Source organism: Flagellimonas myxillae (assembly GCF_023502235.1).
GTDB lineage: Bacteria > Bacteroidota > Bacteroidia > Flavobacteriales > Flavobacteriaceae > Flagellimonas > Flagellimonas myxillae.
Window position 1 is genome coordinate 519,042 of the sequence record NZ_JAMFLY010000003.1, and the last position, 55,962, is coordinate 575,003.

Sequence of the window (55,962 nt, forward strand, 5' to 3'; positions counted from 1 at the left end):
ATCACGACTTGGACGTACAGCTTTATGGGGATGTTGCCGTGGTTCGGGGCTGGGAAAAAATGGTGATTTTGGGCAGCGATAAACAGGACACCACCATTTTGAAATTGAGGTTTACTGATGTTTATCAGAAAAAAGAAGGCAAGGTAAGAGCCATTGCCACCCATAGCTCCCCAATGGAGTAATATTAGGCTTTTGGTGGATGTGCCGGTTTGCATTCACCTTGGTATCCCCAATTTAAGCTTGGCAAGGTGTAACCCTTAAAGATTCACGGTTGCAATACCGTCGGTCAGGGGAACCTCTACATTAATGTCATTTATTCTAATCTCCGAAAGTACGGGAATTGGTAAACAGCATTCCGTTGCTTGTGAAAACTCAAAAGTGGCATTTACGGTGAAGGAGTGTTCATCACTTAGCCTGATAAAATAATTGTATGTGCCGTCACCCCAATCTGGGTCTTGAAGCAAAAGGATTGGACTCGAAATTGACTCCAAGGAGAACAAGGTGTTCTCATCGTCTACGGTAACATCGTTAAAGCTATAGGTGCCATTATCAAACACGTTGCTGCCATTTAGGCGAATATCAAAAGCCAAAACGCTCGATCGTGGACATAATGTGGAGCAGTCTTCATCATCAGTATTCAAACACGACAGGATAAGAAGTGTGGGTACAAGGAGAAAAAGTTGTTTAAGTGTCATGAGGTATTTTTTAGTTAGATAAAAGCTATCAAAAAAAGTTGCGTTGTGCAAGGTCATCTACAAATAGGGTGGAATCGCTTTGGATTTTGTCTACCATCCCCCAGAAGCGCCCCCGCCACCAAATCCGCCTCCTCCGAAGCCCCCACCAAAGCCTCCGGAACCAAATCCGCCACCTCCAAAACCTCCGGAGGATCCCGAACTACGTCCCATATTGCTCAAAATGATCATGTCCCACAGGTCTGGACCGCGGTTTCTTCCACCGCCTCGGCCGCCTCTATTGTTTCTACCTTTTCGGAACAGAATGATCAAAACAATAAGAAAGATGATCAGGGGCAAGAATTTCTCCAAGGGAAAGCCCTCGTTGTTCCCAAAGGTTCTGTCTTCCTCAAATTCGCCATTGAGTACCTGAAAAATTGCATCGGAACCTTTGTCAAGCCCGCTGTAGTAATCCCCTTTTTTAAATTCTGGGATAATGACGTATTCAATGATACGTTTCGACATAAAATCGGTAAGGGAACCTTCTGTTCCATAGCCTGTGCTGATGGCTATTCGCCGGTCATCCCTAGCGAGTAAGATCAAGATTCCATTGTCTTCATCGGCCTGTCCTATCCCCCATTTGTGCCCCCATTGTGCGCCGAGGTAATTGATATCCTCCCCCTGCGTTGAACTAATAATGGCCACCACAATTTGTGTGGAAGTACTGTCGGAATATCGGATGAGCTTTTGCTCCAAAGCTTTGCTTTGGCTGCTGGGAAGCAAGTTTACATAATCGTAGACACTCGTCTGTACCTTCGGTTTTTCGGGTATGGTAAATTGCCCCCAACAAAGGGAGATACATAAAAATGCAAGAAGAAAACTACCCTTTGGAAATGGCATCGCTCAATTCGTTGGTATCCGTTTGGTCCCAAGGAAAGTGGGCACGTAATTCTTTTCCGGCCCGCAATACCCCTTCAACAATTCCTTGTTTATAGTTCCCGTTTTGAAAATGGGAGGAAATCACCTCTTTTGTAGATTCCCAAAAACCTTTGGGAACGGCACGGTCGATTCCCGTATCGCCGTAAATGACGAATTTTTTATCCTCTACGGCCACATAGATAAGTACTCCGTTTTCCTCCTTGGTATTATCCATTTTAAGGAAATGGAACAGCTGTTGTGCCCTGCTAAAATGATCCATTTTTGCAGTGGACTCAATATGTACCCGTATTTCTCCAGATGTATTTTTTTCCGCTTCAAGAATGGCGGCAACAATGTCCTGTTCTTCCTCAAACGTTAGAAAATCTTCTACTTTGGACATGCTTAATTAAATTCGAAGTTGACATCGGGGGCATTCTCGGTGCCTGGATTGGAACTGAATAGCGCTATAGCATCAAAATTGGCAAGATTTGCTATAATATTGGTTGGAATTTTTTCAATCTTGATGTTGTAATCTCCAGCCAATTCGTTGAATCGGTTCCGTTCTACATTGATTCTATTTTCGGTTCCCTCCAATTGCGATTGCAGTTCCAAAAAGTTTTGGCTTGCCTTTAAATCTGGATAGCGTTCCACGGTGACCAACAATCTGGAAAGTGCAGAGGATAATCCGGTCTGTGCTTCTTGGAAAGCAGCCAATTGTCCTGGTGTAATATTATTGGCATCTATAGTGGTCGAAGTCGCTTTTGCGCGTGCATCGATTACATCTTTTAACGTTCCACGTTCAAAATCTGCCGCCCCTTGCACGGTCTTGACCAAGTTGCCTATCAGGTCGCTTCTTCTTTGATACGAACTTTCCACGTTGGCCCATTGCTTTGTGGCCTGACCTTTCATGTCAACTAGGGTGTTATTGGTGTTTACGTACCAGCTTCCCAGTATCACAGCAAGGGCAATTAATACAATGATGGCAAGAATACCTTTTTTCATGTTCCCGGTTTTAGTGTTTATGTTTATAGTTGTTCTTTGATCTTAAGCAGTTCGGCCTTTACTTTTTGTAGTTTCTGAATGACCTCAAAGTTGGAAAGAGTTTTTTGTTTGTCCTCTTTCAGATGGATTTTGGCACCCTCTAAGGTAAACCCCCGTTCCTTTACCAAATGATAGATTAGCTGTAGATTTTTAATGTCCTGGGGGGTAAACTTGCGATTGCCTTTGGCATTTTTCTTGGGTTGCAGTACATCAAACTCCTTTTCCCAAAAACGAATCAAAGAGGTGTTCACGCCAAATGCCTTGGCCACTTCGCCAATGCCATAATAACGTTTTTCGGGAAGATCTATGTGCATTAATCCAAGGATTGGTTCTCCTGATTGGCAAACTTGAGCATATTCTCAAACTCTTCCGCCGTTAAACTTCCGTAGTAGAAGTTAATGGGGTTAATGCGTTCCTTGTCCTTAAAGACTTCGTAATGTAAGTGTGGTGCCTCGGAGCGTCCAGTATTTCCAACAAATCCAATCAAGTCACCTCGTTTTACCTTTTGCTTCTTGGTTACATTGTACTTGCTCAAATGGGCATAAAGTGACATATAACCGTACCCATGATCTATACGGATGTGCTTTCCGTAACCAGATGAACGATTGTCCGCTCTAAGAACAGTGCCATCGCCAGTGGCATAAATGGGTGTTCCTCTTGGAGCGGTAAAATCCATGCCCCGGTGCATTTTACGAGCCTTGGTAAAAGGGTCCGAACGCCAACCATAACCCGATGCCATTCGTGTAAGGTCCTCATTGCGCACAGGCTGGATGGCTGGGATGGCAGCCAAAAGTTTTTCCTTCTCTTCCGCCAATTTGGCAATTTCATCCAACGATTTGGACTGGATTACCATCTGTTTTTGAATGATATCCAATTGCTTGGTGGCATTGATGACAATTTCCGAATTGTTAAACCCTTCCAGGGATTTGTATCGGTTAACCCCTCCAAAGCCGGCACGGCGTTGTTCTTCCGGGATGGGGTTGGCCTCAAAATACAAACGGTATATATTATTGTCCCGATCCTCGATATTGGCCAATACCTGCTCCATCTGCTCCATCTTTTTGGTCAAAATCTCAAATTGGAGCTCATAGTTGCGAACCTCTCGGTCCAATGAAAGTTCCTTTGGGGTGTTCAACCAGTTGGTATTTAGGAGTACAATAAGGCCTAAAAGCCCGAACAAAGCAGAACCCAGAAGGAAAAAGAAAAGATTACGGTATTTTTTGGACTTTTTCGGCTCAATCTTCCGATATGAAAGCGTATCCGGATCGTAATAGTACTTAACTTTAGACATGAAGGGATTTTATCCTATTTTTGCGCATTCTTTTTAAGGAGAACAAACAAATATAAAAATTGTTTTGCTTAAAGTGTTAAATTTAATAAAACCCTAGGATTTTCAATGACATCCCAAGAAGTCAGAGCGCAGTTTTTAAGTTTTTTTGAAGGCAAAAAACACAAGATCGTTCCCTCAGCACCCATGGTGATGAAAGACGACCCAACCCTGATGTTCACCAATGCGGGAATGAACCAGTTCAAGGAGTTTTTCCTAGGCAATTCTGTACCCAAATCCAAACGGGTGGCGGATACCCAAAAATGTCTTCGTGTAAGCGGAAAGCACAATGATCTCGATGAGGTGGGAAAGGATACCTATCACCACACCATGTTCGAGATGTTGGGCAACTGGAGTTTTGGGGATTACTTTAAGAAAGAAGCCATTCAGTGGGCTTGGGAGCTACTTACCAAGGCCTATGGTATTGATAAAGACAGCCTTTACGTATCTGTTTTTGAAGGCAGTGATGATGCTGATAATTTGGAAATGGACAAAGAGGCTTTTGCTCTCTGGAAGGAAATCGTTCCTGAAGACCGAATCATCATGGGAAACAAAAAGGACAACTTTTGGGAAATGGGCGACCAAGGTCCCTGTGGTCCTTGTTCGGAAATCCATGTGGATATCCGAAGCAAAGAGGAAAAGGCAAAAGTTTCCGGCGCATCCTTGGTAAACAAAGACCATCCACAGGTAGTCGAAATTTGGAACTTGGTCTTTATGCAATATAACCGTAAGGCCAACGGACAGCTGGAAAGCCTTCCTGAAAAGCACGTGGATACGGGAATGGGTTTTGAACGACTTTGTATGGTCCTTCAAGGAGTGCAATCCAACTATGACACCGATGTGTTTACCCCCTTGATTCGGGAAATTGAGACCATAACAGGGAAGAAATATGGAAAGAACGAGGAATTGGACATTGCCATTCGCGTGGTGGCGGATCATATAAGGGCCGTGGCCTTTTCCATTGCAGATGGACAGTTGCCGAGCAATAATGGTGCAGGTTATGTCATCCGTAGGATTTTAAGACGTGCCATCCGCTATGGGTTTACCTTTTTGGGAACCAACAAGCCCTTTATCTACCGATTGGTAAAAGTGTTGGGCGAAACCATGGGAAAAGCCTTTCCGGAACTTAGGGAGCAATACCAGCTCATTGAAAATGTGGTAAAGGAGGAGGAAAGCTCCTTCCTGAGCACCTTGGAACAAGGATTAGTATTGTTGGATTCTGTTCTAAAATCCTCCAAGACAAAAACCATAGATGGACAAAAGGCCTTTGAACTGTACGATACTTTCGGATTTCCCATTGATTTGACCGCTTTGATCTTAGAGGAAAAAGGTTATATACTGGATTCCGAAGGGTTTGAAAAAGCGCTCAAGGAACAAAAAGACCGTTCCCGGGCGGCTTCCGAAGTGTCCAAAGAGGATTGGAAGGTGTTATTACATGATTCCGAACAGGAATTTATTGGATATGATAGTTTGGAGGCCGATGTTAAATTGGTCAAATACAGAAAGGTGACCAGTAAAAAGGGAGGAGATCAATATCAATTGGTCTTTAATTTGACCCCATTTTATGCTGAAGGAGGAGGACAAGTAGGAGATAAAGGATATTTAGAGGCTTCTAATGGGGATGTGATCTACATCATCGATACCAAAAGGGAAAACAACGAGATTGTCCATTTCGCCGAGAACCTTCCCAAGGATGTTTCGGGCACTTTTAAGGCTTCCGTGGACAAAAAGCAACGCTGGAGAACGGCAAGTAACCATACAGCAACGCATTTGTTGCACCAAGCACTGCGCGAGGTTCTGGGAACCCATGTGGAACAAAAAGGTTCAGCTGTACATTCCAAGTATTTACGTTTTGATTTCTCCCATTTTTCAAAGTTAAGTACCAAGGAACTCAGGGATGTGGAGAATTTCGTAAATGCGCGGATAGAAGGGCAATTGCCTTTGGAAGAAAGCAGAAACATTCCTTTGCAAGAAGCAATGAATCAAGGTGCCATGGCCTTGTTTGGGGAGAAGTACGGCGATACGGTACGAACCGTACGATTTGGACAATCCATTGAGCTGTGTGGGGGTACCCACGTGAAGAACACGGCGGATATCTGGCATTTTAAGATTGTTTCCGAAGGTGCAGTTGCAGCGGGAATCCGACGGATAGAAGCCATTACCTCCGATGCGGTCAAGGAATTCTATTTCAAGAACAACCGCATGCTTTTTGAGATTAAAGACCTACTCAATAATGTTCCCGACCCCGTAAAGGCCGTTGCAGGCCTCCAAGAAGAAAATGCAGGTCTAAAAAAGCAGATCGAGCAGCTTTTGAAGGATAAGGCGAAAGGACTTAAGAGTGAACTTATTTCCGAATTGAAGGATATCAATGGCATCCAATTTTTGGCCAAACAAGTGGAATTGGATGCGGCTGGAATCAAGGATTTGGCCTTTGAAATAGGCGGGCAAATCGATAATCTTTTCCTATTGTTGGGTGCAGAAAAAGATGGAAAAGCTTTGCTTTCCTGTTACATTTCGAAAGAATTGGCGTCCAACAAGGGATTAAATGCCGGAACCATCGTAAGGGAACTGGGGAAACACATACAAGGTGGAGGTGGGGGACAGCCCTTCTTCGCTACTGCGGGGGGCAAAAACCCTGCGGGCATCCCATCAGCTCTTGCCAACGCTCTGGACATAGTGAAAGCAACACCCTAAACATTGCGCTTCAAGCTAAAGCATATCAACTGGAAATACATTTTTGGAGAAATCCTTTTGCTGTTTGTTGGTATTAATTTGGCCATTTGGTTCAACGATTGGAATGCATCAAAATCTGTCCAAAGGGACAAAGAAATTGCCCTCACCAAAATCAAGGGTGAAATAGAGGCCAATTTGGTGCAGCTTGTTGAAAACCGCACTGAAAATCAAAAAATACCACGTTTTGTCCGTGAGTTGGACAGTTTAAAAAATGAGCAAGACCAATTGCTTCTTACACCGACTGATTGGCAAAGTTTTGTAGCAAAATACCCCAATTTTATTACGGCTATAGATTCAGTTGAAATGGGTGTTGGCATCTACAATTATATTGGCGATACCAGTTTGTACCTGGAGATTACGGATTTAAGCAGTATTGCATGGGAGATTTCCAAATCAACGGGAATTTTCCATGAATTTGGATATGATTGCCTCTACGACCTTCAGGGAATGTACTATACACAGGAACTGGTGCGGGAAGAAATGAAAAAGGCTACAGAGGCCATGGGGAACCGGTCTATTGAGGATTTGGTAAAGGTCCTCAAGATTATGGATCAATTGGAGGGGCAACTGGAAGGACAATATCGTGATATGATCCAGAGTATCGACAATTGCAAGTAAGGTTGGTATGAAACTACAGACTCAAATTCCACTTGATCCCGCTAGTAATCCCATCGATTATAACAGCAAAATCCTGTTGCTGGGTTCCTGTTTTGCGGAAAACATGGGAACAAAGCTTGAATATTACCAGTTCCAAACCAAACTAAATCCCTTTGGAATTCTGTTTCATCCATTGGCTATCGAGAATTTGGTCAGCCGGGCTGTTCTGGCTAAATCCTATCAATCAGAAGAAGTATTTGAACAGAATGGGAGATGGCTTTGTTTTGATGCCCATTCCGATTTAGGTGCCAATTCCCAGGATTCCCTGCTGGAAAATTTGAACTCGGCCTTGATGGAAACCCGGAAATGGCTAGAAACTGCGTCCCACATTATAATCACCTTGGGCACAGCTTGGGTATATCGTAACAAGGCCACAAATCAGCTTGTTGCCAACTGCCACAAAGTGCCCCAAAAAGCATTTGAAAAGGATTTGTTGACAGTTAGGGAAATTGAGTCCTGTTTGATACGGATGTTGGACCTCATTTCCACAGTAAACAAAAATGCAACTGTGGTTTTCACCATCTCCCCAGTGCGACACCTTAAAGATGGATTTGTGGAGAATCAGCAGAGCAAGGCACATCTTATCACCGCAGTCCAGGAAGTATTGTCCTCGCGAGAGGAGTTGAAAGGACAATACTTCCCAAGCTATGAAATTATGATGGATGAGCTACGGGATTATCGGTTTTATGGAAAGGACCTGGTGCACCCCAATGAGCTGGCCATTGTCTATATCTGGGAGCGATTCAAATCGGTTTGGATATCTGAAGAAATTTACGCGGTGATGGAGGAGGTAGAAGGAATTTGGAAAGGATTGGAACACCGGCCGTTTAACTCTGAATCTGAAGCGCATCAAAAGTTCAAAACGTCGTTAGCTGCGAAAATCACGTATCTTAAGGAGAGACACCCCTTCATGAATTTTGAACGATGAAAAAAATACTCTTGGGAGCCCTGATCGCCCTATCTGCCATTTTGATTTACAAATCGTGCACAGAATACAATCAGGATAAGGCGATATTAAAGGAAAGTTCCCTTTTGTTGCAACAAGAACTGAAAAATGTGTCAAAGCTTATCGTGACCGAAGGGCATTTTGTGGAAGTATATAATTATGCAGATTCCAAAGAGTTATTCGGCAGCCTGGTCACCGCGGATAAAAAAGCCTTGGTCGTGGTCAATGCCGAAGCCACGATTTCTTATGATCTTTCCCAATTGGAAATTGAAGTGGTCGAAGTGGAGAAAACTATTCGGATTCTGACCATTCCTGAGCCAGAGATTGCCATCAGCCCCGATTTTGAATATTATGATGTTACAGCAGATTATTTTAATCCTTTTAATGCTGAAGATTACAATGCTATCAAGGAAACTGTGAACGAATCCCTCCGAAAGAAAATAGAGATTTCTTCTTTAAAATCAAATGCTGAGAACAGGTTATTGAGTGAACTTTCCCGGATTTATGTATTGTCGAATTCTATGGGATGGACTTTGGAATTCAATGATAAAAGGGTCTCCGAGATATCCACTTTGTTGGATTGAACTTTTTGTAACATTGTCCGTTTTTTTCAGTCTTACAAAAAACAAAAAACGAATGATAAGGTCTCACATATTAATTTGTACTATTGTTTTGGGATTGATTTCTTGCTCTCAAGAACAGTCCAATCATATAACGTATCATGTCACATCAATTCAAAAGGATTCCATTCCAAAGCTTCAAGTGTTGATGTCATTTTTGCCTTCGGCGGAAGGGGTGACGGTTCTGGAATATCCAAATGATGCATGGGGGCAAGAAAACCTACACAACGCTATTGAAAGCATGGAAATTATTGATGTGAAGGGCGAGATTGAAACGAATAAGGATAGTGGATGGATTACCCTTAAGCACCCCAAAGACTTAAAAGAACTACAATTTAAATATGTGTTGCAGCAAGATTTTCCAAATCCCATCACATCAAGAAAAACCTATAGACCGATAATTCAACCTAAATACTTTCATCTTTTTTCCCATAACCTGTTTATGCTGCCCCAGACTGCGGGTGATACCTTGAACTTGCATTTGGATTGGAAAGGATTGTCCGCTAAAGATGTTGTTCATAATAGTTTTGGGAGTAATGAAAAGAATCAAACATTGGAAGCTGTTCCAAAGACAAAGTTCCTGGAATCAATTTTTGTTGGAGGGGATTTTACCATTGATGAAATTACCATCAAAGGAAACAAGGTGTATTTAGCCACTAGGGGAAATTGGGTTCCTTTTTCTGTAGATGAAGTAAGAGACCTTCTCCAGGAGACGCTCGAATGTCAACGTAATTTTTGGAATGATCATAGCCAGGAATATTTTACGGTTACTATGCAGCCGTTTCCATTAGAAAATGGGAGTAGTTTTCAAGGTACTGGGCTTACAAATTCGTTCGCTACCTCAGTTTCGAACAATGATTTGACCCAGCTGAATCAGATGGTTTACCTATTCAATCATGAGTTGATGCATAATTGGATAGGCCATGAGATACATAATGACAATGAAGAAGAACAATATTGGTTTAGTGAAGGGTTTACAGAGTATTATACATTCAAGAATATTGCCAAAAACGGGATAAATGATCTAAGACCAAGCTATTTCATTCAAGAAATTAACCGCACCATTCGAAATTTGCATGCTTCACCAGTTTTTATGGCTCCAAATTCGGAGATTAATTATGATAATTTCTGGACCAATCCAGACTATTCCAAGTTACCGTATTCCAGAGGTGCAATTTTCGCTTTTGTATTAGATCAACAGATTCAATTGGCAACAAACCGCACAAAGAACTTGGACGATATCATGCGTCGCATTTTCCATGATGCCGCCCATGATGGACAAAAAGTGACTCACGAATATTTTGTGAATATGGTTAAAGAATATCTGGGAGAGGAATTTGAAAGTTATTTTGATAAGCACATTGAACAAGGGGTTCCTGTGCCTCTTGCAGAATTTTTTACCAGCTTAAAATTGGAGTTCACTCGAGAGAGTAGAATATTTGAACTAGGATTTCAATTTTCAGAAGATAAGAAGGAGATAGTTTCAGTGGTGGAGGGTAGCAATGCATACAAAAGTGGGCTAAGAGCTGGAGATAAAATCATGTCACGGAGTATTTGGCATGGGGACATTGATAAAAAAGTGGAGCTTGGTGTTTTCAAAGCTGGTAAATTACACCAATTGACCTTTTATCCGGTTAAAATGGCTCCGGTTCCGCAAATAATTGAAAATCCAGGAAATTTATCGAAATTAGGCTTTTAACTTATCAAAGTACCTTCTACCAATGTGATACCATCATCAATCAAATGACCTACTTCTGGACGGGCTTTCTTGACTTCTTCCAAATGGTGTTTGATATCTTGGGCCAATTCATCCCGTTGTCCATTTCTTGCCAGTTCGTAAAGCTCTACGGGTAATAACCAATCCTCTGGAAATTCCCCCTTGATTTCTTCGAACAGCTTTCCACGGGAGATATAGGTGTTGATTCCCTCCCGATAGTCCCTTACACGTTGGTAATATGCTTCCAGTTTGATCCTACGTTCGTCCCTTGTCTTTTTGATGGTGGTCTCGGTGAGCTCGTGGGTAATGAGATCAAAACTTTGCAAGTCTGCCGGACCATTATAAGCGGAAACAATTTCTTGACCAACGGCCATGTGGTACAATCCCCATTCTGGTAGGAACAACAGTTCTCCGTTATGGGTCACCTTGCAGTCCTTAAAAGTGATCAATAGGATTTTTCCCTGAAGGTTACGGGTTCCGGTAACTATGGTTCCTTCCACCTTAAGTCCGCCCTCAAATTCAAGGGCAACTTCCTCCTCTTCAAAAATTTTGTAGGCTTTTAGGTCCCTTGGGCTCATATCCTCAATGGCCAGGTTAATACCTTTTAGCTTGCCAATTGGGGAGCCAAATCCATCTGCATGGTCCAGTGTACTGTGGCCAACTAGTTCCTTATCTCTATATCCCAAGGCCGTAGGTCCGGAAGTTTTAATATATATGGGCTTGTTTTTATGTGCAACCACTTCCGAAAATACGCCCGAAATTTGAAGGCCCGTACTCAGTTCCAAGGTGCCCAACGATTTGGAGTCGATAAGTTTTTGCGCTCCGCTCAATCCCCCTGTCCGCAAGGCCATGGTGTTGGCAAAATCCTCCAAAACTTGACTTAAATGTGCAAAGTGGGGGGTAACGAATAGTTGGGGCTGTGGCTTTGTAATATCAAAGGCTGTCCGTGCGGTTTCCAACGTATAGAGGAGCTTTTCAACATCGCTTTGCATGCACCATTTACTTTCTCCAATGGAGGAAAGCAATCCTGCTCCATAAATTTTGGGGTTTTCCAACGTGCCTATCAGTCCGTATTCCACAGTCCACCAATGCAAATTTCGAATCAGGGCCATTTCGCTGGGTTCGCCCATATTCTCCTGAAGGTGTTCAATATGTTTTTCCGCTTTGTTAATTTCCTCTTGGGGGGTTCCGGCTGCTTCTTTTATTATGGATAGATGTCTTACGGCCTCATAGAGCTCATAATCCTTGGCGCTGGAAATCGCCTTGCAGCCAATTTCTCCAAACCTTCTCAAATATTCTGCATATTCCGGATTTGCAATAATGGGTGCATGCCCCGCACCTTCATGGATAATATCGGGGGCAGGGGTGTATTCAATATTTTCCAATTGGCGTATATCGGAAGCGATCACCAAAACATTGTACGCTTGAAACTCCATGAATGCGGCCGGGGGTATAAACCCATCAACGGCTACCGCGGCCCATCCAATCTCCTTTAAAATCCGGTTCATCCCATACATATTGGGAATACTATCTATGGAAATTCCGGTTTTTTCCAATCCCTCTACATAGGATTTATGGGCTACTTTGCTCAGGTAATCCACATTTTTACGCATTACATAGCGCCAAACCGCTTGGTCAATAGCGGTGTATTCCTCGTAATTCTGAGGTTTTATGAACTGCTTTAAATGTTCTGGAAGCTTGTCCAGAATAGGATTGGATTCGTAACTCATGCTGCTGTAGTATCGGCCCTAAAGTTACAAAATAGGGTACGGAAATCCACTTTTTGTTGGGTGAGCAACAAAAAAAACCGTCCTTTTGGACGGTTGTGTTTTAATTGGAGGCCACAGTGGGTATTGGTGGGTATTCCTTAAGGATGTGCGAAACAAATTCCCGGATGCGTTCCTCTTTCTTTTCGATATTTTTGGTGTTGTTCAGGGTGCCTACACCGCGTCCTTGCCAAACAAGTTCTTTTTTATTGGCGTCGATAACATCAATATAGAGTGAACCTTCGGTGCGGGTACTCACGTTATTGCCGAAGCCACCTCCCCAGCCCCAACCAGGACCCCAGACCCAGGGATTGTAGAAGCCGCCCCAGCGGCCGCCCCATCCAAAGTTGTTGTTGTAGACGTCAACACGCTCACGTTCCTTGGTGAAAATACTGATCAATACATCAGGATTTTGGGATTTTGCAAAACCCCGTGAGGTCATTTCTGTCTCAATGGCCTTTAGAATTCTTTTTTTGTCCAAATCCGAGATTTGGGCCTTGTCGATACCAGTTTTATAGAAGGCATAGGTTTGATAGGTGCCAAAATCCGCTTTGTCATCGTAATCAGAAACAACACGTACGGAGGAGCAGGAAACCATAAAGGTTGCAACTAAGGCAATAAGGGTAAGAAATTTTACATTTTTCATATCAATTATATTTTTGAGTTCAACAGAAAAGACTAATAATCAGTCACAAATATTATGCCGAACATACTGCTATAGTTGGCGATTTGTATTTTTATTGTACCCATAAGGGCAATGCCGGCAACCACTTTCGCAGCAATAGCCTCTTTTAAGGTGGTATTGCTCGGTAAAGACCTTATATCCTTCCTTGGATAAGTAATAATCGCCCTCTTCAAGGGGAATGAGCTCCTTCATCTACTAGAATCCTGTCCAATTCCACATAAAATTAAGCTATTCCGATGAAAAGCCTTGTTTTGCGTAAATTGGGTTATTCACCGAGATTGTTAATGTTATTATCGATGCTATCCATTCTTGAGCGGCTTCAAAAGTTATATTTGTAGGAAACCTATGATAATTCGGTTTGATTTTAGTCTTTAAACATTTCTTTTATCGCAACTATGTTGGTCTCTCTTTGTGGCCCTTTATTATCTTAAAGGAAGGTGCCCTAAGAAAGGATGAGGTACTCATCAATCATGAACGCATTCACCTGAAACAGCAACGGGAACTTCTCATTATACCTTTTTATATACTTTATATTTCCGAATGGTTGTTGCGCTCGGTTTTATATCTAGACAGTTATAGGGCTTATCAAAATATTAGTTTTGAGCGTGAGGCCTATGCCAATGAGGATGATATGGAGTATATTTTCCAGAGAAAACCGTATAGTTTTTTAAACTATTTGATGCGTTAATTCCAAAAACTTGTTGATTCCCAACCAGAAAATTGACCTCCCACTTTTGAAGGAAAGTGGAATTACCCTGTACGTTAAAAGGGAGGATACCATTCATCCACACATTTCAGGCAATAAATACCGCAAACTCAAATACAATCTTGTTGAAGCGAAACGACAGGGACATGATACCCTGCTTACATTTGGCGGGGCGTTTTCCAATCATATAGCGGCTACGGCTTATGCAGCAAAAGAAGCTGGACTAAAAACAATCGGAGTCATCCGTGGAGAAGAATTAACGGAGAAATGGCAAGAAAATCCTACCCTCAAACAAGCGTCTGAACATGGCATGCAATTTCATTTTGTGCCTCGTGATGCTTATCGTGAAAAGACCTCACCAGATTTTGTAAAGAATCTCGAGGATAAACTGGGCAAGTTTTATCTGGTTCAGGAGGGCGGAACCAACGCCTTGGCCATAAAAGGTTGCGAGGAAATTTTGACCGAAGAGGACGGCAATATTGATTTCATCTGCTGCGCGGTGGGTACTGGCGGCACCTTGTCTGGAATCATCAATTCGGCTAACGCCCATCAAACCGTTTTAGGTTTTCCAGCTTTAAAAGGCGGTTTTCTGAGGGGGGAAATCTCCAAATTCACCCAGAACAATAACTGGGATATAATATCGGATTACCACTTTGGAGGATATGCCAAAATCAATAGTGAGTTGGTGGACTTTATCAACAATTTTAAAAAGAAAACCGGTATTCCTCTTGACCCAGTATATACTGGAAAGATGCTTTTTGGTATTTTTGACCTGATTAATAAAGGCTTTTTTAAGTCTGGCACACAGATTTTGGCCATCCATACTGGAGGTTTGCAAGGGATAAAAGGCATGAACGAAGTACTGAAACGAAAGAATTTACCGTTATTGGATTTATGATCAGAAGAGTTGGATATGTTATTGTGCTCCTATTTTTGGTAGTAAGCTGTAAATCCAAAAAACGAACGGTTGCCCATCAGCCCAAGCCGGTGGTGGAGACCACCACCCATCGCAATCCTAATCGGGATTTACCCAAGGATGGGCCCAAAGAATCCGAATTGTATCCACTACCAGCCAACCCGGGCCGATTTGTAAGATTTCCTATTGCAGACACCCAGGAATACATCGAAACCTTTGCTGAAATGGCCCAATACGAAATGCGTGCCTTTGGTATTCCAGCCAGTATTACCTTGGCACAGGGGATTTTGGAAAGTGGCTCAGGAAAAGGGGAGTTGACCAGAAAGACCAACAACCATTTTGGAATCAAATGCCATACCGGATGGGACGGAGAATTCGATTTCCATGATGATGATGCCAAAGGGGAGTGTTTTAGAAAATACAACCATCCCATGTATTCGTTCCGGGATCATAGCATTTTCCTTTCATCTCGTTCTAGATATGCTTTCCTCTTTAATTACAGACGGGACGACTATAAAAAATGGGCCTATGGTCTTCGACAGGCAGGCTATGCGACGGATCGCAAGTATCCGCAGAAATTGATTGCCTTGATAGAGCGCTACAATTTGGACCAATATGATGAAAAAGTGGTGCGAGGGGGACTGGATACGGTGCGAGCGCCCAAGGAATACGAAGTATTTACCCATGTGGTGGCACAAGGCGAGACCTTGTATGCCATCTCAAGAAAATATACCATTTCGGTGGAGGAGTTGAAACGTCTCAACAATTTGAGCAATAACACCATTTCCATTGGTCAGGTGCTTAATGTCAGAAAAGAAAAAACGAAGTAAACCGTCATTCCGCACTTGATGCGGAATCCAGAAACTTAAAAAAGATTCCTGCTTGAGCAGAAATGACAACTAAAAGAATGCTATACCAACGAAGCAGCGTCTTGTTTGCAGAGGCCAAAAAATACATTCCCGGAGGAGTAAATTCCCCAGTACGAGCATTTAAAGCCGTGGGCGGGGATCCAATTTTTGTGAAAGAAGCCAAAGGAGCCTATCTCTATGATGAGGATGGCAACCAATTGATTGACTACATCGCTTCCTGGGGTCCATTGATTTTGGGTCATGCACACGAACCCGTGATCAATGCGGTAGTGGAGAAGGCTAAAAAGGGCACTTCGTTTGGAATGCCTACTGAAATTGAGACCGAGTTGGCCCAACTGGCGGTTTCCATGGTGCCGAATATTGATAAAATCCGTTTTGTGAACAGTGGTACCGAGGCTTGTATGAGTGCGGTGCGTTTGGCAAGAGGGTATACCGGAAAAGACAAGATTATCAAATTCGCTGGTTGTTACCATGGTCACTCGGATTCTTTCTTGATTCAGGCAGGTAGTGGCGCAGTGACTTTTGGAAGTCCCAACAGTCCTGGGGTTACCCAAGGTACGGCCAAGGATACCTTGCTGGCCAATTATAATGATTTGGAAGGGGTAAAAGCCCTTGCTGAAGCGAATAAGGGGGAGATTGCGGCCATTATTTTAGAGCCCGTGGCCGGAAATATGGGCTGTATTATTCCAACGGATGAATTTATCCATGGTCTTCGTGAACTTTGTACCCAAGAGGGCATTTTGTTGCTTTTTGATGAGGTGATGACCGGATTCCGATTGGGTAAAGGGGGTGCACAAGAAGCTTTGGGTATTGATGCCGATATTGTGATGTTCGGAAAAGTGATCGGAGGCGGATTGCCCGTGGGCGCTTTTGCTGCACGCACTGAGATTATGTCCCATTTGGCACCGGAAGGCCCAGTATACCAAGCTGGAACTTTAAGCGGAAATCCGCTGGCCATGAGTGCAGGTTTAGCCATGCTTACCGAACTCAATAACAGACCTGAAGTGTTCACGAGTCTGGCTGAAAAAACGGAGTATTTGCACGAAGGCATTGCCGAAGTGTTGACTGAAAAAGGAGTGACGCACCAAATCAACCGCTATGGCAGCATGATTTCCGTGCATTTCTGTGAAGACCCTGTGGTGGATTTTGCTTCCTCGGCCAAAGGCAACAACGATACGTTTAAAAAGTATTTCCATGGGATGTTGAAGCGGGGAGTTTATCTCCCACCTTCGGCATTTGAGAGCTACTTTTTAAATGATGCGCTTACCTATTCGGATTTGGACAAGACTATTGAAGCAGTTAGAACAATTTTCTAATGTCCCTTCCCAGATTCCTGTGGGAGAAACTTATTTAATTTGACTGGATATTGCTCCTTCCCTTTAAGGGAAGGTATCCGAAGGACAGTAGGGTCATAATATTAAACTACTTGCTTCTATCCAAAATGCTCCCGAATCTCCTGTAACACCGAAGGCAAATTCTCAAACACCATTTTATTTTCAAACCTGAGCACCGTGAGGCCAAGACCTTCTAGATGTTGTGTCCGGAAATAATCCTTTTCTTGGGCCACAGCATTAAAATGTACCTGCCCATCCAGTTCAATAATCAGTTTTTCAGAGACGCAATAAAAATCCACAATGAAATTATCAATGCTGTGCTGCCTTCTGAACTTTCTTCCGTCCAGTTGTTTGCGTTGCAATTTGGTCCAAAGAAAAACCTCGGCCGGGGTCAGGTTTTTGCGTAGGTCTTTCCTATACTGTTTTAGTATACGTTTGTTATGTCTCCTCATTGGGTAGTGTAAGATTCGGTAGGGGTAAGGTAGGTAAAATAATAATTAGCTAAAACCCCTCCGTCCTTCGGACACCTCCCCTCCTACGAAGGGAGGAGCCTTGAGTTGGCCCGCTAGGTTAATTTACCACACAAATGAAACTATTTTTGGTTACAGCAATCCTGGTTTGGAACAGATAATTGCTGCATTCTTCCTGCTACTTTAATCCATTAAATTTTATTGCACCTTTCCTAATTAATGAAGGACCGACTGCTATAATTCTTAGTTACCCTTTGCTCCTTCCCTTTTAGGGAAGGTGTCCGAAGGACGGAAGGGTCAAAAAACTCCCAGTCGCCTAGATTATATTGTAGGCTTTGTTAACATATATTCACCTATTCCAGAATCTTGAATCTAGATAATAATACCAAGTTGAATTTCATCTTGAATACCTACTGAAGAAATGGGAATGGATAAAGGATTTAGAATGACATTTGTTAAAGTGTGTTAAAATATTACCGAACGTTTGGTAAAATTGAAAATGATTGTACATTTGTCCCATGAGAATGGCAAAAGTATCAGATCAGGAAATTTTAAACGGGCTTATGTCCGTGTTTCGTTCCAAGGGCTACGATGGGGCAAGCCTAAACGAGTTGGCCGAGGCCACCGGACTTAAAAAGGCCAGTCTCTACCACCGCTTTCCCGGAGGGAAAAAGGAAATGACCGATGCCGTGCTGGATTTTATGGAAGCCTGGGTCAATGAGAAGGTCTTTAAAGTACTATCCAATTCCGAGGTGCCACCCCAACAACGGCTTAAAGATGCGTTGTACAACATTGGCGAGGTGTACGGTCATGGGACCAAGGTATGCTTGTACCGTTCCTTGAGTATGGACACCGGCATGTCGCTCTTTGGCACTAAAATAGAGAAGGGTATTGCACAATGGCTGGAATCGTTCAGCATTCTGGGCCAAGCCGTGGGAAAAGATGCAGAGACCGCTGAGCAACTGGCAAAGCAAAGCTTTGTGGAAGTTCAGGGTAGCTTAGTGCTCAGTAAGGCCATGGGCAGTACGGAGCCCTTCGCCCAGGCCATTGAAAATATTGAAAGTAGATATACAACATAAAAAAATTTGAACTTTATATTTACCGAACGTTCGGTTATTTAATAAAAACAACAATTAATATTAAAATCATGAAAACTAGAAAATCAATTGTAGTAGTATTTGTAATGGCACTTTTTGTGGCCTCGAACCTTAACGGACAGCGAAAAAAGTCCGGTGTAGACACTTATCCAACCACTTTTCATACCGCCAAGGTGGCTGGTTTGGATATTTTTTATCGTGAAGCGGGACCCAAAGATGCCCCAACCCTATTATTGTTGCACGGGTATCCCACCTCTTCGCACATGTTCCGCAACTTAATGGAGGATTTGTCCCAAGATTACCATTTGATCGCACCGGATTATCCTGGCTATGGACGTAGTTCCCAGCCACCGATGTCCGAGTTTGAGTATAGTTTTGACAATTTCGCGGAGATTGTGGATGAACTATTGGTGCAGCTTAAAGTAGACCGATACAGTCTGTATCTTATGGACTACGGTGCGCCAGTAGGGTACAGAATTTTTGAAAAGCACCCGGAAAGAGTGGAGGCCTTTATCGTACAAAACGGTAATGCCTATGACGAAGGTTTGGCGGATTTCTGGATTCCCCTTAAAAAGTATTGGAACGATTATACTGTAGAAAACGGAAAACCTTTGGAAGGCTTTCATTCCCCAGATGGTCTAAAATGGCAGTACCTGCATGGTGTACAGGACAGCACTAAGGTAAGCCCTGATAACTGGCACCATGACCTACAGCATTTAATCCGCCCAGAGAACAACGAAATCCAGCTGGCGATGTTCTACGATTACCGCACCAATGTGGATCGTTACCCCGGATGGCAAAAACTGTTTCGAGAGTACCAAGTTCCTACTTTGATCGTGTGGGGAAAGAACGACTATATTTTCCCTCCATCAGGAGCTCATCCGTACAAGCGTGACCTTAAGAATGTGGAGTTCCATTTGTTGAACACCGGACATTTTGCCTTGGAGGAAAAAGGCGATGAGATTGCCAAATACATCAGCAATTTCCTTTCCAAAAACAAGATAAAGTAAATTGAAAACCAGTAATTAGGTGCACTGCCCGCGGCTCATTTTTTTCATGAGGTTGCGGGTAGTGTTTTTGGTTTTAATCCGACTTAGTTTGGCATAAATAATACATAATGGAACAAGAAATAAAGAAGCCGGTTCCTCCTTTCACCCTGGAGACGGCCAAACAGAAAATACAATTGGCGGAAGATGCCTGGAACAGTCAAGATCCCGTGAAAGTTTCCAAAGCCTATACTGTGGATAGCGAATGGCGTAATCGGTCGCAGTTTATCAATGGGCGGGAAGAAATCCAAACGTTTTTGACGGACAAATGGGAAAACGAGCGCAATTACAAACTCAAAAAGGAGTATTGGGCCCACGGTGATGATCGTATTGCTGTCCGCTTTGAGTACGAATATCAAAACAAGGACGGACAATGGTTCCGAGCACATGGCAATGAAAATTGGGAGTTTGATGCAAATGGCTTGATGAAAAAGCGATATGCGAGTATTAATGATGTGGCTATTGCGGAAGGGAATAGGAGGTTGTAACCCACCCACCCCTCCGATTCCAACTTTGTTGGAATCACCTCCCCTCCACGAAGGGAGGAGTTTTTTAGGAACACAAGTTGGTTCTCCCTTCGTGGAGGGGAGATGTCCGAAGGACAGAGGGGTAGGAGAAATACAAAAAAAAACGGGGCATAACCGCCCCGTTTTCCACAAAAATCTAACTAAACCAACCTAACTAAATCGGTTTGATCCAAAGCAGGTGTTTCCACTTGCTTCGTTCTTTAAGGATGAGCAAAATGTTAATAGCAAACAGACCTCCGGTCTCGAACAGTTCGCCCAGCTCATCGGCTTCCAGAAAAAAATGGAACAAAAAGATGTGGAGCGTTATAGGCAGTAAAAAAATGGCACCCACAAAACCGGTACCTTGCAACAGTACCAACAGACCAAACAACAATTCGCAAATACCCAGTACCTGCCAAAAGTATCCCGTCTGCTTGGCTCCACTGATGTACAATATTTTTTGAAGGGTACTTTCTTTTTCGGGAGCTTTGAACTTCTCCGCTTTTTCCACTACTACAACCGGGGATGGAATGGGCTTTTGGAACTTTTGGATACCTCCGTAGACCATCATTCCACCTAAAACCAGTCGAAGGATTATAAAAACAATATTTTTAATATTCATGATGTCCTTATTATAGTCTTTCATATGTAAATTGGGCATTACCGCGAATACCTTCATTACTGATATAGGCCGTAAACATCATTTTATAATAGTTTCCGGCCGAATCTTTTAAGACATAGTAACGGTCATCCTTCAAAACACCGCCAAAAGCATCTCTCCAACCACTGCCAATCACGGTTCTGTTGTCATACACAAAAGCGGACTCATCTACATCGCCCCGGCCAAAATTGGCATAGGACGGCACATCAAAATTTGTGACAACCCCTTCGGAATCTTTTTCATAAATGGTAACCTGATACAACCCCACACCGCCCAAAGTGTTGTGTACGGTATAATCGGAATAGGTCAATCCGGCAACAAGTGGACCTTGGTAGCCATAATAGGAGAACACCCCGCTAAAGTTGATGTCCCATGCATCAGCAGCGGGCTCCACACTTACACTCTGACCTTCGGTCAGGCTAAAGCCGGACACCAAGTAGCTGGAATTTTTGGGAACGGTTACCTCAGAAAAAGCAGTTGTCTCATCCAATGTGGCATATTGAATGGTGTAGTTATTGCCATCGCTCAAGATTCGTACTTTCATAAACCCTCGGTGTTCCCCGGTAGTGTTAATGCTTCCAGGTTCGGCAGCTTCCGTAGGGATTTCGTTTCCAAGGCCTACGATGTATACATTGTTCTCATCTGCTGTTGTGGAAATTTCGGCAAAGGCCGTCCCCTCCAAATCCCCTTGCCAGCTATCGGTAAAGACTACACCTTGTTCAAAATCCCCATATTGGAAATAGCCCACAGGAAGTCCTTGAAGCAATTCTGACACGGTATTTACCGTTACGGTAGTGGGCTGAAATGTCATTGCGTCCAGGGTATTCAATTCCAAAGGGGAGGGCAGTGAGGTGGCCTCAGTTACCGAAAGTAGATCGGTAATTCCTTCCAACTCGGCGGCTGAGACCAATAAAGAGGCATTCAAATATACCCGGTTTTCAGTGCCGTTGAATAGGCCGAGTTCCCAAGTATCTCGTTTGACTGTGGTCTGAACCCCAGAGCTAAAGTCGAAATACACTTGATTGGGCATGTTGGAACCCCCATTTTCCAAATCGATGATGCCATTTAAGGCAGCGATTGGTGAAAAACTAACGGTCGCCGAGTTGATGGAACCATTTCTCCAGTCCGTATTATCAAAACTATCTAAACTGAAGGTAACCGACTTTGTTGTCCCTTCAATGGGATCCAAGATTTTTGTGAAGGTGATAGTGGCATTTAAATCTCCGGCGGCCACTGGGACTGCAATGGTTCCTGAATTTGCCGCAGGAACAGTGGAATAATCCGTGCCATAGGTAGCATTTTCACCGGTAAAGGATACGGTGATGGTACCTGCTTCGGTGGCCGCTCGTGAAAAATTCAGGATAATTTCCTTGGTAGTATCCGTTTCCGAAGTGCTAATGGTTGCACTGCTAAAAGTTACCGAGAAGTCAATCAGGTCTTCCGAGTCGTCACTGCTGCAAGAGCTAACGAAGGCCAAAAAAAGGGTAACGGCTAAAAAAGTAAGTTTTTTCATGGTTTTAATTAAGGTTTAAATTGTATGATAGTTTTAGAAAATAGGATCTTCCATTACCGAACAACCTGCTGGCACTTGAATTGGATGCATGTGCTCCTGAGGGTACATTTGAGGCGTTTACGGTAACTATGTCGAAGATGTTTCGTGCGCCAAGGGTAATGTCCAAATCCTTGGTTATACTTGTTCTGATAGAAGCATCCATCCAGGTGAAATCATCCGTCTGCCCTACAACGGGACCACTGTCCCCAGGAACCAAAACCTGTGTTCTTCCGGTATACTTTAATTGGGTTGAAAGTGTGGTTTTCCAAGAAGGAATGGTATAACCCAAGGTGGTTTGAATGTTGAAACTCCAGAGGTAATCGCTGTTACTATCCGCGGAACTGTCAATAGCGGTGGATTCGCCCATGTAGGTAGCGCCCAATCCAGCTTGCCAACGATCCAATTTGATGCTGTTCTCCCAGGAGAAGCCTAGGATTTTGGAATAATCCACATTGGCAAAGGTGAAGAGGCTTCGGTCATTGTCATCCGCGGTAACAACGCTGGCAATCTTATCCTGAATATCAAAGTAGTACGACTTAATCGCCGATTTTAGGAGACCACTTTCCCCGGTTTTGTATTTGTTTTCCAAATTCAAGAACACGGAAATTCCATCTTCAGGTTGTAGGTTGGGATTGCCTTGAACATTGTGGTTGGCATCCACAAAATAGAAGAAGAGTTCCTCAAAATTGGGCGCCCGAAACGCTGAGCCAAAGACCGCTTTTAGTTTGAAAGTGTCGGTAAAATCATAGGTAGAGGAAAGGGACCAAATCAGTTGGTTGCCAAACTGGGAATTGTTGGTAAAACGTGCACCTGGATAAAAAGATAGCTTATTCGTTAGGTTGAGATCCAGTACCCCAAAAAAGTCATAGTTCTCCAGGGTGTTTTCTACCACATCATTGGAATATTCTCCAGTGGCAATGGCATCGAAACCAGTTTGACGGGTGAATTCGTATCCCAATTGGGCATTAAAAGATTCCGATTTTGGGACGATATTGGATACAAAACCCTTGGAGTACCAAATCTTGCTGGATTGACTCAAATCATCTGCAATAAAGGACTCAATGCCCTGTTGCAAAATGTTGTAGACGTATTGCTGGTAGTAGCGTTTTTGGTCTTGGTAGGAGAAGAACAGATTGTAGTTGGTCTGTCCTTTTAAAGGCCCAGAAACCGTAAGATTGTTGACCCAGCGATCTGTTTCAAAAATTTCGTCCAACGCGGTTGGGTTTACCAAACCTGTGCTGGGATTCAAGCGTCCGGTTATGTTACGATCGTAAACAGTAACCTGTTCGTCAAAGTACTGCAGTTTAAAAAAGATATTGTGTTTGCCCACTGTGGCAGTCAGGTTTCCAAAAGCGGTCAATTGTTCTTTGGGATTCCATTCGGTTCCACGGAGACCGTCATTGATTAAGGTGTTATCTTGGATGTTGACATAATCTTTACCTCGGAAGTTGTTATAGAAACCGGCATAATCGTTTCTGGAAGCTCCAATGGAATAGCCTAACTTATTATTGACCTGATTGCTTACTTTTAAGTTTTGGATGTGTCGGCCTTCAGCAAATAGGCTGTACTCTTCCCCTACGGTTTCCTCTTGCACGGATAGTTGTACCTGCCAGGAATAGTCACCTTCCAGGCCTCGTTTGGTTACGATATTGATGACACCGGCTAAAGCATTGTCACCATATAATACTCCCATAGATCCTTCCACGATTTCAATACGATCCACATCCTCTAGATTGATTTGGGTGACATCTATATTATTACCCAGTCCGTTGTCACTGGCCATGGGAATCCCATCAATCAGGATTTTTACGTATTGGCCGTCGAGTCCAAACATATTTACCGTGGACCTACCGGTTGAGGCATCTGGGGTAATGGTGATGTTAAGATTGTAGTTCAGAATATCGGCGAGATTGTTTCCGGCTACCTTGGCAATGTCCTTTTGATCTACGACCCCAACTGCAAATAATTTCTTGCTTAGCGACATCACTTTACTCTCTCCGGTCACTACAACTTCATTCAATTGCTTGATTGCCATGGATTCTTGTTCCAAAGAATCAACTTGTTGCGAATTCACATAAATACCTATAAAACAGGATATTATAGTTGCGGTTATTTGATTATTTAGACTCATTCTTGATTAATTGTCGACAAATATATAAGTTATTTTAATTCAGTCTAAATAAAATTAATATTTTTGTTGCTCAAATTTTAATCACTTAATAAGAATACCACTATGAGAAAATCAACCATTGCAATGGCATTACTTTTGGGAACCATTTCCCTAATTCATGCTCAAAAAAAGAAGGAACTGGATAGAGAAGCAATTCTGGATATGTGCGGCTGCTACGACATTACTTTTAAGTATACTGAGACCTTTGCTCCGGAAATTGACTATGAAAAGAAAATGGACTATTCCGCCGGTGCCCTGGAGTTGGCACTTCCTATAGTTAGCGAAAAAAACAAGATTTCCATCCAACATTTATTGGTAATAAATGATTCTATGGTCATCAAACATTGGCGGCAAGACTGGGAATATGAAAACCAGAATGTATTCTATTATGACAAGGACAACAATTGGAAATTTGGAAGGCTTCCGAAGGAACAAGTCAAAGGCCAATGGACGCAAAAAGTGTATCAGGTAGATGATAGCCCTCGTTACTCCGGTTCTGCAACCTGGGTTCATCTTGATGGGAAACACTATTGGGAAAACAAAACAGATTCACCACTTCCAAGACGTGAGTACTCCAAAAGAAGTGACTATAACGTTATGAAACGCGGTAACCGTCAGGAAATCACAGCTTATGGCTGGGTTCACGAGCAGGACAATGATAAAATTATTCGCAAGGATGGGCAAGCAGATGTGTTATTGGCTCAAGAAAAAGGGATGAACATTTATAAAAAAGTGGATGATTCCCAATGCCAATTGGCCGTGGATTGGTGGAACGAGCATAAAGGTTTTTGGGCCAATGTCCGTGACTCTTGGGATCAAGTTTATGACCGTCAAGGGGATTTGACTTTGCATAAAAAAGTGGATGAAAAACCAATGTTCATGCATTTTTATCCCTTAGAGAAAGCACAAGCCAATGCAAGCGAGATTTCCCAATTGATCAACAAATTTGTTGCAGATTCAAATCAGGTAAATGAGGAAAGTAAATAAGCGTAATTTTCAGAATTGGGCCATGCTATGCATGGCCTTTTTCTTGTTGGCTTTTACCACCGATAAGATTTCACCCCGTTTACAGCAAAAGCTGGAAAATGCTGTACAAACGACCTTTGAGGTTGAAGATTTTGATTTGCGGGCCATAACGGTGAATTTGGGTGATGACTACTTATTTAAGATTCAACATCAGCAAGGGAATTTGGGCTATGCCTATTTGGGTAAGGCACCTAGTATGAAGGATGTTTTTGATTATGTAGTGCTGTTTAATCCTAATCTAAGCATCAAAAAAGCCAAGGTTTTGATTTATCGAGAAAACCACGGTCGGCAAATAGGGAGTCAGCGTTGGCTAAAACAATTTATTGGCAAAACAACCGATAGCACCCTGGAATATGGACCGGATATTGATGCTATTTCTGGGGCAACCATTTCCGCAAAGTCCATGACCAAAGCTGTCAATGGGGTTTTGGAAAAAATGAAGTTACTTCAGGCCAATGGCAACCTTTAACCAAGAGCAGTAAACGGGGCTCAACGCCTTGTTAATCATTACGCATTGTATGGTTTGCGAACCAAACGCATGGAAATCCACCAATAGTTGCCAGCAGGATCTTTTACTCCGGCTTGTCGGTCCTCGTAAGACATATCAGCAGGCTCTAATACGGATTCTGCACCTAGGGCCACCGCATGTTGGTACATATAGTCCACATCATTCACAAATAAATAAAAGGAGGTTCGCATCCCTGCAAACTCCCCGCGGGCCTGACTGATCATAAAACAACTATTGCCAATCTTTAAAATACAATTGGCCACATCGCCATTGGGCATGTTGGTTCTATTAAGTTCTTTGGCAAAAAAGGCTTCTTTCAAAAATTTGATTTCTGATGGCGGGTCGGAAACAAATAAGTAGCTGCTAACCGTTTGGAACCCTTCCGGGATGTACGTATTAAAAATGTCCATTTGTGTATGGTTTAGGTTAAAGTGTTGTTATCAAATTACGTAAATTTAAGTACCTATATACATGACGAATGGTCAGGGAAGTATTGGACATTAACGATTTTATTGTTTTAGTGGAGGTGGCAGATTCCAAGGAAATTACCATTGACTCCTGCACTTTTGACGAGCCAGTAATTGCAGTTGCCTTCTATGGAGCTGGAAATGTGGAGCTAAGTGTGCAATTTGAGGGGAAAGAAAAGGCCTATAGGCACAGCAAAGGACTTGCCCTATCTTTTTATGCCGACGATAAGGTAGAGTTTGTCCATACGGTATCTGCCAACAAACCCTTGGAATGCATTCTTGTTGCCACCTCACCGCGAAATTTGGAAAAATTGCCCCATGGAGAAGGGGAGTTGTTTGCCCAGATGTTGAACCAGTTGGTGCATCCTTCCGATCACTATGTCCAAGGGCCTAAATTTTACATGACCCCGGAAATGCAGTCCATTGTCCACCAAATTTTTCATTCGCCCTACCAAGGAAAGACCAAAATGATGTTTTTCCGTAGCCAGGTTACTACTTTGCTCTCCCATTTTTTTGGGCAATTGGCACAACAGGATGGCGACGGAATCAAAACATCAGAAAAGGAAAAGTTGGTACAGGCCAAGGAGATTTTAGCCCAAAATCTGGATGCGCCTCCTTCCTTGTCCGAACTTTCAAAACAAATAGGGTTGAACAGCTTTAAACTGAAGAAAAATTTCAAAGCCTATTTTGGCGTGCCGGTTTTTAAGTACCTCCAAAACGAACGCCTTTCCAAGGCACATGACCTATTGCGAAATAAAGAAGCTACGGTGCAAGAGGCGGCTTGGCATGTGGGTTATGATAGCTTAAGTTCATTTTCCAACGCCTTTTCCAAAAAATATGGGTTTCGCCCCAGTCAAATTCGAGGATAGCTAACGGGCTTCAACCCGCACCGAACAAATGGATACCGCTCCTTTTTTTCCTTTTAAAGGGACACTGCCAATGTGTTCAAAAGTGTAGTTGGAGTCATCCAGATGGTTTTTCAAAGTTTCGGAAACCAAAAGCTCGCTCTGCAAATTGTTGCATTGCCCTTGAATTCTGGCCGCAGTATTGATGGTATCACCGTGATAGGCTATTTCCTTTTTGTATTTGCCCACTTCGGTTACCGTAACAATACCGGCGTGTACGCCAGCTTTAAAAAAAGGAAGGCAGTCATAGGTGTTCTCGTAATACTCCCGCTTGCTTTCCAATTGCTGTTTGAACCTGTAAAATGTCTTGAGAAGATTCTGATTGTAAATGCCTTCATCCAAAGGCCAGGTCAAAACGGCTTCATCACCTACATATTGATATATTTCCCCATTGTTGGCTGCGGCAATTCCCAAGTCGTTAAAGCAGTCCTGTACCAATTTGCTATAAGTAACATGCCCCAGTCGTTCTGCCAAGGTTGTTGATGCTTGAAGATCCAGAAACATAAAGATACGCTCTTCCTCATGTGGGGTATAAAAACGTCCCATAATGAGTTTCAGAAGATTACCTTCCCCAAGCATAAGGTTTACCTGCCGCAGAATGGACAAAAAAATATTCACACAGGTTACGTAAAAATATATGGCCACACTTCCTGTATCAAATGCAAAAGTGAGTAGATCAATGGATGTGCCAAAATACAGACTGTAAATGCCAAAGGCGACCACCACTAGGAGAGCCATAAATAGGAGCGTATAGAGTAGCTGCATAAGCAGAAACTTTCTTAGCGAAATATTCTTATAAATGCGTTCTTCGGAAATAATTTGGGCCAAACCAGAAACGAATCCCATAATGGGTCCCAACGAAAAGGCAATCAGCAGGCTATCCAGAAATTCAAACTTAAGGCTCCCCACTTCTTCCGTACCCACACCACGAACGATACTTAGAAAGACAAAACCCAAGGTCCAACCAATCATATAGAATCTGAGCGTTCGCCACCGGCGCTTATTGATCCATGTTCCAACCATATGTTCAAAGTTATCCTTTTAGAACAAATCTTCCTCCTTTTTGAACAAATCAACCCAAGAAACCCAAGGTAGTTTTGCCCTGTAATCAAAAAAGTTTAAGTAATGAAAACAATAAAAGCATTGGGTATAGCCATCATCATTTGGATTCTAGGGGTATCCGCGTTTACGCTGATTCATGAACTTCCTTTAATGGAGGATAGATATTTACAGGCCAATATCGGTTTGGCCTTTGTAGTTCCCTTTTTGGTATGGGCAGGTGCATGGCTGTACTATCGCAAAGGCAACTTAACCCATGGTTTAAAATTAGGATTGGTTATGCTTTTGGTAAGCGCAACCATGGATGTTTTGATCACGGTACCTCTATTGATTCTTCCCTCCGGAGGCAGTTACTCCAGCTTCTTTGGTTCCCTTGACTTTTGGCTAATTGGTTTGGAAATCATTGGGGTAACCACCCTCTTCTGGTATTTAAAAGTGCCAAAATGAACTCATGGGATAATGCAATAATTAAGAAAACATATAACATCAAAATTCAAATATTATGAGAAGCAACATTTTAGTATTGGGCGGTAAAGGGAAAACAGGCCGCAGAGTAGCAGAACGACTGTCAAATATGGGACATAACGTACGCATTGGATCTCGAAGTGAAACACCATCGTTTGACTGGGACAAACCGGAAACCTGGGCCAAGGCCATGGAAGGAATGGATCGCATGTACATCACTTTTCAACCCGATTTGGCAGTACCCGGAGCATTTGAGGCCATTCAAGGATTGATGGAAGAAGCAAAACGACAAAACATCCAAAAGGTGGTATTGCTGTCCGGAAAAGGTGAGAAGGAAGCGGAGCGCTGTGAGCAAGTCGTCATAGATTCGGGTGTGGCGCACACTATAGTCCGCGCCAGTTGGTTCAACCAAAATTTTAGTGAAAGTTTTTTCTTGGAGCCTATCCAACATGGATTTGTGGCTTTGCCACATGCAGATGTTGAAGTGCCCTATTTGGATGCTGATGACATTGCGGATGTGGTCGTTGAAGCTTTATTGAAGGAGGAACATAATGGAGAAATCTACGAATTGACCGGTCCAAGATTGCTGACCTTCAGAGAAATTATGCATGAAATTGCCCAGGTTACTGGTAGGGATATTGCATTCAGACCCATATCCTTATCTGACTATGTTAAGGCCATGGAAAATCAGGGTGTGCCCGCTGATTACGTTTGGTTGATCAATTATTTGTTCTCCGAAGTTCTCACAAATCCTGACAATCAGGTCATCAAAAGGGATATTGAAAAGGTTTTGGGACGGAAGCCCACGGATTTTTCCGAATATCTCGAACGAACTGCAGCCACCGGCATTTGGAACGAACCCGTTAAGGCGTAACACCGATTAAATGGAAAACAAAGGTGGACATTATTGTCCGCCTTTTTCTTTGATAGGCAATAAGAAATTCTCCACGGCATAATTGCCAATTTCCCTCCCTAAGCGATGCCCTTCTTCCGAGTCATAGCGGAAATGAATACCTAGGTAAATTCTTGAAAGTGAGGCCTCCAGACCTGCTTCCGTAAAACTGGAGAATGAACGGGTTGGTGGATGCATTTCCATTTTTTCTGAGAATGGCCCTGCGCTATCCACTTCTTGGGTAACCATAACGAAATTGTAGTCGTTTCCCTTCCCCAGGGTATGTGCCAAAGTTTCCATGGCCGCAGAACTTGCCGTTCCATGGGCCGATGGGTACGACGGGAATGGGTAGGTGTGTTGGTGTAAGTTATTCCATTCCAAATCTGCAAGGGTATTTGGATTTTCGTCGTTTTCTGCCCATCGGATTGCGGTATAGGGTCTCCAATGGTTGTAATGGAATTTGTTGTCAAACACATTGATATAGGCATCGTATACGGCCATATTCATCAGGGCGTAAAGTCGGGCTGCTTCCCATAGGTTTAATTCTTCTTTTAACACCAGTTGCCTGGCGAGTCGGTTATGGGAATTTTCCACAAAATCTTTCCACCACATGGCCAAATGCTCCTGATCTCTTGTTCGTATTGCATTTTGGGTACTGCCAACCTCCTTTACCTCATTAAAAGCCTTGGTGTAAGCCTCACTTTGGATATCCGGCGGGGGTGGAGATCGAAAATGATCTGGTGTGGGGAGCATAAAAGGTTTGGCCTTGGCCCAGCCTGAGCCAAAAATAAAGCCTTCAGGGGTGCCACTATGCTCATTGAATTCGGCATAAACACCAGCAGCCATGGGATGCCAGGTATATTCTGCTTCCCCGTCCCAAGCGTCTTGTTGACGGTTTTGTAGAATAGCATTTACCGACTTTTCAGCAAGTGCTTTGGCATTGGAGTATGCATTCTCTGGATCTGGGAGCCAAAGATGAAGTTCTGCATCAAACTCATTTTTCTTATCTGGATATTGTGAGGTTGCTACTAAATATGCAGCGTAGGCAGCAGTTGCCAGTGGGTCACCTTGCCCATTCGATTCAGAAAATGCATAGGTGCCATAGATTGGTGCAATTGAATTCAGGGCATCATGAATGGCAATATGCATCATGGAGCCCGTCCGAAGTCCTTTTAGGGTAAGCAATCCATCTTCTTCCACAGCCACTTCCATAATTAGACGGTTCCATGAATTAAGTACATCTGGTGGATAGTCTTCTACCCTAAGTTGATGATCGTTGCATGAAAGCAATAAAAAATAGATGGGGAACAATCTGAAAAACCTGCGTAGGCATTGAATAGATATATTCATAAATCCATGGTTTTGGGGAATAGATTCGAATACCTGACCACACGCCAATACGTGACGATTTGAAGGTTAATCGAACCAATTCCGGGTTACTAAAACAAAAGGGGGTTTCGTGTATCTAAGGTACGGCAAAATTAGTTAATCCGCTGAAAACAAGTGTTTTTACAAGAATTTAAGGAGGTGCTTGTACGTCATGCCCGATAAAATAGCCAACCCAAAGCTAAGCAAGGTGCCAATGAGGACGTATTCCGTTAGCTTTCGGTTTTTCCCTTTGTTGAGATCTCCGAAACGGAACACGGATTTGGCCGCAATAAGCAAACCAATGGCGGCCCATTGACCCAAAAGGATAAATCCAAAAACAAAAAGACGTTCCAACATACCTATATACTTCCCTGCATTTTTCAAGGACCCTCCCTCCTCGGAATCATCATTGGTGATAACTTCCTTGATATAGGGCGCCAACAACATGCGCATGAGAACCCCGGAAACGAAAGTGACAAAAACAAGAAAGGTGATCAATAGTAGGCTTTGCTCCCCAAAAATTGAAGTGGGGTCAATTGTGAAGGGTTCAACCCAGTAAACGGCACCCATTATTACTACAAGATGAAGAATCTGGTCGAGAGCAAAGAGCCAGCGGTAATTTTTGGGGTTGGTAAGAGCCAATTTGGCAAGATCTATCAAGAAGTGGGTAGTAATGACAAGTACTACAATGCCCAAGTGTTGAAACTGCAATAATACCAGCAAAAGAAGGAGGTGGATACCCATATGCCAATAGAGGTATTTGGATTTCCATTTTTTTTGGAGTTTGTTATCAACCCAATGACTGGGTTGAAGCATAAAGTCGCCGATAAAATGGGCTAGGATAAGTTTTAAGGCAAGTAGAATCATGGTTTGGGGAGTTGGGCATTGTAGAATTTCGTCATTTTTTGGAGCGCATCAAAACCTGCTTTAGTCAGTTCTTCACTTATATTGCCCTGTGATTTATTAAGCAGTTGGGCAAGTTCTTTTTGATTTTTTTTTGGGTTTTTGATAGCATTTTTAACCGTCTGGGCGGTGGCCGGAGGCCAATGGTCCATGGTCAGTAGCGCAAGCTCTAGGAGTAGGTTCATTTGGTCATCAAAAGCTTTATGGGACGATTTTATACCCAAGTTTTGTCTTTTCAATCCTTCAAAACACTTCCCCGAATGTACATAGGCCTCCCCGTTGGATTCAGTTACTTTTTCGGCCTGATATCCCTTTTCACCCAAGCCAATGGCAATCCGAACGTCCAAGTTTTTAAATTGCTTGATACTGGCCTTGACGTACAATGAGGCTTCCAATGCTTTTCCTGGGGTGGTCACCAACTGAAAGCTGTCGCCCCTATAGATTTCCCACTCTTTCGGTTCCTTTCCATAGTGGTTTAGGGCTTGTTTTAATTCGGGTAGCCAAATAGATGCCTCCTGTTCGGTTGAGTTTTTTATATCGCCGGTAAGTACTGCAATCATGTCATGTGGTTTAAAATATCTGTAAAATAGCAGATAACTTAAAATATCTGCTGATTGGCAGATAATCTAAAATATCTGTTGATTGACAGATAATCAAAAATATCTGTAAAATAGCGGATAATCAAAAATATCGACAAAATAACCGATAAATGCGTGCTTTAATTGGGGACAGGTTCATTAAAATTGGGAACCAATTGGCCATCCATCCAGCTAAGCTCCCTGATTTCCACCGTAGTTTTAGTCCAATTTGTGGATTCATCGTAGAGTTCACCCTGTTCTTTTTTGAAAAGAATTTTATCCGGAAGGCCACCTACATCAGTTGGGAAAATAAAGCGTTCGGAATGGAAATACACCCCAGAATCCGTAACCTGTGATAACGATCCAACGGGGGTAAGCTCTCCGTTGTGCGCAAAAAGATAGGTGCCTCCACCGTCTACACCACAGGCTTCTGCGAAATAATTGATATACAAAATACCGTCAATGCCAGGGATGCCCTTGTTATCAAAGACTTCAATTTTGAAATCCGTATTGGACAGCGGAACCTTTATTTCAACATAATCCCCATGCTTCACGCTACGGATGTTCAAAAACGTCTTTTTGCCTTTCTTGGAATAGGCAAAATAGTAGTTTTCACCATTTAGGGTTTTTCTTTCCAACGATATTAGTCCACCAAGTACGTAGCCTGTGACACCATCATCGTATTTTACTTTGTAAAAGGGAGAGTCAAATCCCTTATAGGGCCAGGAAAACTGGGTCTTTTCCAAAATTTCTATCCATTCCCCGATTTTGAGCAACTCCAACACTTCGGATTCAGCACTGGGCGTGGACCTTAATTTTGTGTCGTTGCCAAAAACGTAGACTTTTTGCCCTGGTTGAAAAGAACATGCTTCCGTTGGACAATAGTAACTGTCCTGGGCATAGTTGAAAGAGAAAGTAAATAGGGTGGTTAGGGCCGTGATCCAAAATTTTGTTTTCATTTTATACAGTTTTAAAGTGAAGACAGCCCAAATGGGTGTTAAAAGATATACGGTACAAAATGTTAAAATGGTTTATTCATATAACCAAATAGGTGCTTGAATGGCGATGCTATAAAAAAAGAAACCCCGTCCATGGCGTGACGGGGCTCCTAAAATCAACAAAAAACACTATCCTCTTCTTCCCTTCTCCTGCATTTTCTTTTTGCCGTTCATTCTTTTTCTAAGCTTAAGTTTTTTCCAGGTCTGGTATTGATCATCGGTCAATATTTCCTTCATTTCCTGATGATGGGCAATTTGCCGATCCAAGCGTGCATTTTCAATCTCGAACCGCTCATCGGCTGTCGGCCTTTTAAGCTCGCCTTGCTCTTTTTTGGCCTTAAGTTCTTCACGTTTGGCCGTTAATCGCTCTGCTTGGGCCAAGTTAATTTCCATTATCCGTTCTTGTTGACCTTCCGTGAGATCAAGGGCCAATGTCAGTTTTTTGGTGTGGAGTGTAGCCATTTGCTCCGATGTCAAATCTGCCTTAAATCCACGTCCCTTCCTATTTACATTTCCTTGGGCGGCAACTCCAATGCTGGTCAATAGGAGCATTGCCATTACTAATCTTTTCATATGCTTAAATTTTAATGATTTGGAATTTGGACAAAGCATGGCCCAAATGGTTTAAAACCAAATCTATTTTTAATAAGCTTTTATGAATTGGTGTTGTAGCGGAATCTACTTTTGGACCACATGCATTTCCTCGACGGTGTCCTCGTCCTCCAAATTGTCCTCAAATTCTGTTTTTACCAGTTCCTTGGCGCGTAATTGTTGTTGGAACTCTTCGTGTTGCTCCACCACATAATAGATAGACGATGCGGTCAAGAAACAGATAAAATAAATAAGACTTTTGATTTTGTAGGTCATGATCTTAGGATTTGGGATTACTAAAATAGGCAAACCTATCGCCAATCTTCGCGATATGTTGTGAAGTTAACCTTTTTAGATGTGTATGGGACAAAATGCATGGTATAATCGATAAAATGCATGGTTTGCCCCAATCCAATCCTACAAAACTGTGTTTCCTACAAAAAGAAGACTATTTGGGATCTAAAATCAAGTCAATTCGCTCCAAGGCATCCTGTAGATGATACCTGCTCATACGGTCCGTAATTCTAGAGAGCCCACTTCTAATATCCCTTTTGAGATTGTTGAGCTCTGCCCGGGCCACCGAACGGATATCCGACTGACTGGTATTTACCACGGTCGATTTGCGATAACCTCCGAAATCAGAAAGTTTGTTCTGGTTTGGGGCTGTCATTAGGTACTCCAAACGATCAATATGCGCTTTCTGAAGGTTTCGCCTGTATGTGTCAATCGCCTTGCCGTTTCGAGTTTCGGACCAAAGCCCCCTTCGTAGGTCTTCCATCATGTCCAGAAGGCCATAAGCATTTTTGCCATTGATGGTTTCGTTCTCAATCAGACGTGCCATTTTTCCAAGATGGAGAAGGGTATTTAGATAGCGCACCTGGGTAGAGCGGATATTTTCCACGGAACCGGAATATTGAACCTTGTTGAAAATTTCTTGATCCAGAAGCCAGGTGGGAGTCTTAAAGAGTTGCTCCTGTAAGAAGGCCATGCAATTTTCTTGATGCGACTTGTCCACATGGGTATAGACCGCTCCTTCTTGGTCAGCCGTTTTGTAATGCTCGTATACGCCACCTATGTTATTGGCCACATGACCCATGTAGCGGCGGTACTGTGCAACAACTTGACCGTATAGGGTTTCAAGATCATCGTAGTTTTTGCCAACTTCCGTTGTCCACTGGGCCAAGTTCGGAACTATACGTTTCAAATTCTCTATTCCATACAGACCAGCTTTGATTGCATCATCTCCCAAATCCTCGGTTTGCGAGCTGGGATCATGGATGTCTCCGACCTGTTGATGGCCAAAGCGGTACATGGGGTCATTCTCATGTGCTCTGATCCATTGGTTCAAAATTGGTTTTTCATCTTTTGCTGATGTGCCAAGAATGGGTTTGTAACCCCATCGTATAGCATATTTATCATAAACACCGATGTTGGGCATCAAGGCGACACCGTCATCTCCAGGTTGGGCCACATAGTTAAACCTAGCATAATCCATGATGGAAGGAGCCGTACCATATTTTTTGGTAAACGATGCTGAACGCAGCGAATCCACGGGATAGGCCACGCTACTTCCCATATTGTGCGGGAGGCCCAAGGTATGTCCTACCTCGTGGGCAGAAACAAACCGAATTAAGCGTCCCATGATCTCATCCTTAAAAGCCACGCCTTGGGCCTCTGGATTAATGGCGGCTGTTTGCACGAAGAACCAATTCCGTAGCAACGACATCACGTTGTGGTACCAATTAATGTCTGATTCCAAAATCTCTCCACTTCGGGGGTCGCTAACATGGGGTCCATTGGCATTCGGTATCGGAGAGGCTAAATACCGCACCACAGAATAGCGAACATCCTCAGGAGACCATTCTGGGTCTTCTTCCAGGGATGGAGGGTCTTTGGCAAGGATGGCATTTTTAAAACCGGCCGCTTCGAAGGCCACTTGCCAATCTTCTATTCCTTTTTTGATAAAGGGAACCCACTTTTTGGGCGTTGCCCGGTCTACATAATATATGATGGGTTTCTTGGGTTCTACCAGTTCCCCGGCCTTGTATTTTTCAATATCTTCATCTTTAACTTCAAGACGCCAACGATCCAAATAGCGAACCGTTTTACTTTCTTGTGCATCCAATCCATAATCTACCTGCCCTCTGGCAAACCACCCTACTCGCTCATCAAAGTACCTTCTTTTCATGGGTTCTTTGGGCAATAGGATCATGGAGTTGTTGATTTCCACGGAAATGGACCCTAGAGTTTGATTGCTGGGAGGTTCATTGGCGACATAGGTTTTTACATGTCTGGCCTCCACATTCAGCGGATAACTCTTTACCGATTCTATATAGCTTCGTTCTCCATCCAATCTACTTACCTTATATTGCTTTCGATAATGTGATGGCAATCCAATCGCATTCACATCTTTTGAAAATAGTGGGTTGACCTCAATCACGGTAGCTGGATTCAGCGAGTCTTTTTTATTGAATGCTTTAATGTCGAAAGCAAAAAGTACCGGCTCAAAATTGGAATTGACCACTGCTTCGTGGATAGGTAGGGAATCCGCAGCTACATTACCGTAGGATACTACCCTTAGCAATATTTTCTTGTGTTTTTTCTCCCAACGCAACACTTGGGTGTTGATTTTACCCCCGCCAAAGCCAATTCCAGAAGCCGTTTTGGAAATTCTACTTACCATGAGCATTTCCCTGTTCAATAGCGAGTCTGGAATTTCGTAATAATGTTTGTCGTCTACTTGGTGCACTTGAAAAAGCCCGTCATCCGTCTTGGCCTCTTTGGTAATGACCTTGTCATAGGGTTGAATGTCACCTTTTTTGGGCTTTTCGTTGGCTTTTTGTTCAGTGTTTTTCTTTTTCTTTTTGAAAAGTTGGGCGTTTGTTTGGCCCACAAAACCTATTAGCATAATGGCCAATAAGACCTTGGGAAGTAGTTTTTGGATCATTTCATTGTCAGTTTGGTATTCTCAATGGCATCAAAGAACCTAAAAAACGTGAAAACAGACTGTTAAATAATTACTAACTCTGAATTTTTCGCAAAAATGCATCAACCTTTGGGAGCGCTCAATTTTACTGATAGTTCAGCTTGAATCCCTACTTATAACTGGGCTGAGGGAGAATTGGTTTTTGCCAAAAAAAACCAAAAAGCTGTAACAATTTACAATTAGGGTAGTCTTATAGGCATACATCATCAATCAAAAAATTCAATCAAAAATGAACAAATTATTAATGATTTACGGTTGTGTCCTTTTAAGTGGTTCCGCCGTAGCAAACGACCAGCAAAGTACTACCGATGCTGTTGTGGAAACACACACCAAACAGGTCAGTACGTTTGAGAACAATGTAACGCTACTTCAAATTGGTGGCGATTTTAATGAGGGAGCTTTTAGGTTTTACGAAATGTGGAACGAGGAAACCTCAGAACTGAATCTGAACGAAATAGAATTTTTGGAGGAAGACCTGGAAGTTGATCTTGGGTTTGATACCTCGGACTATCTTCCCAAGGACTTTGATCCTTATAAAAACTATTTTGATTTGAATTCCCTTATATATATTGAAAACGAAACTGAATGGCAATTGGATTTTGATTCCAGCTCCTATTTACCGGAAGGGTTTAACCCGTACTCCGAGGTAGTGGACGTACATTCGATCAATTATATGGAGGAAGAAGACCTAGATCTTGGTTTTGACACTAAGGATTATCTACCAGAAGGTTTTTCACCTTACGAACCATATATCGATTTAAATTCGATTCCTTATATAGAAGCCGAAAATGAGTGGGAATTAGGCACTGGTTTTGTACATAGCTTGCCAGAAGGATTTGATCCTTACTCTGAGGTTTTGGAAGTAGCTTCCATCAACTACATGGAAGATGAAGAAATAAACTTGGGCTTTGATACTTCAAAGTATCTCCCAGCAAACTTTGACCCCTATTCTAGGGTTGATTAGGTAGGATGTAATTTTCATTTTACAAATTTTTGAGTTAGTTAGTTTTAAAGCCCCCTTTTTGGGGGCTTTTTAATTTTTGACGCCTAAATCGACTGATTTAAAACGAGTTAACAAAAAAATAACACAAAAATCGATAAAGTGTATTTGATAAAAATCACCCTTTAACACTGCCAATCCTACAAATTTTTGGTGCTTGGATCACTGGGTTGATAATTGTGAAATACTACGATTGACAACTCCATTATTTGCCCAATTTTACCCTTACGTTAACGAAATTCTAATTGTAATAATCTTCACAATTGGTGGTTATATCTTTGTCTTAAATTTAAAAAACGGCAGTTATGAAAATTAGAAATATACTAGTGATACTGATCGCTGTTACCACCATATTCGCAGCGGCCAACAACAATAAAAAAACGAGTGCTCCCATCGAGCATTTTGATCTTAATACATTGGTTTTCCTTGAGGAAGAAAATGAATTGGTCCCGGGTTTTGACACCGCGTCCTATCTCCCAGATAGTTTTAACCCATACGAGGTAAAGTTCTCTCTGGAAGCCATTAACTATATGGAAGAAAATGATGAGGTGAATTTAGGTTTTGACACCTCCGGATATCTACCAGAAGGTTTTGATCCGTATATACAGTAAAGTTAGTTTTATACTTATTTTGAGTTAGTTAGTTTGTTTGGGCCCCTCGGTTTGGAGGGGCTTTTTTTTTAAAACAAAACAGGCACTACAAATTGGAAGACGAGGATCAACAACCCTACTGCGATCAAATTCAGAATTACCCCAACACGAGCCATTTGCGGAACCTTTACATAACCACTTGCAAAAACAATGGCATTCGGGGGAGTGGCCATAGGAAGCATAAAAGCACAACTACTGGCAATGGTCACCGGAATCAGTAAATACAGGATGGGGATATCCAGTCCAATGGCAATACCAGCCACCACGGGGGCCAGGACGGCTACCAAGGCCACATTGCTCATCAATTCGGTCATAAACAACATAAGGGCAATCAATAGCGAGGCAGTGAGCAAAATACTGATTTCACTGCTGGCAATGGCATTGGCCACGAGATCAACAATACCACTGGAAGACATTCCCTTTGCCAAAGCCAATCCTCCTCCGAAAAGGATTAATATGCCCCAAGCCAGTTTGGAAGTATCCTTCCATTGAATGATAAAATCCCCATTTTTGAGGTTGTAGGGAACAGCGAAAAGGGCAATGGCCGCAAAAATACTGATCATGGTATCCGACAGCCCAAGATTCGGGAATATCCCATTGATCAAGGTCCTGAATATCCAAAGGAAAACGGTAACCGCAAAAATGACCAAAACCAACTTCTCCTTACCCGAGGTAGGACCCAATTTTTCCAGCTCTTTCTGAATCACTTCTTTGGATGCATTAAACTGTAAATCCCTATTGGGATACATCCATTTGACCAGGACCACATAGCAGATTCCAATCATGAGGATGGAAAACGGAAGCCCCAAGGTCATCCATTTCAAAAAAGAGATTTCCGTGTTGTATTCATTTTCCAAGAGTCCGATCAGCACAGAATTGGGAGGTGTTCCAATAACAGTGGCTATCCCACCTGCATTGGCGGAAAAAGCGATTCCGAGCATTACACTCAAGGCAAAATTTCTATCGTTTTTGGTAAATCCATCTTCATCGTTGATCAATAAATTAATTACGGAAAGGGCAATGGGCAGCATCACTACCGTACTAGCCGTATTACTGATCCACATGCTCAAAGCGCCTGTAGCGATCATAAAACCCAAGACCACTTTGTTGGGTGTTGTTCCGGTAAGACGAATGATGTTCAACGCTATTCGTTTATGCAGATTTACCTTTTCCAACGCCAGGGCCATCACAAATCCCCCAAAAAACAAGAAGACTATGGGACTGCCATAGTTGGCCCCCACCTCTGCGATGGGTAAAACTTTGAGTATCGGAAATAGTAATAGGGGTAACAAGGCGGTCACGGAAATGGAAACCGCTTCGGTGATCCACCATATCAGCATCCAGATCGCCACGGCGATTACCGGATCTCCTTTTTCCGACACAAGAACGATTGGGAGGTTGGTTGCTATAAAAAATGCTATTGGTCCCAAAATAAGACCTAGTTTTTTACTGAATTCCATTTAGCTTCAAGCAGTTTTAGGGGTCATTATACCATCTTTGGACCTATTCAATTTGATATTCACCAAAATTTCGTGTAGCGTCTCCGTTGCCAAACCATGAAGTACTAGTCTATATGCTGCAGTATAGGTGGATGTGGGTACCATGGGATGCTTGTTATTGACCAAGCCAAGGTGTCCTGGGGTTCCCAATATCTGGGTGGTATAAATAGCGATGGTTTCATCAAGTTGGAGCGAGTTTGACGCCCGTACAAAATCGTTGGCGGTAAGGAACAACTGGTAAAATGGGGTAAACAGCTCAATGGCCGACCTAAGGTCCAAAATATTGGTCCACCTGGTAGGGAAATTTATGTGGTTGAACTGATTTTCGGATATCATCTCCAAGTTCAGGTTTCTTTGCTTTTCGATGGTAGCCCCTTTTTCCTTAAGCTCCCCATTAAGTTTGATCACAAAATTGTAAAGATTAAGATCGTGCTTTAGAAAAAGATCATCCTTGATACCATCAAAGTCATAAGGTTTTAGAGGACTTGTGGTAACCTGCACATCCGGAACATTTTTGGCGATAAATTCCAAAATCTCGCTGCCGGCGTGAAAATGACGAAAAATCAGAAGATTGGCGTCTGGGCTAACAAAATTTCGTAGTCCCCAGGCCAAGATTCTATGCAACGCTTTGGAAGAGTCGAACAGTTTTGGAAAAAAGAACTTTAAAATATGGATGAAAAACATGGAAACCTTGGACCATAGCTTAATGAATGGTAGCAGGTAACGGGTAGACCTGCTACTATTGTCCCGCATCAATGCCTGTTTGGTCTTGGTGTTAATGGGGATGCTACTGTCCAAATACATGGCCAACCAAGGATTGGGGTCCCTGGTATCGTGATTTTTTATGTCGAATTCCTCTTCCATTGTGCCCTCAATAATTTCCCAGTTCCTTTAGCTGCAAATGATAAAGCAAAGCAGTGGTTTTTGCCGTTTTGGCGATTTGCCCGGCAAGTTCCCTATTCATCAAAGGATGGTTCAAAGCCTCCTCCAATCTATGAAAATGATTTTCATCGGCTACCCCATGATATGTTAAAAATGAGACCTGATCGTCTTCCAACTGCAGTTGGTCTTGTATCAGATTTCCCCAATATCCCGCAAGTCTCTTGCCAATCCCCTCAATAATAAACATGGCACCAAGCAGGTCTATGGGGTTAGGTTTACTGGCCCTCTGAAACATATAAGAGGACAAGGCGACGCTGCCAACGTTCTTTTCCCCACTTTGAATGCGTTCTAAGGGTTCTCCTAGGGCCGCAAAGTTCTTTTCGAGCAATTGATAGTCTTTGTGCTCGGTGGCTGTATGCCTAATAAATGCCGAACGCAATTCAAAAAGTTCTATATCAATATTCGATGCTGCCCTTGATATCCACTGCGAACCATCGATTACCTGCTGTCTCAAATCGAGTAATAAAAGCTTGTAGTTTTCAAGACTCAAAGTGCCTTGATGGATTTGCTGCACTATGGGTATTTCCAAAAGTTTGTTCTCGAAATCAACCCAAATTTGGGTCAATTGCCGTACCAGCCATTCGGATGTGGGATTGCTCTCCACTCGCAGCTCTGGAGCTTCTACCTTTCGAATCGGATATTTATGCGCACGCTCTGCCTCAGAACCCACCACCTTCAATTTCATAAAAGCGGTGATAAACCGGCCACTTTCCGGAACCATGCAAATAACGGTATCCCCTTTTTTGAGCTTACCGGAATACATAAGTTCCTCCAGCATAATAAAAATGGACGCCGCCCCGGTATTTCCCTTAGTGGTGAGGTTGCTGAACCATTTGTCCTCTGGAATGTTGGCTCCACCCTTTTCCAACAGTTCCATAATGGGTTTTTTAAAGAACTGTGAAGAATAGTGGCAGCATAGCCAATCTATGTCCTCCGTACGCATTTTACCTTGGTCTATCAGACTAAAATAATGGGAAACACCAACCGCGATTACCTTGTCCAAAAGTCGTGTGTTCTGCTTCAAATTGATGGCGCCCGCCGCTGATGCCGATTCGTAATCTGGAAAATCAAGCCAACCTTGCACTTTTCCGTTGGTTTTATCCGAAGCGCCCACATACATGCACAAAGGGTTTTCATGGGCATGCGATTTAATATCGATCCATTCAATCTTAAGGGAAAGCCCTTTGGAATTGGGTCTGTTTTCCAAGACCATTGCCCCGGCACCATCAGACAACATCCATCGCAAAAACTCGGTATCAAAAGGGAGGGATTTTGCCCCTTGGCTTTCAAATCTGGATGCTTTGAACAAGCGACTTGCAAATTCACTCCCAACACAGAGCGCATTGTTTTTTTCTTTGGCCTTTATTTGGGTAAATGCACTTTTAACGGCCATCATCCCGCTGGCGCAAACGCTTTGAAAATTGGCCAATTCACAGTCCGGGTTCCCGAGTTCGGCATGCACCAAACTTGCGAAACCGGGAACAGGGAGATCACCTTGGGTGGTGCCCACAGCGATCATCTCTAGGTCTTTGGGCATGACCCCACTTTTTTCCAAGGCATTCTTAGCGGCAAGGGCAGCCAATTCGGCATTGGTGTGTGTGCTCACCTGTGCCTTGTCCAGGGCATAAAATCGCTTTTTGATTCCGTTTTGCTCCAAGATCTTGGACCTGACCCTACTGGATTTCCCTTGGATACGCCCCAAATAGTCTTCCATTTCATCGTTGGAAATGGCCTTGTTGGGCAAGAAAGCGCCTAAAGCATTGATATAAACCTCGCTCATGAAATATGAAAGAATATGTCATGACAAGATAGGATTATTGCCAAAACATATAGCTTCAAAAATGTATGAAATGTACGAGCCGCTCTTTTGAGTCTTTAGAAAAAGTAATAATGCTGGGGAATAGGCGAACCTAGGATACCACTTTGGCAAAAAGCCCTTCCTCCGTTTTTTCAACCTTGAACAGGCCATGTTTGGCCAAGCTCTTGGTACTTTTGTCCCATTTTTTTCCGCTAAGGCCAGCTTTTGCCTTTAGGTCTGCCAAGGGCATTTCTCCTTCAGGCTTTAGGATTTCCATGATAGTTTTTTCCTCCTCAGAAAGTTCGACCTGTTTTTTCTCAGGTCGCATTTGCGGGAAGAACAACACTTCCTGGATGGATGAGTTGTTGGTCATTAACATTACCAGGCGATCTATTCCAATTCCGATTCCGGATGTAGGTGGCATGCCATATTCCAATGCACGTAGAAAATCTTGGTCAATGAACATGGCTTCGTCGTCTCCTTTCTCGGAGAGTCGCAATTGCTCTTCAAATCGCTCACGTTGGTCGATGGGATCGTTCAACTCCGAATAGGCATTGGCCAATTCTTTTCCATTGACCATTAGCTCAAAGCGTTCCGTTAGTGCCGGATTGCTCCTGTGCTCCTTGGTCAGGGGGCTCATTTCCTTTGGATAGTCCGTAATAAAAGTGGGTTGTATATAATGATGCTCACACTTTTCCCCGAAAATCTCATCGATAAGTTTTCCAACGCCCATGGTCTCGTCCACTTCAATGTCCAATTTTTGGGCAACCTCCCGGAGTTGTTCCTCATTCATCCCTGCAACATCGTACCCGGTATGAATTTTAATGGCTTCCAAAATGGGAACACGGGCATAGGGTGCCTTGAATTCGATCTTGTGATCGCCCACCTTGACTTTCGTACTTCCATTGGCATCCATGGCGATTTTTTCCAAAAGTTGCTCCGTGGTGTCCATCATCCAGTTGTAGTCTTTGTAGGCTACATAGAGTTCCATTACGGTAAACTCTGGATTATGGGTACGGTCCATTCCCTCGTTCCTAAAATCCTTAGAAAATTCATAGACCCCGTCGAAACCACCCACGATCAACCTTTTCAGATAAAGTTCGTTGGCAATTCGCAGGTATAAAGGAATGTTCAGTGCATTGTGATGGGTTAAAAACGGACGCGCTGCCGCCCCACCAGGAATGGGTTGCAAAATGGGGGTTTCCACTTCCAAATATCCCCTTTCGTTATAAAACTCCCGGATACTGTTGGTGATCTTGGTCCGCTTGATAAAAGTTTCCTTTACTGCCGGATTCACCACCAAATCCACATAGCGTTGGCGATAGCGCAATTCAGGGTCGTTGAACTCATCGTAAACCTTTCCATCAGCATCTACTTTGGGTAGAGGCAAGGGGCGAAGTGCCTTGCTCAACAGGCTAAAGTTCTTCACCATCACCGTTTTTTCACCGACCTGGGTGGTAAATAGTTCCCCTTCAATCCCGATGATATCCCCAATATCCAACAATTTTTTATAGACTTCGTTGTAATGGGTCTTGTCATCCCCAGGGCAAATTTCATCCCGGTTGAAATACACTTGGATTCGACCTTCGCTATCCTGAAGTTCCGCAAATGATGCCTTGCCCTGGATTCGGCGCGACATCAATCTACCGGAAACCACCACCTGTTTCCCTTCCTCAAAATCGTTTTTGATGCTTATTGAAGTGGCATCAACTGGATATAACGCCGCCGGATAGGGATTGATTCCCAACTCCCGAAGCTTTGCTAATTTTTCCCTTCGAACGACTTCCTGTTCCGATAGCTGCATAGTCTATAAAAAATTAAAGCGCAAAATTACACTTTTGCGCTTTAATTCCTTACTTCGTCTTGCTTATTGTGGCATAATTGGGTGTATAGGACTGCCCGTTTAGGATTTGTGCCATGTCCTCCTCCAAAGTTTCAATGGGACTTTCCACGATTCGGTTCACTTCCTTGCCGTTTTTATAAAAGAGCATGGTGGGTACCCTAATGATGTTCAAACCCCGTTCTTCTCCCGTAGGGCTGGTCTTCACCTTACCGCTCCTTCGGTCAAGAGCCACAATGTCCAAGTTCTCCATGGGGAAATTGGCGGCCTCGAGGATTTTTAGAAATCTTGGAACCTCCCGTTTACTGTCCCCACACCAAGTGCCTAGGAACAATTTAACGTGATATCCATCTAGGGCAGGTTTAAATACTTTCACCAAGGTTTCGTCTACCGCATAGGAACTGTAGTTTGAAGAAAACCAACTGTTATACGGTTCGCTTTGCAAGCCCTCCAAGTTGATTTTTCCCAACAAAAAGGTTTTACCGTTTTCCTGTTCAATTTCTTGATTGACGGTCTGGGCATGCATCAGGCCAGAACCTAATAATAGGAAGGTCAAAAAAATACGTTTCATGATTTTCAGGTTTAAAATTTGTTCCGAAAATGGACCAAATCAATCCTGAATTTGTTTTAAAAGGGATGGAAATCGGGTCTAGACCCTGGGTTGATTTTTAATTTTTGAACAGGGAAACTATTTCTTGGCGGGAAGTCACCTCCAATTTTTTATAGAGGTTGTTGATGTGCGTTTTAATGGTACTATGGCTGATGAACAAGTCCGAGGCAATTTCTTTGTTGCTCTTGTCCTCAAGGATATGCTGTACAATTTTTTGCTCCTGTGGGGTTAACTTCTGAAGCAGTTCTTCCTTCATTTTTTTGCCCTTGGATTTTTGTCGAACCAACAGAAATAGATTAAGTCCGAGAGAAAGCAGCAAGAACAATCCTAGAAGTTGGTTCCAATTCCAATCACGGGAAGAACCAAAGTTTGCCAACTGTTGGTCGGCATTGATTTCGGCTTCAAATTGTTGGGTAAAAGCAGTATTTGGATAAGTGTTCTTAAGTCGATTCAAAAGTTGGGTGTAGTACCCATTGGTCGAAACGTCTTTCAGATAGTGGGCATAGGTTTCGTTACGTCTATCAGATAAAAAATCATAGATAAATAGCTCGGAAAGCGGCTCTTCGGATTCTTGGCCAAAGGCCTGTAGTCTACCAAACCATTTTTCTGAATTCAACCTTTGGTTGGCGGTACTCCTAAAATCCATAAAATCGAAGATCATTTCTTCTTTCAACTCCGCTATATCCAACAAAAGGGAAGAATTTGGATTGGTCGAGGTTATGGTGCAAAGCACTTGGTCCCCAAATGAGGTGGGGAATTGAACAGTGTCTTTGTTATTTGCAATGAAAAGCACACTCTGACTGCTATTGCATTGTCCTAAAAAATGCTGGGTGTTGTTTTCCTCGGAACAGGTGTCCAAATGGATGCGGTACACCCGGTTTGTTTCCAAAAGATTGTCGCCCTCAAAGCTAAATGCCCCCAAAGAATCCACCTTGGATTTTCGGATAATTTGTTCCAAGTATATCCGAGATGATTTACGGTAATCCTCAACTAGCGAAAGATAAACGGACTTGCCATGGTTTTCCTGTGCGACCTGGCCATAAAAATGGTATTGCGCCATGGATAGGGAGCTGGTCAGGAAAAAGAATAAGGCCGTTAGAATTCGCATAGCTTACTGTATCGAAATAAAAGTAAGGGTTTTGTGTAACAAATTACAGCTTTGGGCAACCTATAAATGTCATCAATCAAATAAATATTCTATGAGTTTCTGGCGTGTTTTATTGGCCATTCTTTTTCCACCTTTGTCGGTCATCGGAAAAGGTTGTGGTTCTTTTGTTATTGTGTTACTTTTAACGCTCTGCGGATGGGTGCCCGGCGTAATAGGGGCATTGGTCATTCTCAACAACACGAATTAAAACCAATCAGATGAAAAAAATCCATATTTGGGCTTGTGCAATGGCAGTTGCCCTTGTCTCCTCATGCAATTTTACCGAAGAAATCTTCCTGAATGAGGATGGCACTGGCAAGCTTTCCATAAACTTTGACGGGTCCGAAATAATGGAAATGGCCGGGGAAGAGATGGTGAAGAGCAACGAAAAACCTGTAGATTCCCTAATCTCCTTCAAAGACTTCTTGATAGAAAAAAAGGATAGTATCGCGCAATTACCGCCTGAGGAACAGGCCAAATTGAAACGTTTGGAGCCGTTTAATATGCACATGGTGATGAACCCTGAGGAAAAGGTGATGAAATTTGACCTTTTTAGCGAGTTCAAAAAAGTTGAGGAAGTCAATGATGCCTTTAATGCGTTCCAAGGCGCTAGCTCTTTTGGGCCAAACGGCGGGGAGGAGCAACAAGGAGGTATGGCATCCCAGGAGCCTACTACGGAAGTCACCTACTCCTTTAGGAAAAATACGTTCACCAGAAAATCCAAAATTCTGGACGAGGCGCTTTTTCAACAGAGTTTGGACAGTATGCAAGGCGCCGAAATGTTCTTATCTGGTTCCACCTATACGCTTAAATACCACTTTCCGCGTAGGGTAAAATCCGCCAGCGTTGAGGGGGCCACCTTTAGTGCCGATGGCAAGACCCTTTACTACGAAGTAGGGTTTATGGATTTGATGAAAGATCCATCTACCTTGGACTTGGAGGTAGAGTTGGAAAAATAGGGTACTCCATTCCCACTTCGTATCTTTGCAGGATGAACAAAAAAGTTGCCCTGCAAGATTTAGGCCTTAAGGACTATAAGGAAACCTGGGATTATCAGGAGCTGCTTTTTAAGCAGATAGTTGACCTGAAAATTAAGAACCGGCGAACCGAAGGTTTTGAGGAAACCCTCAACCATTTTCTTTTTGTGGAACACCCCCATGTGTATACCCTGGGGAAAAGCGGGGACATAGACAATTTGTTGGTGAACGAAGCCCAGCTTAAGGAGAACAATGCCACTTTCTACAAAATAAATAGGGGTGGGGACATTACCTATCATGGCCCTGGCCAAATTGTGGGCTACCCCATTTTGGATTTGGACAATTTTTTTACTGATATCCATAAATATCTTAGGTTCCTCGAGGAAATGGTGATACTTACCTTGGCCGAGTACGGCCTTAAGGCGGAACGTTCCGAAGGTGAGACAGGTGTTTGGCTGGATGTGGGAACACCTTTTGCGCGAAAAATATGCGCTATGGGCGTGCGAGCCAGCCGTTGGGTAACCATGCACGGTTTTGCACTAAACGTAAACGCCAATTTGGGATATTTCGATTTGATGATCCCGTGTGGCATTAGGGGTAAATCGGTGACCTCTTTGAATGTGGAGTTGGGCAGGAAGGAAGTTGATATGGACGAGGTAAAGGAGAAATTACTGCATCACTTTGCCAAGCTTTTTGAAGCTGAGCTCATCCATCAAAAAACCGAGGCGTAGGGACCTCGGTCTAGTTTTCTGGTTGGTTGCAAGCTAATTACTGCTCATAGGAAGTAAGCAAGCTAATACTTCTTAATTTTCCACCTTTTTTATTGTAATCCTCGGTCTTGACCATACCAACATTTTTGGCCAGCCACTGTTTGGTATATCCTTGACTTTTGATTCCCATTTTAATCTCCGTGGTGTAGGTAAGGATTACACATTTAAAGGTACCCGCCGGTGTGGTAATCTCCTCCTCCCCGATCACGGTTCTGTCCACCATATTTATGGTGGTTTTCATGGCAATGGGAGCTCCGGTCACACTTAGTTCCATGGAAGCGTCTGGGAGCACATCGTTTACGGAAAGGTTGTTGGGCAGATAAATGTTATTTCCTGTTATATCAACTTCCATATCTCCATACTGCCTTGTCATACCAGAGTTCATAAGGGATTTAAAGTCTATGGAAACTCCATCGTCCTCGCATTGCATCCCGTAAGTGGATTCTCCAAGGGATTTGTCTTTTTTGTCAAACATTTCCATGGTGTAGAGCACTTTGTCCCCATCATCGTTTTTGACAGCGTACACCACTTTTCCCTCTTTTTTCATTTTGTTGCTATACAGGGAGATTTCAAACTTGGCACCGTCGGATATCGGGTAGTATGTACTGCAATCGGTTTGTGCCTTAAGCGATTGATTGGCTGCAAGCCCCAGGACCAATAGAGCGGTTAAAAACTTTTTCATCTTACTGTCTTATAAATTCTACACGTCTATTTTGGGCTTTACCATCTGTGGTAGTATTGTCTCCCACAGGTTCGGATTCCCCTTTTCCTTCGGAAACAAGTCGGTCCGCGCCAATGCCATATACGTTGACCAAGGCGTTTTTAACTGCTTCTGCACGATCTTTGGACAGTTGAAGGTTACTCTCATCCGACCCATCGGAATCCGTGTGACCTACAATTTTGAGATTCATAGATCCTTCTTGCATCAGCACTTGGGAAATTTGTCTAATGATTCCCATGGACTGCGGTTGGATATTGGCAGAACCGGAATCGAATAAAATACCGTTGGTGGATATTTTTCCTTCTGAAATGAGTTTTCTTCTTAAATCCACTCCCCCTTCGGCTACCTTAAGATTGGTAATGAAAACTTTTTCCTTTCCATCCTGAAAACCGTTGGCCAGAAATTTTACGGTATGAATAACCGCGCCTGGCGCCACCAATCTGGGGACGTCGATATATTTTACCTCGTTTACCCATAATCTAAACCGTAGTTTGTTTACCGCTATGGAAATATGGGGGTTATTCAGAACTACGTCCCTTAAATCTGCCTTTACTGTACTTCGAATTTCCCTTCTCCCATTGATATTATTTTGCACAGTAACCCCTATGGCTGCGTATTGGCAAAATGGAATCTCGGCATAGGCATTATTGGTGCCAGGTTTAAATTGTGCATCGTCACTCAAGGTAATGGCCACTTTTGCCGTAGAGGAGGTCTTTCGGTCCAGGCCCACGGCAGCCAAATCAAATTCGATGGTGTATTCTTCTGGAAGTTGCGGGACATCGGGAATATAATATATGTTATAACCAGATTTGAGTTCCAACCATTTCTGGGGAGAATCCCCTAGGGTGACCAATTCGCCACCTGCATTTGTGTTCCATTTGGATGGAAAATCTCCTATAAAATCATAGCTAAAATCATCGAAGAACATTTGTTTGTCACCTGGAACATAATCAAACTTGCTATATACCTGAATGGTTTTAGGGCCAGAAGGTGCGGGCGTACCCGAATTTGGTGGCCCATCGGTTTGGTTTCCCTGGTTGCCTTGGCCTCCATCATTGGGTTGGGGGGTCCTTGGGGTTTGTTGCTTTCCTTTGGAACCAGGCTCGAGTATACTATCCAAGGCCTGATCTGTTTTTTCTGCAGTTTCTTTTTCAACGCGACGTTCGATGGTTCGTTCCGCCGCTCTTTCGGCACGTTTGCCGAGTTTTTTTAACAATTGCGCATTGCCGTTAAGACAAAAGCCAAATACGAGGGCAAAGCCCAAGAGGACTTTGCCTGGGGATGAGGTTTTCATTTCTATAGTGTTTTGATAGTGTGCTCTTTAAGGTAAAAGATTCTATCGTAAACTACAAAAGAAATTACCCCGGGTACGGGCAATTTGTGTGTTCTGTTTAAACTATTGTATAAGCTGCAATAATGGGGTCCTTAATTAATGCGGTAGACAATGATGGAGTTCTCTTGGTCCTTGGCTACCAGCTCAAGCTTTCTGTCGTTTTCAATATCCACCATATCGATAAGGGAATTGCCGAAGACGGGAAAGTTGGGAATGGGTTTGGCTTGACTGTCAAACAGATAGATTTTCTGGTTTTGGATATCCGTGACACTTACATAAATCTTGTCGTAGATATAGAATATTTTTGGTTGGGTATATACCCCAAGGTCCAGTTCAACTTTTTTTCCTTTTATGCTCAGTACGTTATCGTCCATAAAAACCAGGGTCTTGCTGGTAGTAAACATGCCATGGTCTTGCCCCAGGTTAAAATTGGTGCTGGAAAGCTTGCCCCGAATATCAATTTGATGCAGAACTCCCTTTTTATTGGTAACTGAAAACTTGTCTTTATAGAGGAATACCCCATTTCCGGAAAAGTCTATTTTTTCTGCCACCTTAATACGGTCACCCCCTGATCTATGCAAAATTTTCAGGGTTTTATCCTCCAGTTCAAATACCAAAAAATCCTTGTTGGAAACCCTAAAGTGTTTAGGTGCTGACAATATGGGGCTTTGGGCTCGGGTATAGGTAAATCCGTCCACAATGTTTCCTCGGTTATTATACATGTAAACTCTTTCTCCTTGCGTGATTACAAATCGGTAATCCTTTCGACCTTCGTAATCAAATACGGCCAAAGGGTTGAGATTGCCTCCTTCAAATGTTTTCGTAAAAGGAGGTACGTCTTCTCCATTTCTATCAATGATCAAGAACTGGTTGTTGGTACAAAACGCCAGTTGCAATCGACCATTTTTATAGATGTCCACCTGCTGTATACGACCTTGGACCCTGCCTTCCAGTTGCTTTTTCCATAGAATCTTTCCATCTGTGGAAATTAGGTGCAGCACATTGTTCTGGTCTTGTACCACGACTTCTTGCTTGTTGGTCCGATGGTTTTTTACGAATTGTGGGTCTATGGCCAAATCAGTGTCCAGTTCCAATGTGAACAATGGGGTCACTGATTTTGAGCTGGAACTTTTGGCAATTTTTGAAATGGTCATGTTGGCATGGGAGAACCCGTTGTCGGATACGAATTGCGCCGCAAATGCATGATCCTTTAAATCGGAGGGCTTAAGATTATTGCTCAGTGTGGACACTAGGTCCTCATCGGCAAAATATCGAATGCCGGAAGCGGTGGAAACAAAAAGAATGCTCGATTCGCTCGCCAAAGTACCGGCCGCTGTCTGGAAAACTGTGGTTTGGTCAAAAGTAGATCGGCTTTTATAATTGCTCAACAAGGTCTGAAGCTCCTCGCGGTTCTCTGAAAAAACAAAGGTGTCCTCCAGAATACTGCAAAAATTAGACTTGAAATCCGTAAGTAATGGGTCAAACCCATCCGTTAAAAGGGTGTTGGTTTTTAATGAAATAATTTCATTGCCCTGATATGTTGTACTACCCGTTTTATCGCTTTCCAAGAAAGTGGAAATGCTTTCTGCTCCATAGGCATTAAGTAGCACGACCTTTTCATTGTTTACATGGATCACCCCAAGTTCCTCTACGGTCTTGAATAGGGAATCCACGGGTTTGACCCTGTCTAAATAAACATTTTGGTTTTCGGCAAATACGGAGTAATCATCAAATGTATAGGCGATCAGGGCTTGGGTATTTTGAGGGGCATACTGGGGAGTTCTGTGTGCTAACGAATGCGTCCCTTTAAATAGGTTGATAAAATTCTTGGTAGAATCGGAAGCCAGGGTCACCCCGCTGAGACTCAAGTGGTCCGAATTGGCCTCAAAATCCAAGCTCAACCAGTCCGAAAAGGCTTGAAGTCGGTTCTCACTTTCCTTAATTTGTGAGGAGGGCAGGGACGAAGGTTCGTCCATATTAAAGAAAAGTGTTGCTGTCTTTGCGGGTGTGGAAGTATTGTAAAGGCGTTTTAGGGTTTCATCACCTGCATTGGCCTTTGGGCTTCTAAGCATATTTTCCATGAGTATTTGTGACGAAGTAAGATGTAGGGCATCATCAACTATAGCACTGTACACTTCCTGATCTCCCAAGGTATATTTTGTAATGTTTTTGTTTTGGTAGGTCAAGTTCTCCACCGTCCGGTTTGGTATACTATCGGCATTAAAAGTCGTGGCCCCTTTTTCCAAGGTCATTATAAACTCGTGGTTGTTCTTTCCCACCTCATAAAACGCCAAAAGACAGGATGCTTCCGAGTCCAAGTGGTCCAATCCATTTAGTTTACCCTCTAAATCCTGATAAATTCCAAGGTTTTGGATTTTTTCAAGAAATGCACTGTTCTTCAGTTCGCTTTTAAAGTTGGATAGGTTATTGATCTTGACAATCAAGCTAGAACTGGGCAACAGGTGGTCCAGTAGGGAATCTGTGGACTGCACCTCGGGTTTACAACAAATAAAGAATATACAAACTAGGAGCAGTGCCTTACATTTCATTTTCAGGATTTGCAACAAATTTAGGATTTTAGAAATCCAGTGTCAACTGTTCCGGAAGTTGTCTGAAGCTTTTTCTGTGGTATTTGGTAATCCCGTATTTTTTTATGGCCTCCCTATGCTCTTTGGTGGGATATCCCTTGTTTTTTTTCCAGTTGTACATGGGGTACTCTTCGTGAATTTGGGCCATGTATTCATCTCTGTAGGTTTTTGCCAAAACCGAAGCCGCGGCAATGCTCATGAATTTGCCGTCGCCTTTAATGATGCATTCGTAGGCAACATTTTTGTAAGGTTTGAATCGATTTCCATCCACTAGGATAAGGCTGGGGGTGGTCTCAAGTCCGTCCAATGCTCGATGCATGGCCAGGATGGAAGCGTTAAGAATGTTGATGCTGTCTATTTCCTGTTCAAATACATGGCACACCGAATAACAAACGGCATGGTCTTCAAGAAGGGGTCTTAAATGTTCCCGTTTTAGCTCGGTGAGTTGCTTGGAATCGTTCAATACTTCGTTATGGAAATCTTCGGGTAGTATTATAGCGCCAGCGGTTACCGGTCCGGCGAGGCATCCTCTGCCTGCTTCGTCCGTACCTGCTTCGTCCGTAAACTTATACCACTTTTTTAACATGTTCTAAAGGCAAGAATAACTAAGGTTTGGGTTGAAATCTAAGAAGAAAACCGTAAACCTGAAACTTTAGATCGGGCAGATTCAAACTTTCACATTTCTTTAGAAACAAAACGTATACCTTTGCCTGACCAATAGTAAGGAATGCGATTTATATTTTTTGCCCTATTCTTTTTATTGAACCTAACCTTGTTCGCCCAGCAGGATTCCATCCCGCCCCCTAAAAAGATAGATTCCGTTCTTGTGGGCCAAGACTCCATACCTCCGGTCCAACACGTGGATTCCTTGAAGCTAAAGCAACCTATTAAGACCAAGGATTCAGTAAAGACTAAGGATTCCGTCAAGTTTAAAAGACCTAGACTTAGAAGACCCCCTAACGAGATTGTGCCTATAGACTCTGTTTCCATAGAGGATTACAAGATTATTTCGTATTCCAGGGACACTACTTATTTGGATACCACCCTTACCATCCAAAAAGAATATAAGTACAACTTTTTGCGAAAAGATGATTTTGAAGTAATGCCCTTCGAGAACATTGGTCGCCCTTATAACGAACTGGGCAGGGTGTTTTCGAACAGATCGTACTACCCGCGATTGGGAGCGACCGCTCGAAATTCCAATTATATGGAGGTGGAGGACATTAATTATTACCATGTACCCACTCCCATGACGGAACTTATGTTTAAGACTACCTTGGAGCAGGGGCAGTTGTTGGATGCCGTGCTGGCATTCAATCTTTCAAAACAATTTAGTGCGTCCATTGCCTACAAAGGGTTTCGATCTTTGGGGAAATATCGATTTGATCAGACCCAATCAGGAAATTTCCGGACTACCTTCAGTTATGTAAATAAAAAGAACACCTACGCTTTACGAAGCCATATAACTGCCCAGGATTTGGAATCGGAGGAAAATGGCGGTTTGCTGTTAAGGGAGCAATTTGAAAATCCTGAAACTGACGAATTTACCGATCGGTCCCGAATAGATGTCCAATTTACCAATGCCAACAATAGAATTTTGGGCAAGCGCTATTATTTGGATCATCGTTGGAAACTGTTCAACGTAAAAAAGGATTCGACCAAGGGATTGCCGACGAGTTTGACACTGGGCCATGAGTTTACCTACGAGACAAAGTTTTACGACTTTACACAGTCTGCACAAAACAATGCTTTCGGAGCAGAACCTTTTGTGGAACCCATAGCGGACCGGGCGAGATTGAAAACGATGTTTAATAGAGTATCGGCGGAGTTTTCCAATCGAATTCTTGGACGACTTACGGGAACGGCAAGCTTGTTCAGTTATAATTACTTTTTCAATAGCATTTTGGAAACAGATGATGGCATTATCCAAAATAAATTAAAAGGTAAGGAGATAAGTATAGGAGGGAACTATCTCAAGAACTTTGGCCGACTTAGTTTGAGGGGTGACCTTAATTACAACCTGTCCGGGGAATTGGCGGGCAATGCATTCAATGCCCAGGTGGACTATCGAATAAATGACAACAACAGGATTTCAGGGGGCATTCATGCATCCTCCCGAATGCCTGATTTCAATTATTTGTTGTATCAGAGCGATTACCGGAATTACAATTGGCAAAATACCGAAACCTTTGAAAAACAGCAGGTACAGAATATTAGCTTTAGTTTGGACTCAAAGCTTCTGGGGCATTTGATGGCCGAGTATAGTGCCATTGACAATTATACCTATTTTCAATCCACTGCCACCCAGGAGGAGATTGATGCCGGTCAGGAAACAGCATTTGTTAGACCTTTTCAGGAAGCGTCCACAATCAACCACTTGCGTGTAAAGTATTTCAAGGAGTTCAAGTGGCGAAGATGGGCATTGGCGAACACGGTGCTCTACCAAGAGGTCACCCAGGACAATCAGGTGATCAATGTTCCACAGCTGTTGACCAGGAATACCTTGTATTTTTCCAAAGAAGTATTTAAAAAGGCCATGTTTTTACAGACGGGGGTTACTGCAAAGTACTTTACCTCTTATAATATGAATGCGTACAATCCGCTCTTGGGAGAGTTTTATATTCAGAATAACGAAGAATTTGGTGCGTATCCTTTGTTGGATTTCTTTATTAATGCAAAGATCAGGCAAACAAGGGTTTATCTTAAAGCGGAACATTTTAATACCCTATTTACTTCCGAACCCAACTATTACTCAGCTCCAAATTACCCGTATAGGGATTTTGTTATCCGCTTTGGATTGGTGTGGAATTTCTTTTCTTAAAATTATCATAATCCCCAAATAATTTATAGCTGAAAAACAGCATGTTACAAGGGCTTCATTTTTTTTGAAAAAAATATAGCCAAAACTATTTGCTGAGAAAAAATAACCTACT

At 42.9% G+C, this 55,962-nt stretch carries 56 protein-coding genes (1 of these 56 cut by a window edge); 24 read left to right on the top strand and 32 right to left on the bottom strand.

What is annotated here, in order from left to right:
- Nucleotides 1-182, top strand: the final stretch of a protein-coding gene (locus tag M3P07_RS14955) for a nuclear transport factor 2 family protein (RefSeq protein WP_249970734.1). The gene continues 289 nt to the left of window position 1, outside the view; 182 of the gene's 471 nt are visible here — the last part of the coding sequence; the start codon falls outside the window, past its left edge; the stop codon is at nucleotides 180-182.
- Nucleotides 183-257: 75 nt separating this feature from the next.
- Here M3P07_RS14955 and M3P07_RS14960 read toward each other — a convergent pair whose 3' ends face one another.
- From M3P07_RS14960 to M3P07_RS14985, 6 genes are all read right to left on the bottom strand, one after another.
- The gene (locus tag M3P07_RS14960) at nucleotides 258-695 is read right to left on the bottom strand and encodes a hypothetical protein (RefSeq protein WP_249970735.1); all 438 of its coding nucleotides are present in this window, start codon (nucleotides 693-695) and stop codon (nucleotides 258-260) included.
- A gap of 90 nt (nucleotides 696-785) precedes the next feature.
- A complete protein-coding gene (locus M3P07_RS14965; protein ID WP_249970736.1) occupies nucleotides 786-1,571 on the bottom strand; it encodes a TPM domain-containing protein in 786 nt (261 codons plus the stop codon).
- Nucleotides 1,552-1,989: a TPM domain-containing protein gene (locus tag M3P07_RS14970; RefSeq protein WP_249970737.1), complete on the bottom strand. Its 438-nt coding sequence runs from the start codon at nucleotides 1,987-1,989 to the stop codon at nucleotides 1,552-1,554. Before M3P07_RS14970 ends, M3P07_RS14965 begins: the two co-directional genes overlap by 20 nt.
- Before the next feature lie 2 nt (nucleotides 1,990-1,991).
- Nucleotides 1,992-2,591 carry a LemA family protein gene (locus M3P07_RS14975; protein WP_249970738.1) on the bottom strand — a complete coding sequence of 200 codons (600 nt, stop codon included), beginning with the start codon at nucleotides 2,589-2,591 and terminating at the stop codon, nucleotides 1,992-1,994.
- A gap of 23 nt (nucleotides 2,592-2,614) precedes the next feature.
- Nucleotides 2,615-2,944, bottom strand: a complete 330-nt coding sequence (locus M3P07_RS14980) for a MerR family transcriptional regulator (protein WP_249970739.1) — start codon at nucleotides 2,942-2,944, stop codon at nucleotides 2,615-2,617.
- Nucleotides 2,944-3,921, bottom strand: coding sequence for a M23 family metallopeptidase (locus M3P07_RS14985; protein WP_249970740.1), 978 nt, complete (start codon nucleotides 3,919-3,921; stop codon nucleotides 2,944-2,946). The genes M3P07_RS14980 and M3P07_RS14985 overlap by 1 nt, the downstream gene beginning before the upstream one ends.
- Nucleotides 3,922-4,026: 105 nt before the next feature.
- Here M3P07_RS14985 and alaS point away from each other — a divergent pair, with 105 nt between their 5' ends.
- From alaS to M3P07_RS15010, 5 genes are all read left to right on the top strand, one after another.
- Nucleotides 4,027-6,651 carry an alanine--tRNA ligase gene (gene alaS, locus M3P07_RS14990; protein WP_249970741.1) on the top strand — a complete coding sequence of 875 codons (2,625 nt, stop codon included), beginning with the start codon at nucleotides 4,027-4,029 and terminating at the stop codon, nucleotides 6,649-6,651.
- Nucleotides 6,652-6,654: 3 nt separating this feature from the next.
- Nucleotides 6,655-7,308, top strand: coding sequence for a hypothetical protein (locus M3P07_RS14995; protein WP_249970742.1), 654 nt, complete (start codon nucleotides 6,655-6,657; stop codon nucleotides 7,306-7,308).
- 7 nt (nucleotides 7,309-7,315) lie between these two features.
- The gene (locus tag M3P07_RS15000; RefSeq protein WP_249970743.1) at nucleotides 7,316-8,275 is read left to right on the top strand and encodes a GSCFA domain-containing protein; all 960 of its coding nucleotides are present in this window, start codon (nucleotides 7,316-7,318) and stop codon (nucleotides 8,273-8,275) included.
- On the top strand, nucleotides 8,272-8,877 hold the full coding sequence (locus tag M3P07_RS15005) for a DUF4230 domain-containing protein (protein ID WP_249970744.1): 606 nt from the start codon (nucleotides 8,272-8,274) through the stop codon (nucleotides 8,875-8,877). The genes M3P07_RS15000 and M3P07_RS15005 overlap by 4 nt, the downstream gene beginning before the upstream one ends.
- A 184-nt stretch (nucleotides 8,878-9,061) precedes the next feature.
- Nucleotides 9,062-10,612: a M1 family aminopeptidase gene (locus M3P07_RS15010; protein WP_249970745.1), complete on the top strand. Its 1,551-nt coding sequence runs from the start codon at nucleotides 9,062-9,064 to the stop codon at nucleotides 10,610-10,612.
- On the opposite strand, the gene M3P07_RS15015 is transcribed toward M3P07_RS15010, so the two are convergent.
- From M3P07_RS15015 to M3P07_RS15025, 3 genes are all read right to left on the bottom strand, one after another.
- Entirely contained in the window at nucleotides 10,609-12,360 is a 1,752-nt protein-coding gene (locus M3P07_RS15015; protein WP_249970746.1) for an aromatic amino acid hydroxylase, read from the bottom strand. The genes M3P07_RS15010 and M3P07_RS15015 overlap by 4 nt on opposite strands.
- Nucleotides 12,361-12,460: 100 nt before the next feature.
- Nucleotides 12,461-13,042 (bottom strand): DUF4136 domain-containing protein, encoded by a 582-nt coding sequence (locus tag M3P07_RS15020; protein WP_249970747.1) that lies wholly within the window; start codon nucleotides 13,040-13,042, stop codon nucleotides 12,461-12,463.
- A 69-nt stretch (nucleotides 13,043-13,111) separates the two neighbouring features.
- Complete coding sequence (locus M3P07_RS15025; RefSeq protein WP_249970748.1) at nucleotides 13,112-13,273, bottom strand: DUF5522 domain-containing protein; 162 nt, start codon at nucleotides 13,271-13,273, stop codon at nucleotides 13,112-13,114.
- Nucleotides 13,274-13,439: 166 nt separating this feature from the next.
- Here M3P07_RS15025 and M3P07_RS15030 point away from each other — a divergent pair, with 166 nt between their 5' ends.
- The 4 genes from M3P07_RS15030 to hemL all read left to right on the top strand — a co-directional run bounded on the left by M3P07_RS15030 (nucleotide 13,440) and on the right by hemL (nucleotide 16,888).
- Nucleotides 13,440-13,769 (top strand): hypothetical protein, encoded by a 330-nt coding sequence (locus M3P07_RS15030; RefSeq protein ID WP_249970749.1) that lies wholly within the window; start codon nucleotides 13,440-13,442, stop codon nucleotides 13,767-13,769.
- A 10-nt stretch (nucleotides 13,770-13,779) separates the two neighbouring features.
- Nucleotides 13,780-14,685, top strand: a complete 906-nt coding sequence (locus M3P07_RS15035) for a 1-aminocyclopropane-1-carboxylate deaminase/D-cysteine desulfhydrase (RefSeq protein WP_249970750.1) — start codon at nucleotides 13,780-13,782, stop codon at nucleotides 14,683-14,685.
- Nucleotides 14,682-15,533, top strand: a complete 852-nt coding sequence (locus M3P07_RS15040; RefSeq protein WP_249970751.1) for a glucosaminidase domain-containing protein — start codon at nucleotides 14,682-14,684, stop codon at nucleotides 15,531-15,533. Before M3P07_RS15035 ends, M3P07_RS15040 begins: the two co-directional genes overlap by 4 nt.
- A gap of 77 nt (nucleotides 15,534-15,610) precedes the next feature.
- Complete coding sequence (gene hemL / locus M3P07_RS15045; RefSeq protein WP_249970752.1) at nucleotides 15,611-16,888, top strand: glutamate-1-semialdehyde 2,1-aminomutase; 1,278 nt, start codon at nucleotides 15,611-15,613, stop codon at nucleotides 16,886-16,888.
- 116 nt (nucleotides 16,889-17,004) lie between these two features.
- Here the strand turns inward: hemL and M3P07_RS15050 are convergent, their stop codons facing one another.
- Nucleotides 17,005-17,358 carry an endonuclease domain-containing protein gene (locus tag M3P07_RS15050; RefSeq protein ID WP_249970753.1) on the bottom strand — a complete coding sequence of 118 codons (354 nt, stop codon included), beginning with the start codon at nucleotides 17,356-17,358 and terminating at the stop codon, nucleotides 17,005-17,007.
- A 542-nt stretch (nucleotides 17,359-17,900) separates the two neighbouring features.
- Here M3P07_RS15050 and M3P07_RS15055 point away from each other — a divergent pair.
- The 3 genes from M3P07_RS15055 (at nucleotide 17,901) to M3P07_RS15065 (ending at nucleotide 20,007) form a co-directional block, all read left to right on the top strand.
- The gene (locus tag M3P07_RS15055; RefSeq protein ID WP_249970754.1) at nucleotides 17,901-18,455 is read left to right on the top strand and encodes a TetR/AcrR family transcriptional regulator; all 555 of its coding nucleotides are present in this window, start codon (nucleotides 17,901-17,903) and stop codon (nucleotides 18,453-18,455) included.
- Between the two features lie 68 nt (nucleotides 18,456-18,523).
- Entirely contained in the window at nucleotides 18,524-19,483 is a 960-nt protein-coding gene (locus tag M3P07_RS15060; RefSeq protein WP_249970755.1) for an alpha/beta fold hydrolase, read from the top strand.
- A 107-nt stretch (nucleotides 19,484-19,590) separates the two neighbouring features.
- Nucleotides 19,591-20,007, top strand: a complete 417-nt coding sequence (locus M3P07_RS15065; protein ID WP_249970756.1) for a nuclear transport factor 2 family protein — start codon at nucleotides 19,591-19,593, stop codon at nucleotides 20,005-20,007.
- A 193-nt stretch (nucleotides 20,008-20,200) separates the two neighbouring features.
- Here the strand turns inward: M3P07_RS15065 and M3P07_RS15070 are convergent, their stop codons facing one another.
- The 3 genes from M3P07_RS15070 to M3P07_RS15080 are packed head-to-tail and all read right to left on the bottom strand — an operon-like array spanning nucleotide 20,201 to nucleotide 24,369.
- Complete coding sequence (locus M3P07_RS15070) at nucleotides 20,201-20,671, bottom strand: DoxX family membrane protein (protein ID WP_249970757.1); 471 nt, start codon at nucleotides 20,669-20,671, stop codon at nucleotides 20,201-20,203.
- On the bottom strand, nucleotides 20,658-22,199 hold the full coding sequence (locus M3P07_RS15075) for an HmuY family protein (protein ID WP_249970758.1): 1,542 nt from the start codon (nucleotides 22,197-22,199) through the stop codon (nucleotides 20,658-20,660). Before M3P07_RS15075 ends, M3P07_RS15070 begins: the two co-directional genes overlap by 14 nt.
- Nucleotides 22,200-22,203: 4 nt before the next feature.
- Nucleotides 22,204-24,369 carry a TonB-dependent receptor plug domain-containing protein gene (locus tag M3P07_RS15080; RefSeq protein WP_249970759.1) on the bottom strand — a complete coding sequence of 722 codons (2,166 nt, stop codon included), beginning with the start codon at nucleotides 24,367-24,369 and terminating at the stop codon, nucleotides 22,204-22,206.
- A 102-nt stretch (nucleotides 24,370-24,471) separates the two neighbouring features.
- Here M3P07_RS15080 and M3P07_RS15085 point away from each other — a divergent pair, with 102 nt between their 5' ends.
- Together M3P07_RS15085 and M3P07_RS15090 are read left to right on the top strand one after the other, a co-directional pair.
- The gene (locus tag M3P07_RS15085) at nucleotides 24,472-25,395 is read left to right on the top strand and encodes a DUF6607 family protein (RefSeq protein WP_249970760.1); all 924 of its coding nucleotides are present in this window, start codon (nucleotides 24,472-24,474) and stop codon (nucleotides 25,393-25,395) included.
- Nucleotides 25,379-25,903, top strand: coding sequence for an FMN-binding protein (locus tag M3P07_RS15090; protein ID WP_249970761.1), 525 nt, complete (start codon nucleotides 25,379-25,381; stop codon nucleotides 25,901-25,903). Before M3P07_RS15085 ends, M3P07_RS15090 begins: the two co-directional genes overlap by 17 nt.
- Nucleotides 25,904-25,941: 38 nt before the next feature.
- Here M3P07_RS15090 and M3P07_RS15095 read toward each other — a convergent pair whose 3' ends face one another.
- Nucleotides 25,942-26,352 carry a VOC family protein gene (locus M3P07_RS15095; protein WP_249970762.1) on the bottom strand — a complete coding sequence of 137 codons (411 nt, stop codon included), beginning with the start codon at nucleotides 26,350-26,352 and terminating at the stop codon, nucleotides 25,942-25,944.
- A gap of 68 nt (nucleotides 26,353-26,420) precedes the next feature.
- On the opposite strand from M3P07_RS15095, the gene M3P07_RS15100 reads away from it, so the two are divergent.
- Nucleotides 26,421-27,278 (top strand): helix-turn-helix domain-containing protein, encoded by an 858-nt coding sequence (locus M3P07_RS15100; RefSeq protein WP_249970763.1) that lies wholly within the window; start codon nucleotides 26,421-26,423, stop codon nucleotides 27,276-27,278.
- Here M3P07_RS15100 and M3P07_RS15105 read toward each other — a convergent pair whose 3' ends face one another.
- Nucleotides 27,279-28,337, bottom strand: coding sequence for an adenylate/guanylate cyclase domain-containing protein (locus M3P07_RS15105; protein ID WP_249970764.1), 1,059 nt, complete (start codon nucleotides 28,335-28,337; stop codon nucleotides 27,279-27,281).
- A 102-nt stretch (nucleotides 28,338-28,439) separates the two neighbouring features.
- Here M3P07_RS15105 and M3P07_RS15110 point away from each other — a divergent pair, with 102 nt between their 5' ends.
- Together M3P07_RS15110 and M3P07_RS15115 are read left to right on the top strand one after the other, a co-directional pair.
- A complete protein-coding gene (locus M3P07_RS15110) occupies nucleotides 28,440-28,820 on the top strand; it encodes a DUF5367 family protein (RefSeq protein WP_249970765.1) in 381 nt (126 codons plus the stop codon).
- Between the two features lie 55 nt (nucleotides 28,821-28,875).
- A complete protein-coding gene (locus M3P07_RS15115; RefSeq protein ID WP_249970766.1) occupies nucleotides 28,876-29,712 on the top strand; it encodes an NmrA family NAD(P)-binding protein in 837 nt (278 codons plus the stop codon).
- A gap of 30 nt (nucleotides 29,713-29,742) precedes the next feature.
- On the opposite strand, the gene M3P07_RS15120 is transcribed toward M3P07_RS15115, so the two are convergent.
- The 7 genes from M3P07_RS15120 to M3P07_RS15150 all read right to left on the bottom strand — a co-directional run bounded on the left by M3P07_RS15120 (nucleotide 29,743) and on the right by M3P07_RS15150 (nucleotide 37,115).
- On the bottom strand, nucleotides 29,743-31,080 hold the full coding sequence (locus M3P07_RS15120; protein WP_249970767.1) for a vanadium-dependent haloperoxidase: 1,338 nt from the start codon (nucleotides 31,078-31,080) through the stop codon (nucleotides 29,743-29,745).
- Between the two features lie 159 nt (nucleotides 31,081-31,239).
- Nucleotides 31,240-31,965 (bottom strand): DUF3307 domain-containing protein, encoded by a 726-nt coding sequence (locus tag M3P07_RS15125; RefSeq protein ID WP_249970768.1) that lies wholly within the window; start codon nucleotides 31,963-31,965, stop codon nucleotides 31,240-31,242.
- Nucleotides 31,962-32,561 carry a transcriptional regulator gene (locus tag M3P07_RS15130; RefSeq protein WP_249970769.1) on the bottom strand — a complete coding sequence of 200 codons (600 nt, stop codon included), beginning with the start codon at nucleotides 32,559-32,561 and terminating at the stop codon, nucleotides 31,962-31,964. Before M3P07_RS15130 ends, M3P07_RS15125 begins: the two co-directional genes overlap by 4 nt.
- Before the next feature lie 158 nt (nucleotides 32,562-32,719).
- A complete protein-coding gene (locus M3P07_RS15135) occupies nucleotides 32,720-33,538 on the bottom strand; it encodes an SH3 domain-containing protein (protein ID WP_249970770.1) in 819 nt (272 codons plus the stop codon).
- Nucleotides 33,539-33,706: 168 nt separating this feature from the next.
- The gene (locus M3P07_RS15140; RefSeq protein ID WP_249970771.1) at nucleotides 33,707-34,150 is read right to left on the bottom strand and encodes a DUF4890 domain-containing protein; all 444 of its coding nucleotides are present in this window, start codon (nucleotides 34,148-34,150) and stop codon (nucleotides 33,707-33,709) included.
- Nucleotides 34,151-34,255: 105 nt separating this feature from the next.
- On the bottom strand, nucleotides 34,256-34,444 hold the full coding sequence (locus M3P07_RS15145) for a hypothetical protein (protein WP_249970772.1): 189 nt from the start codon (nucleotides 34,442-34,444) through the stop codon (nucleotides 34,256-34,258).
- A gap of 172 nt (nucleotides 34,445-34,616) precedes the next feature.
- Entirely contained in the window at nucleotides 34,617-37,115 is a 2,499-nt protein-coding gene (locus M3P07_RS15150; RefSeq protein ID WP_249970773.1) for a zinc-dependent metalloprotease, read from the bottom strand.
- A 268-nt stretch (nucleotides 37,116-37,383) separates the two neighbouring features.
- Between M3P07_RS15150 and M3P07_RS15155 the strand changes: the two genes are divergently transcribed.
- Nucleotides 37,384-38,118 carry a hypothetical protein gene (locus M3P07_RS15155; RefSeq protein WP_249970774.1) on the top strand — a complete coding sequence of 245 codons (735 nt, stop codon included), beginning with the start codon at nucleotides 37,384-37,386 and terminating at the stop codon, nucleotides 38,116-38,118.
- Nucleotides 38,119-38,459: 341 nt separating this feature from the next.
- Nucleotides 38,460-38,765, top strand: a complete 306-nt coding sequence (locus M3P07_RS15160; RefSeq protein ID WP_249970775.1) for a hypothetical protein — start codon at nucleotides 38,460-38,462, stop codon at nucleotides 38,763-38,765.
- Nucleotides 38,766-38,833: 68 nt separating this feature from the next.
- On the opposite strand, the gene M3P07_RS15165 is transcribed toward M3P07_RS15160, so the two are convergent.
- The 6 genes from M3P07_RS15165 to M3P07_RS15190 all read right to left on the bottom strand — a co-directional run bounded on the left by M3P07_RS15165 (nucleotide 38,834) and on the right by M3P07_RS15190 (nucleotide 46,601).
- Nucleotides 38,834-40,264: an SLC13 family permease gene (locus tag M3P07_RS15165; RefSeq protein WP_249970776.1), complete on the bottom strand. Its 1,431-nt coding sequence runs from the start codon at nucleotides 40,262-40,264 to the stop codon at nucleotides 38,834-38,836.
- A 6-nt stretch (nucleotides 40,265-40,270) separates the two neighbouring features.
- On the bottom strand, nucleotides 40,271-41,167 hold the full coding sequence (locus tag M3P07_RS15170) for a DUF6999 family protein (RefSeq protein ID WP_249970777.1): 897 nt from the start codon (nucleotides 41,165-41,167) through the stop codon (nucleotides 40,271-40,273).
- Between the two features lie 7 nt (nucleotides 41,168-41,174).
- A complete protein-coding gene (locus M3P07_RS15175) occupies nucleotides 41,175-43,025 on the bottom strand; it encodes a 3-oxoacyl-[acyl-carrier-protein] synthase III C-terminal domain-containing protein (RefSeq protein ID WP_249970778.1) in 1,851 nt (616 codons plus the stop codon).
- A gap of 130 nt (nucleotides 43,026-43,155) precedes the next feature.
- Nucleotides 43,156-44,847, bottom strand: a complete 1,692-nt coding sequence (gene lysS, locus M3P07_RS15180) for a lysine--tRNA ligase (RefSeq protein WP_249970779.1) — start codon at nucleotides 44,845-44,847, stop codon at nucleotides 43,156-43,158.
- A 49-nt stretch (nucleotides 44,848-44,896) separates the two neighbouring features.
- On the bottom strand, nucleotides 44,897-45,454 hold the full coding sequence (locus tag M3P07_RS15185; RefSeq protein WP_249970780.1) for a thioredoxin family protein: 558 nt from the start codon (nucleotides 45,452-45,454) through the stop codon (nucleotides 44,897-44,899).
- Nucleotides 45,455-45,551: 97 nt separating this feature from the next.
- On the bottom strand, nucleotides 45,552-46,601 hold the full coding sequence (locus tag M3P07_RS15190; protein WP_249970781.1) for a response regulator transcription factor: 1,050 nt from the start codon (nucleotides 46,599-46,601) through the stop codon (nucleotides 45,552-45,554).
- A gap of 91 nt (nucleotides 46,602-46,692) precedes the next feature.
- On the opposite strand from M3P07_RS15190, the gene M3P07_RS15195 reads away from it, so the two are divergent.
- The 3 genes from M3P07_RS15195 to lipB are packed head-to-tail and all read left to right on the top strand — an operon-like array spanning nucleotide 46,693 to nucleotide 48,348.
- Nucleotides 46,693-46,848, top strand: a complete 156-nt coding sequence (locus M3P07_RS15195) for a YqaE/Pmp3 family membrane protein (protein WP_106143045.1) — start codon at nucleotides 46,693-46,695, stop codon at nucleotides 46,846-46,848.
- Nucleotides 46,849-46,858: 10 nt separating this feature from the next.
- A complete protein-coding gene (locus tag M3P07_RS15200) occupies nucleotides 46,859-47,599 on the top strand; it encodes a hypothetical protein (protein ID WP_249970782.1) in 741 nt (246 codons plus the stop codon).
- A gap of 32 nt (nucleotides 47,600-47,631) precedes the next feature.
- Nucleotides 47,632-48,348 carry a lipoyl(octanoyl) transferase LipB gene (gene lipB / locus M3P07_RS15205; protein WP_249970783.1) on the top strand — a complete coding sequence of 239 codons (717 nt, stop codon included), beginning with the start codon at nucleotides 47,632-47,634 and terminating at the stop codon, nucleotides 48,346-48,348.
- A gap of 37 nt (nucleotides 48,349-48,385) precedes the next feature.
- Here the strand turns inward: lipB and M3P07_RS15210 are convergent, their stop codons facing one another.
- The 4 genes from M3P07_RS15210 to M3P07_RS15225 all read right to left on the bottom strand — a co-directional run bounded on the left by M3P07_RS15210 (nucleotide 48,386) and on the right by M3P07_RS15225 (nucleotide 53,615).
- Nucleotides 48,386-49,069, bottom strand: a complete 684-nt coding sequence (locus tag M3P07_RS15210; RefSeq protein WP_249970784.1) for a TapB family protein — start codon at nucleotides 49,067-49,069, stop codon at nucleotides 48,386-48,388.
- Between the two features lies 1 nt (nucleotide 49,070).
- Nucleotides 49,071-50,402, bottom strand: a complete 1,332-nt coding sequence (locus M3P07_RS15215; protein WP_249970785.1) for an OmpA family protein — start codon at nucleotides 50,400-50,402, stop codon at nucleotides 49,071-49,073.
- Nucleotides 50,403-50,533: 131 nt separating this feature from the next.
- Entirely contained in the window at nucleotides 50,534-52,990 is a 2,457-nt protein-coding gene (locus M3P07_RS15220; protein WP_249970786.1) for a ribonuclease HII, read from the bottom strand.
- 28 nt (nucleotides 52,991-53,018) lie between these two features.
- Nucleotides 53,019-53,615, bottom strand: coding sequence for a ribonuclease HII (locus M3P07_RS15225; protein ID WP_249970787.1), 597 nt, complete (start codon nucleotides 53,613-53,615; stop codon nucleotides 53,019-53,021).
- Between the two features lie 141 nt (nucleotides 53,616-53,756).
- On the opposite strand from M3P07_RS15225, the gene M3P07_RS15230 reads away from it, so the two are divergent.
- A complete protein-coding gene (locus M3P07_RS15230; RefSeq protein WP_249970788.1) occupies nucleotides 53,757-55,850 on the top strand; it encodes a putative porin in 2,094 nt (697 codons plus the stop codon).
- The last annotated feature ends 112 nt before the right edge of the window (nucleotides 55,851-55,962 follow it).

What these genes read in the sequence shown, in the direction of transcription:
- M3P07_RS14960 (WP_249970735.1), bottom strand. Translation starts at nt 695, where the DNA reads ATGACACTTAAACAACTTTTTCTCCTTGTACCCACACTTCTTATCCTG.
- M3P07_RS14965 (WP_249970736.1), bottom strand. Translation starts at nt 1,571, where the DNA reads ATGCCATTTCCAAAGGGTAGTTTTCTTCTTGCATTTTTATGTATCTCC.
- M3P07_RS14970 (WP_249970737.1), bottom strand. Translation starts at nt 1,989, where the DNA reads ATGTCCAAAGTAGAAGATTTTCTAACGTTTGAGGAAGAACAGGACATT.
- M3P07_RS14975 (WP_249970738.1), bottom strand. Translation starts at nt 2,591, where the DNA reads ATGAAAAAAGGTATTCTTGCCATCATTGTATTAATTGCCCTTGCTGTG.
- M3P07_RS14980 (WP_249970739.1), bottom strand. Translation starts at nt 2,944, where the DNA reads ATGCACATAGATCTTCCCGAAAAACGTTATTATGGCATTGGCGAAGTG.
- M3P07_RS14985 (WP_249970740.1), bottom strand. Translation starts at nt 3,921, where the DNA reads ATGTCTAAAGTTAAGTACTATTACGATCCGGATACGCTTTCATATCGG.
- alaS (WP_249970741.1), top strand. Translation starts at nt 4,027, where the DNA reads ATGACATCCCAAGAAGTCAGAGCGCAGTTTTTAAGTTTTTTTGAAGGC.
- M3P07_RS15000 (WP_249970743.1), top strand. Translation starts at nt 7,316, where the DNA reads ATGAAACTACAGACTCAAATTCCACTTGATCCCGCTAGTAATCCCATC.
- M3P07_RS15005 (WP_249970744.1), top strand. Translation starts at nt 8,272, where the DNA reads ATGAAAAAAATACTCTTGGGAGCCCTGATCGCCCTATCTGCCATTTTG.
- M3P07_RS15010 (WP_249970745.1), top strand. Translation starts at nt 9,062, where the DNA reads ATGTCATTTTTGCCTTCGGCGGAAGGGGTGACGGTTCTGGAATATCCA.
- M3P07_RS15015 (WP_249970746.1), bottom strand. Translation starts at nt 12,360, where the DNA reads ATGAGTTACGAATCCAATCCTATTCTGGACAAGCTTCCAGAACATTTA.
- M3P07_RS15020 (WP_249970747.1), bottom strand. Translation starts at nt 13,042, where the DNA reads ATGAAAAATGTAAAATTTCTTACCCTTATTGCCTTAGTTGCAACCTTT.
- M3P07_RS15025 (WP_249970748.1), bottom strand. Translation starts at nt 13,273, where the DNA reads ATGAAGGAGCTCATTCCCCTTGAAGAGGGCGATTATTACTTATCCAAG.
- M3P07_RS15040 (WP_249970751.1), top strand. Translation starts at nt 14,682, where the DNA reads ATGATCAGAAGAGTTGGATATGTTATTGTGCTCCTATTTTTGGTAGTA.
- hemL (WP_249970752.1), top strand. Translation starts at nt 15,611, where the DNA reads ATGCTATACCAACGAAGCAGCGTCTTGTTTGCAGAGGCCAAAAAATAC.
- M3P07_RS15050 (WP_249970753.1), bottom strand. Translation starts at nt 17,358, where the DNA reads ATGAGGAGACATAACAAACGTATACTAAAACAGTATAGGAAAGACCTA.
- M3P07_RS15055 (WP_249970754.1), top strand. Translation starts at nt 17,901, where the DNA reads ATGGCAAAAGTATCAGATCAGGAAATTTTAAACGGGCTTATGTCCGTG.
- M3P07_RS15060 (WP_249970755.1), top strand. Translation starts at nt 18,524, where the DNA reads ATGAAAACTAGAAAATCAATTGTAGTAGTATTTGTAATGGCACTTTTT.
- M3P07_RS15065 (WP_249970756.1), top strand. Translation starts at nt 19,591, where the DNA reads ATGGAACAAGAAATAAAGAAGCCGGTTCCTCCTTTCACCCTGGAGACG.
- M3P07_RS15070 (WP_249970757.1), bottom strand. Translation starts at nt 20,671, where the DNA reads ATGAAAGACTATAATAAGGACATCATGAATATTAAAAATATTGTTTTT.
- M3P07_RS15075 (WP_249970758.1), bottom strand. Translation starts at nt 22,199, where the DNA reads ATGAAAAAACTTACTTTTTTAGCCGTTACCCTTTTTTTGGCCTTCGTT.
- M3P07_RS15080 (WP_249970759.1), bottom strand. Translation starts at nt 24,369, where the DNA reads ATGAGTCTAAATAATCAAATAACCGCAACTATAATATCCTGTTTTATA.
- M3P07_RS15085 (WP_249970760.1), top strand. Translation starts at nt 24,472, where the DNA reads ATGAGAAAATCAACCATTGCAATGGCATTACTTTTGGGAACCATTTCC.
- M3P07_RS15090 (WP_249970761.1), top strand. Translation starts at nt 25,379, where the DNA reads ATGAGGAAAGTAAATAAGCGTAATTTTCAGAATTGGGCCATGCTATGC.
- M3P07_RS15095 (WP_249970762.1), bottom strand. Translation starts at nt 26,352, where the DNA reads ATGGACATTTTTAATACGTACATCCCGGAAGGGTTCCAAACGGTTAGC.
- M3P07_RS15100 (WP_249970763.1), top strand. Translation starts at nt 26,421, where the DNA reads ATGGTCAGGGAAGTATTGGACATTAACGATTTTATTGTTTTAGTGGAG.
- M3P07_RS15105 (WP_249970764.1), bottom strand. Translation starts at nt 28,337, where the DNA reads ATGGTTGGAACATGGATCAATAAGCGCCGGTGGCGAACGCTCAGATTC.
- M3P07_RS15110 (WP_249970765.1), top strand. Translation starts at nt 28,440, where the DNA reads ATGAAAACAATAAAAGCATTGGGTATAGCCATCATCATTTGGATTCTA.
- M3P07_RS15115 (WP_249970766.1), top strand. Translation starts at nt 28,876, where the DNA reads ATGAGAAGCAACATTTTAGTATTGGGCGGTAAAGGGAAAACAGGCCGC.
- M3P07_RS15120 (WP_249970767.1), bottom strand. Translation starts at nt 31,080, where the DNA reads ATGAATATATCTATTCAATGCCTACGCAGGTTTTTCAGATTGTTCCCC.
- M3P07_RS15125 (WP_249970768.1), bottom strand. Translation starts at nt 31,965, where the DNA reads ATGATTCTACTTGCCTTAAAACTTATCCTAGCCCATTTTATCGGCGAC.
- M3P07_RS15130 (WP_249970769.1), bottom strand. Translation starts at nt 32,561, where the DNA reads ATGATTGCAGTACTTACCGGCGATATAAAAAACTCAACCGAACAGGAG.
- M3P07_RS15135 (WP_249970770.1), bottom strand. Translation starts at nt 33,538, where the DNA reads ATGAAAACAAAATTTTGGATCACGGCCCTAACCACCCTATTTACTTTC.
- M3P07_RS15140 (WP_249970771.1), bottom strand. Translation starts at nt 34,150, where the DNA reads ATGAAAAGATTAGTAATGGCAATGCTCCTATTGACCAGCATTGGAGTT.
- M3P07_RS15145 (WP_249970772.1), bottom strand. Translation starts at nt 34,444, where the DNA reads ATGACCTACAAAATCAAAAGTCTTATTTATTTTATCTGTTTCTTGACC.
- M3P07_RS15150 (WP_249970773.1), bottom strand. Translation starts at nt 37,115, where the DNA reads ATGATCCAAAAACTACTTCCCAAGGTCTTATTGGCCATTATGCTAATA.
- M3P07_RS15155 (WP_249970774.1), top strand. Translation starts at nt 37,384, where the DNA reads ATGAACAAATTATTAATGATTTACGGTTGTGTCCTTTTAAGTGGTTCC.
- M3P07_RS15160 (WP_249970775.1), top strand. Translation starts at nt 38,460, where the DNA reads ATGAAAATTAGAAATATACTAGTGATACTGATCGCTGTTACCACCATA.
- M3P07_RS15165 (WP_249970776.1), bottom strand. Translation starts at nt 40,264, where the DNA reads ATGGAATTCAGTAAAAAACTAGGTCTTATTTTGGGACCAATAGCATTT.
- M3P07_RS15170 (WP_249970777.1), bottom strand. Translation starts at nt 41,167, where the DNA reads ATGGAAGAGGAATTCGACATAAAAAATCACGATACCAGGGACCCCAAT.
- M3P07_RS15175 (WP_249970778.1), bottom strand. Translation starts at nt 43,025, where the DNA reads ATGAGCGAGGTTTATATCAATGCTTTAGGCGCTTTCTTGCCCAACAAG.
- lysS (WP_249970779.1), bottom strand. Translation starts at nt 44,847, where the DNA reads ATGCAGCTATCGGAACAGGAAGTCGTTCGAAGGGAAAAATTAGCAAAG.
- M3P07_RS15185 (WP_249970780.1), bottom strand. Translation starts at nt 45,454, where the DNA reads ATGAAACGTATTTTTTTGACCTTCCTATTATTAGGTTCTGGCCTGATG.
- M3P07_RS15190 (WP_249970781.1), bottom strand. Translation starts at nt 46,601, where the DNA reads ATGCGAATTCTAACGGCCTTATTCTTTTTCCTGACCAGCTCCCTATCC.
- M3P07_RS15195 (WP_106143045.1), top strand. Translation starts at nt 46,693, where the DNA reads ATGAGTTTCTGGCGTGTTTTATTGGCCATTCTTTTTCCACCTTTGTCG.
- M3P07_RS15200 (WP_249970782.1), top strand. Translation starts at nt 46,859, where the DNA reads ATGAAAAAAATCCATATTTGGGCTTGTGCAATGGCAGTTGCCCTTGTC.
- lipB (WP_249970783.1), top strand. Translation starts at nt 47,632, where the DNA reads ATGAACAAAAAAGTTGCCCTGCAAGATTTAGGCCTTAAGGACTATAAG.
- M3P07_RS15210 (WP_249970784.1), bottom strand. Translation starts at nt 49,069, where the DNA reads ATGAAAAAGTTTTTAACCGCTCTATTGGTCCTGGGGCTTGCAGCCAAT.
- M3P07_RS15215 (WP_249970785.1), bottom strand. Translation starts at nt 50,402, where the DNA reads ATGAAAACCTCATCCCCAGGCAAAGTCCTCTTGGGCTTTGCCCTCGTA.
- M3P07_RS15220 (WP_249970786.1), bottom strand. Translation starts at nt 52,990, where the DNA reads ATGAAATGTAAGGCACTGCTCCTAGTTTGTATATTCTTTATTTGTTGT.
- M3P07_RS15225 (WP_249970787.1), bottom strand. Translation starts at nt 53,615, where the DNA reads ATGTTAAAAAAGTGGTATAAGTTTACGGACGAAGCAGGTACGGACGAA.
- M3P07_RS15230 (WP_249970788.1), top strand. Translation starts at nt 53,757, where the DNA reads ATGCGATTTATATTTTTTGCCCTATTCTTTTTATTGAACCTAACCTTG.